Source organism: Actinoallomurus acanthiterrae, from assembly GCF_054775715.1.
On the sequence record NZ_BAAHCO010000001.1, the window covers coordinates 2,423,041 to 2,478,787 of the forward strand.

Here is a 55,747-nt window from a genome sequence, read left to right on the forward strand (position 1 = left end):
GGTTGTTCACGGTGAGCGTCGTGGTGCGGCTGTGGAACGCGATGACCCACGGTGAGATGGCCAGGTACAGGCCGCTCAGGAAGGTGAGACCGTCGAGCATGTGGGCGGATGTCGTCTCGGCGACGCGGTCGTACCGGGCGCGGAGCTCCGCTATGTCGGGATGCTGCTCCATGCCGGCCATGGGACGCGCGGACATGTGACCCACCACCTTTCTCTCATGCGAATCGGTCGCTCTATCCGCCCTTTCCCTCTGCAACAACGACAATTCCGATCAAACGCAACGGTTTCGTCAAATCGTATGATCTTTGGCTGTTGATCCGGCACTCGTACGGCGGAGATGAGCCATCCGACGACCCGCGAAGGCTGCGCTCCGGGACAGAGCCGGAGCGCAGCCGTGCGACCTCAGGAGACGACCTCCACGGCGATCGTCTCCGTGTAGTGCAGGTGGCCGAAGTACGTCACGCGTACCAGCGCCCACCAGCTTCCCGGCCTGGCCGTCCGGGGCGCGCGGAGCTCGAAGGGCACGGTCACCTCGGTGCCCGGGGCCACCTCGAAGCCCTGCGTCCACGGGGTGATCAGGACGTCGTGCGCCGGGCCCCAGGTGCCGTACGGGCTGATGAGCTGCGCCTCACCGCGGATCGGCGCGGCGGCGGAGTTGCGGAGCCGTACGGCGAGCTCGGCGTCGTCTCCTGGCCGGAGCCGGGGCGCGGGGGACGCCAGGGCGACCTCCAGTGGTTCCCCCGATGGTTCCGCGCCGACCTGCACGGTGACGACGTCCTCGATGACCTGGCCGAGATCGTCGCGGATCCGGGCGCCTACAAAGTAAAGGCCCGGAGCCGCTCCCGACGCGTCGACGGTCAGCTCGTACTCGGCGAACTCGCCGGGCGCGAGCCGGTAGTCGAGCGCCGGGCCGGTGACGCTGAGCCCGTCCGGGACGTCCAGTTCGACCCGTCCGGCCGCCTCCGGACCTGAGGCGGCGACGGTGAGCCGGAGCGGCCCGGACCCCGTCAGGGAGAGCCGTTGCGGGGACAGGTGCACCGCCGTCGGGAGGTTCCCGAGGGGAGCGGGTCCCTTTTGGTGCAGCCAGTAGCGTCCGAACACCGGCTGGACCGGTTCGGTGCCCGGCGCGAGAGCGGAGCCGCCCGCCGCCGCGTCGCCCGCCTTGCTGCCCGCCGCCGCGTTGCTCGGCGTCGCGCCACCGGCCGGGTGCAGGCGGACGGTGACGATGTCGGCGGCACCCAGCGGGAGCTCTTCGACCGTCACCGCTTCGCCGCCGGACTCCAGCAGGTCGGTGCGGCCGGCCTCGGTCACGCCCGTGAACAGGCCGATCCGGGCCGTCGTGGGGCGGCCGGCGGACTCGTACACGCGGACCGTCACGCCCTCGGCGGGGTCGACCCGGCCGGGGCGGGCGGCCGCGAGGGGGTTGCCGGCCGGCTTGAGGGCGGACAGCAGCACGTTGTCCGGCTGCACCGTCAGCAGGCCGTCCGCGGGTGCGGCCTCGCCGGGATGCGCCTCCGCGGGCCGGGCGAGCACGGTGTGGTTGTACTCCTGCCCGGCGCGGACGAACCCGGCCGCCCGCCAGTCACCTTCCCCGGCCACGAGGGAGTAGCCGAAGGTGTGGTTCCAGTGCTGCCACGACAGGCTCGACCCGTCGGGGGCGGTGCGCAGCGGGCCGTCGATCCACACCCCGCTCGGCCAGGTGCTGCAGGACCGCATCAGGTTGAGGTACACCCGGCCGTCCGGCGTGGCGACCGTGCCTGGCATGCCCGCGTTCAGCAGCGCGATCGAACGACCGTCGTACGGAGCGTCCGACCCGTCCAGTCCGGCGGGCCGCCGGACCTCGATCGTCGCGTCGTCGAGGTCGGCGCACAGCGCTGCCTCGTCGGCGACGATGAGCACCGGCAGGTCCCGTACGCCGCGCAGGTCCGCGCCCGGCACCCAGATCTCGGCCAGCGGGCGGGCGGCGGGCACGAAGACCCGGCCGTGCTCGGCCAGCGCCGCCTCGTACGCCAGGCCGGCCGCCGCGAGGACCTCGGCGGCGAACGGGTTGTCCGCCGGGCCGCCGAGGACGATCCGCGCGTCGGGCAGGTTCGAGTCGACGTCGAGCGCGCCGTAGCGCGGGCCGTCGGGGCGGCTGAACGTCGCGGTCACGCCCTGGGCGGCCAGGGCGGCCAGCACGGTGCGGGCGGGCTCGCCCTCGTCCGTGCCGATCACCTCGGCGACCCCGACGGCGTGCTCCTGCCGGGAGCCGTCGTCGCCGGTCAGCGCGATCCGTACGGTGGCGCTCAGCGCGGTCCAGGTGTGGGCCGGGTTGTCGAGCGTCCACAGGTCCTCGGCGCTGTCGGCGTCCGGGAACCCGAAGGGCCGGCCGATGGCGGCGAAGCCCACCTCGGACACCGGGCGGCCGCCGGGGACGTCCAGGTCGAAGCCGACGCGCAGCAGGTGGTCCTGGCCGATCGAGCCGCCGACGTGGGTGCGGAAGTCCACCCGGTCGACGCCGTCCCACAGCAGGACCTCACCGGTGATGGTCAGTCCGTCCAGGGTCGTCTCGGTGACGAGGCGGCGTCCGATCGGCGACTCCTCGACCCGGACGATGGCGCGGCGTTCGCCGGTGCCGTGGCCGGGGCCCGCGGGCAGGAGGTGCCAGGGGCCCTCGCCCCAGACGGGGTGGGTGGGGTGCTCCTCCTGCAGGTACAGCTCGCCGCCCAGCCCGCCTTGCCGGAGCAGTTCCCGGCCCGTCCGCAGGTCGCGGACCGAGGTGAGGGCGCCGCCGCGCGCGGGGTCGGCGGTCACCGCGAACGCCGCGTTGCCCGCCTCCGTGCCGGTGCCCGGGGTCCAGCCCGCGGGCAGGTCGTCGGCGTCGACGACGTGGAAGATCCGGTAGCCGAGCGAGGGCACCGCGCGGGCGAGGAAGGTGAGCGTGACCTCTTCCACGCCGCCGGTCTCCGTCGTGCGCACGCCCTCGGCGAGGCACGGCACGGTCTCGCCGGCGTCGTCCACGAGGCGCAGCCCGGGACGCGGCTCGTCGAAGGTGAGCCGGATGGTGGTGATGCCGTCGCGCGCCCAGGACAGGGTGTTCGCCACGATCACGGGGCGGCCGGGGCCCGTCGTGTCGGCTCGTGCCGCCAGATGGTCGAGGGAGGCGGTGCGGACGGTCTCGCCCAGCTCGTACGCCTCGCGCCAGCCGGCGAGCAGGTCGACGTACACCTGGTCGGACTCGCTGCCGGTGATGGCGTCGTGGTGCGCCCCGTACGCGAGGAGCCGCCACGCCTTGTCGACGGCCTCGGCCGGGTACGCGCCGCCGGTCAGCGTCGCGAGCGTGGCGAGCCGCTCGGCGTCGAGCACCGCCACCTCGGCGGCCCGCTGCGCCTGCTTGGTGTCGATGTAGGAGACGTCCTTGCCGGTGTACACCGGGTTCATGTCGCGGGTCTGCGGCACCGGCACCGCGCGGCGCTCGCCCAGTTCCTCGCGTACGGCGGCGAAGAACTCCTTGGGCAGGCCCACGACGAAGCGCGGCCAGACGTACCGCTTGTTCCAGTCGCGTTGCACCTGGGTGCTCCACCGGGACGGCACGACGTGGTCGGCGCCCACCGGGAGCAGGACGTTGCGGGTGGCCGCGACCGGGCGCAGCTCGCGGAACTGGCCGTACGCCAGGTCGGCGGCCTCCTCAAGGGTCTTGGCCTGTTCCTCCATGACCCAGCCGGCGCCGTAGTGGTTGGCCATGTACGCGGTCAGCACGCCCCGGCCGCTGGGGGAGATCCACTCGAACTCGGCGGGGAACTGCATGCGCTCGTTGTCGCCGACGTGCCGGTTCGGGCCCCACATGTGGAACGGGCCGCGCGCCCAGGCCGAGGAGGTGAGCCCGGCGTCGGCCATCAGCCCGGGGTAGGCCGGGTCGTGGCCGAAGACGTCGAGCATCCACGCCGACTGCGGGTCGCCGCCGACGACGTCGCGCTGGTAGCCGATGCCGTAGACCGCGTTGCGGATCGTCGACTCGGGGTGGGTGAGGTTGGTGTTCGGCTCGTTGTAGTTGCCGCCGACGAGCTCGATCCGGTCCTCGTCCAGGAATCGCCGCAGGTCCGCGCGGTCCTCCGGGTACACGTCCCAGTACGGTTTGAGATAGTCGATCTCCGCCAGCACGAACTTGTAGTCCTCGTCGCGCCGGGCCGCGTCCAGGTGGAGGCGGACCAGGTCGAACGCGGTCCGTACCTCCTCGGGGCGGCGTCCCTCGGCGGCCGGCAGGTCGTACCAGGTCTCGGTGAAGCCGGCCTGGGTGTTCCACCACACGGGGTCGTAGTGGAAGTGCGAGACCATCCACATCGTCCAGCCGGTGACGGCGGCGACGATCTCGCCGTCGAGCGTCACCCGGGCCTCCGGCGCGCCGAGCGTCTCGGCGACGGCCGTGACGCGGCGGACGGCACCCTCGGTGACGGGCTCGGCGAGCCGTACGCCGACCTCGGCGACCAGGGTCTCGCCCGGGTCGAGGCGGGAGACGATCGTGGGCTCGGGGGTCGTCACGGCCGGGCCGGTGAGCGACACCCGGATCTCGGTCAGGGGGGAGTCGGCCCCGGCGAGCGTCACGCGGACGATCTGTCGGGGATGCGACGTCGAGCCGGCGAACAGGTCGGTCGACTCGATGGCGGCGATGCGCATGAAGGCTATTCCTCCGGCTCAGCCCTTGACGGCGCCCTGCAGTGCGAACGCGTTCCCCAGCGTGCGCTGGGCCACGGTGTACAGCAGGACGACGGGCAGCGAGTACAGGATCGAGAAGGCGGCCAGCAGTCCGTAGGAGGAGTACGCTCCCGCTCCTCCGAAGTACTGGAAGATGGCTACTGCGGCCGGCTGTTTCGTGGGATCGATGAGCAGGATGAACGGGACGAAGAAGTTCCCCCAGGTGAGGGCGAAGGTGAAGGTGAACACCACGGTCGTGCCCGGCACCATGAGCGGCAGCACGATCCGCACCAGCGCCCGCAGGCCGGACGCCCCGTCCACCCACGCCGCCTCCTCCAGGGAGATCGGCACCTCGTCCATGAAGTTCTTCAGCATCCAGATCGCCATCGGCAGCCCGATCGCGGTGAGGAACAGGACGGTGGCCGGGGTCGAGTCGAGCAGGTTCAGCTGGACGAACAGGCCGTACACCGGGACCATGATCGCCGTGACCGGCAGCCCGGTGGCGAACAGCAGCCCGAGCAGGATCGGGCGGCCGAACCGGCGGCTGTAGCGCGACAGCGGGTACGCCGCGGGCGCGCCGAGCAGCAGCGTCAGCAGCGCCGAGCCCATCGACAGCACCAGGCTGTTGGCCAGCGAGTGCAGGTTGTCGCCGGTGAGCACGTCGGCGAAGTTGCGCAGGGTCAGATGGTCGGGGATGGACGTGTCCAGCGGCGGGCTTTGGGAGACCGACGCGAGGAACAGCCAGCCGAACGGCGCGAGGAACGCCAGCGCCACCAGGACCAGCACCGCGTACGCGGCGACGGCGGCGCTGCGCCGGTTCGGGGCGGTGGGAGAGGCGACCGCCATCGTCACAGCTCCTTTCGCATGGCACGCAGGTACACCAGGGAGAACACCGCACCGACCGCCAGCAGCACGATCGCGAGCGCCGCGCCGTAACCCAGGTGGTAGAACTTGAACGCCTCCTGGTACATGAAGATCGGCAGGGTCTGACTCTTGGTGCCGGGGCCGCCGCCCGTCATGGCGAAGATCAGCGTGAAGACCGCGAGGGTCTGCAGCGTGATCGTCATCAGGTTGGTCAGCATCGCCCGCCGGATCAGCGGCATCGTGATGTGGCGCAGCCGCTGCCACGCCGACGCGCCGTCCACCGAGGCGGCCTCGAGGAGCTCGTCCGGCACGTTCGACAGCGCGGCGGAGTAGACGAGCATGGAGAACGCCGTGCCGCGCCAGACGTTGGCGATCGTCACCGCCAGCAGGGGACTCGCGTACAGCCAGCTCTTCCCGTGCAGGCCCACGGCGTGCAGGATCGCGTTGAGCGTCCCGTGGTCGGACAGGAACGCGTACCACATGAACGCCGCGACCAGCTCCGGCAGCACCCACGCGCCCACCACGATGGCGCCGACGATCGAGCGGAAGATCCGGCGGCGGCCGTTCATGAGCAGCGCGAGGACGAGGCCACCGATGTTCTGCCCGATGACGGCCGAGCCGACGACGAAGACGACGGTCAGCCACAGCGACTTGGTGAACTGCGGGTCGGAGAACATCTGCCGGTAGTTGCGCAGGCCCACCAGGTGCGGACTGCTGGCGCCCGCGCCGGTCAGCGCGATGTCGGTGAAGGACGCGTAGACGCACCACAGGATCGGCCCGACGAAGAACAGCGCCAGCAGGCCGAACGCGGGCAACAGCGGCAGCGCTCGGCCGACGGCCCGCCGCCCGCGCCGGGCGGGCGGGCGGCGGGTGACGGTGCGCTCGGGCAGGTCCACTGCGACCATCAGGGCGTCCCTTCGCCCATGGAGCGCATGGGATCCATCAGGGCTTCGCCTCCACCTTGTCCGGGCCGGCGATCTGCTTGACCTGATTGGCGAAGTCGTTCATCGCCGACTGCGGGGACCCCTGGTTGGTCACCACGGCCTCGGTCGCGGCCTGCAGCTGGTTGGAGATCTGTGGGTAGACGCTGTAGGCGGGCCGGTACTGGGTGACGGACACCAGGTTGGTCCAGAACTTCTGGGTCGGGTTGCCCGCGACGTACTTCGGGTCGTCGATGACGTCCTTGCGCACCGACACCTGCGTCGCCTTGACGTAGAAGTCGAGCGAGTTCTCCTTGTTCATGGCGAGCTGCACCAGCTTCCAGGCCGCCGCGGCCTGCTTGGTGCGGGCGCCGATGGACAGCAGCCAACCGCCGGACATCGTGACCTTGCCGGGTGCCTGGCCGTTCTGGGTGGGCATGGGGGTGGTGCCGAGAGTGCTCGACCACTGCGGCCAGGGGTTCGCGCCGCCGGGGATCCAGGCCTGCGGCAGCCAGGAGCCGTCCAGGTCGATGGCGAGCTTGCCCTTGGGCAGTTCCTGCCCGGCGACGTTGTCGCTCCAGTGCGGGTCGAGTGCCTGCTGCGGCGTGGGGCCGAGGCCCGAGGAGTAGACCGTCTTCAGGAAGTTGAAGGAGTCGCCCATGCCCTTGCTCGGCACGACCCACTTCTTGGTCTGGTCGTCGTACAGCTTGTCGGCGGTGCCGTACAGCAGCATCTCGAAGCCCTGCATCGAGGCGGCCTCGCCGACGCCCTTGCCCGCGTAGACGTTGAGGGGGATGACGCCGGGGACCTTGGCCTTGATCTGCCGGGCCGCGGCCAGCACGTCGTTCCAGGTCTTCGGCTGCCAGTCCGCGGGGAGCCCGGCCTTGGCGAAGATCTGCTTGTTGTACCAGAGGCCGCGTGTGTCGGTGCCCATCGGGATGCCGTAGGTGTGGCCGTCGGAGGCCTGCCCGGCCGCCTTGGCGGCGTCGAAGAACTGCGACCAGTCCGGCCAGGACTGCAACTTGTCGTCCAGCGGCATCAGGAAGCGCGCCTGGGCGTCGGAGTTGACGAAGAACGTGTCCTCGTAGGCGACGTCGGGTGCGGTGCTCGGGGAGCGCCGCATCAGGTTGAGCTTGGTGTAGTAGGAGTTCTCATCCGCCTCGATGGGGATGAGCTTCAGCTTGTACCCGGGGTTCTGCTGTTCGAAGACGGGCTTGATCTTCTTGAACAGCACGTCCGCGCCGATGAAGTTGCCGAACTTCTGGTAGGCGACCTTGATGGTCTTGCCGTCCGAAGATCCGCTGCTGCCGCAGGCGCTCAGCGCTGCCGCGACCATCACTGTCGTCACCGCGAAGGCCGATTTCCGACGCATCTGCGCTCCCTCCAGGGGGATTTGCCACTGTGATGTGGCAAATCTGGAGGCTGGAGCGTTCCAGGTCAAGAGCTATGGCCCAATGGGTTACGAACGCGTTACCGACCCGGCCGCCGGACGATCATGTGCCCAGGTCAGCCGCGGACGACCGGCAGGCCCGTGATGGCGCTGATCCGGTCGGCCGCCAGCGTGACGCCGGCCGCCGCGGTCCACCGCCGGGTGAGCACGCCCTCCAGGAGCACCTGCAGCTGCGCGGAGACGAGGGCGTACACCGGCGAGGACGGCCGTACGACCGCGTGCTCGAGCAGCGCCGCGGTCTGGGCGTGGAACGGCGACACCGGCGCCATGGCGTCCAGCACGCTGCGGCGCGGCGGGAGCTGGCCGGTCTCCGCGCACAGGTCCGCCAGCCGCTTCGGCGCGGTGGCCGCGCGCAGCAGCCGCATCGCCAGGTGAGGGTTCCGCGCCTGGCGGGGGATGCAGTAGACCATGCCGCCGCACAGGATCGCCGGCGGCCCGTACGGTCCGGCGGGCAGCGGAACGAACCCGAACCGCTCGGCGACGTCGGAGAGCGTGCCGCCGATCTCGGCCGCGAGCAGCTCGGCGTGGTAGCTGGCGCCGACGAACAGGTCCGCCCGCCCGGCCGCCAGCAGCCGGGCCGCCTTGTGCCGGTCGTAGGTCACCACCTCGGCCGGCAGGACCCCGTCGTCGACGAGGCGGCGCAGGAACCGCAGCGTCTCCACCGTCGCGGGGGAGTCCAGCGTCACCGCCTCGGAGGAGAAGATGGTCGCGCCGTTGGCGGCGAGCAGGCCGACGAGCGCGTACGTCGCGGTCTCCGTCGCGGCCGGGCCGCCGGGCATCACCAGCGCGTACCGGTCGCGGGGCAGCCCCTCCGCGAGAGTGCGGCCCAGGGCGCGCAGGTCACGCCACGTGGCGGGCGGGGACGCCCCGGCGGCCTCGAGGGCCTCCCGGCGATACCACAGGCCGGTGACGTCCGCGTCGGCCTGCACGGCCACGATGTCGACGCCCTCCAGGCGGTACGCGTCGGCGAAGGGCGGCAGGAAGTCGGCGTCGTGCTCGGCGGCGGCCCATTCGGGGTCCAGCTCGCCGATCGGGGTGAGCATGTGCGACTCGGCGAACTCCGCCACCCACACCGAGTCGACCAGCGCCAGGTCCGGCCCGCGCCCCTCGGCGATCGCCCGGCGGAACACCCCCCGCAGCTCCGCGAGCGGCGCCGACGTGATCGACAGCCGCAGGTCCTTGCCCGCCGCCTCGCGCAGCTGGTCCTCCCACGCCTGGTCACAGGTGATCACCGAGACCTCCGGCGCGGCGCTCAGCGCTCGCATCCAGTCGGGATTGACGAAGGTGCCGCGGCGCCGGTGCCGGACCACCACCCCCTCGGCCGCCAGCTCCGACAGCGCCCGCGCGACCGGCGTACGGCTCAGGCCGTACGCCGCGCACAGGTCGTGTTCGGTGGGCAGCCTGCCGTCCACGCCGTACTCGCCGCGCTCGATGTCGGCGAGCAGGCGTCGCTTGAGGCGGTAGTAGGCGGGCAGAGGCTGAGCGGTGTCCATGAACATCCTCGGTCGGGGGATGACGACAAGCATATTTGTCGTCCGCCAGCGACAAATACCGACGAGGACCTGAGTTTCGGCCCGCCGGGGCGAGGTTCCGGTCACCCGCGCCGGCCGGAGGCGGCGGCCGTCACCGTGCCGGTTGCTCCGCGTCGTCGGCGCTCGACACGTAGCCGAAGGCGACGATGCGCTCGGCCGCCGCGGCATAGGCGGCCGGGTCGTCCGGGGCGAAGGTGCCCAGACCGTCGACGTAGCGGTTGAACATGCAGAACGCGGCGGCGATGAGGACGGTGTCGTGGATCTCCAGGTCGGTGGCGTCCTCCGCGCGGGCGCCCCGCACCAGATCGGGGGTGACCTCGAGGCCGCCCTGCTGCACGGCGGCCGCGATCCGCAACAACGCCTTCAGCTTTGCCGACACCGGCGCGGTCTCCAGATCCGCGCGCACCTGGTCCACCAGCTCCATTCCCGCCGGAAGCTGGGCCGCGGCGAACGCCGCGTGGGAGGAAGTGCAGAAACGGCACTGGTTCAGCGACGAGACATAGGCGGCGATCAGTTCGCGCTCGCCACGGGTCAGCGTGCTGTCGCCGCGCAGCAGCACCTCGGCGAGCAGGTTGAGCGGGACCGCCGTCTCCGGCCGGAATTGGAAGAGGCCCCGGATTCCCGGCTGATCATTATCCAGCGTGATGTGCGACATTAAGGCTCCATAAGGGAAGGCGGCGCATGCGACTCACGGTGAGAGGACGTCCGGCGATCGCATGGTCACCATGGATCCCGAGTGCTGTCAACGGCCATCACCGGATGCGGCCAGATGCGATAGCGATCATGGCCTGCGACTTATCGTGAGTTGCTCGGATAATTCATGATCGAAATTGCACTGGAAAGGCGGAATCGTCATGGCGGCTCCAGCATTATCAGCCTCCGGGCGGGAGGGCGCCCTGTCCGGGATCAACACCCGCTACCATCGGCCCGCGCTGGCGCTCTTCGCCTTCATCGTCATCGCCCACTGGGCCGAGCACGTCGTTCAGGCCATCCAGATCTGGGTTCTCGGCTGGCCCGTGCCAAAGGCGCGCGGCCTGCTGGGCGAGCCGTTCCCCTGGCTGATCAAATCGGAATGGCTGCATTACGGCTACGCGGTGCTCATGCTGATCGGTTTGATCTTGCTGCGGCCCGGTTTCACCGGAAAGTCCCGGACCTGGTGGAACATCGCCCTGGGCATCCAGGTCTGGCATCACTTCGAGCATTTGCTGCTGCTCATCCAGGCCTCCACCCACAGCTACCTGGCCCACCGAGCCGTACCGACCAGCATCCTGCAACTGTTCTTCCCACGGGTCGAACTCCACCTGGTCTACAACGGCCTCGTCACCGTGCCCATGGTCGTGGCCATGCTCCTGCACCGCCGGCCCAGCGCCGGCGAACGCGCCGAAATGAAGTGCTCCTGCGCCGAGCCGACACGTCGGCAGGCCCTCGCGGAGGCCTGAGGCGTGTCGCGATGAGATGGGGAAGTGGCCGATGAGGTGGCGCGTCTCCGCGTTCGACGTACTCCTGGCCCTGCTGGGCGCGTTCCTGCTGTACCTCGTCGTCCCGAACGTGGGGCCGGTGCTCCGGGCCGCCCGGTCTGGCGCCGGCACCCGGGGGACCTTCACCGCCGACCGGTTGAACTGCGTCCGCCACCCCGGGCACACGGCCTGCAACTGGCAGGGCGCGTTCCGCTCGGACAGCGGCACGCTCACGCGGTCGCACGTCTTCCTGTACGGCGGTGCGGGCGGCCTGACGGCGGGGACGCACATCAGGGCACGGGACGTCGGCCGGTCCGGGCAGGTGTACCGGCCCGCCGGCAGCCACGAGTGGATCCTGTCCGGACTCCTCGGCCTCGGCGGCCTCGTCCTGTGCCTCAAGGGCAGCGGCCTGCTCGGCATGGCCCGGCCGGCGCGGGCCTCCGACGGATCCCGCCGCCCGCGCACGGTCCAGGCCACCGCCCCGGGCGAGGACGGCTCCGAACCGAGCCTCGGCTGACGGCCGGACCGGCGGCCACCCGGCGACGGTCCCGTATGTGCTCACAGCGGCATGTGAGTGCGTTTCGAGTCGCGGTGCCGCGTGCCTACTGGCCGACCTTGTACTGAACGTCGCCGGATGCCGCTGATCGTCGTGAACTGTCGCGATGTCGCGCCGCGAGCCCTCGTTCGAGTGCGACTACCTGCCCTTCCGCCAGGTCGTCGGCGTCTTCACCACAACCGGGGTCGCCCCGGAGCGGGGTGGGACTGATGCCGTCGGCCTGGCGAAAGGGCAGTGGCCACGGTTCGAGCCCGGTCAGCTTGTGCGCGCGAGCCGCCCTGCCAGGGTCGGCACCACGATCGCCGCGGCGACGGTGTGCAGCGCGATCAGGGTGGCCGCGGAGCCGGCGTCGAACCCGAACGTGAGGTCCGGGACGAAGGAAAGCGCGGTAAGGGCGACCGCCGTCCGCACGAACGTGGCCCGTGGCCGACGCGCCTTGCGCGCCATGACGGCGGCGATACCGACGCCGACCAGCGAGAAGACCAACGTCAGTTGCGCGAACCCGACGATCGGGATGCTCGCGCCGGTGCTGTCGGCGAACGAGACCCCGGCGGCTGACGCGACCGCCGCGAGGACGGTCGTGGCGACCGAGGCGACGAGTGCTGCCGCGACGCCGTGCTTCCAGATCGGCTGTCGTTCGGCAGCCTGGGTCGGCGCGCTGGGGGTTACGCGGGTGGGGATCTGCGTGGTGGTGGACATGTCGGGCTCCGTTTCCTCGGCGGCCCGCCCGGTGCGACCCGCTCATACCCCCTCCACGAACGGGCGGGTACGGATCCGACAGGTCGCGAGAAGATATGTTCCAGGGGTCGATGCGTGATGACGCAGCACCGGCACGGGTCGGGCGCGAGTCCCGGCCGTGACGCCGGCGCAGCCGGTCTCGTCGGCGTCGCGCTGGACGAAGCCGCGGCTGAGCCTGCACACGAGCGTTCGGTGCTCCTGCGGCAAGGCATCGAGGGCAGTTCGCCGATCAGGGAACCCGATCGCAAGGTTTTGTGTGACTGGTTGTCGTATCGGCGGGATGCCGTTCGTGGTGGTGGTAGATGGTGGTCATCGGGACCGCCGGGAACTCAAGGAGAAGCGGGATGACGCACTACCTGTTGTCCGTGCACGGCCCCGCCGAGATGGGCGAGTTCGGCAACTACGGCTCCAAGGAGGAGATGGAGGAGGCGTTCGCGGCGACCGCCGCCTTCAATGACAGGCTTCACGCCGATGGCTACTGGGTCTTCGCCGGTGGGCTTCAGTCGGCATCGACGGCGACCGTCGTCGACGGCCAGGGTGAGACGCCGGTGATGACCGACGGTCCCTACCTCGAGACCAAGGAGGTCATCGGGGGTTTCTGGGTCATCGACGCGCCCGACCTCGATGCGGCGCTCAAGCTCGCGGCCGAGGGGTCTAAGGCGTGCCGGGGCAAGGTCGAAGTCCGTCCGTTCGAGGGCCTCGCCTGAGCCGACCTGCTCCGCAGGCTCGGCCGAAGCGCCGAGGCGAAAGAGTCATACGACGCCGCAATCGCCGCCACCCAGAACTCCGCCGAGCGCGCCTACCTGAGCACTAAGCGAGGCGAGTTGGTCTGAGCGGTCCAAGCGCGCTGCTCAAGTAGTTCGACCGTTGCTCATGTAGTGCTCAACTACGGCGGCGATTGCTCGTCTTTGTCGGTTTCGTCCGCCATGTCTGCTGGCGGCATGAGAGGGCGTTCGGACGCCTCGCCGATGATTTGGCTACTGTCGATCTCGGCGGCCACGCCGTGTCATGGCACTGCGTTTCGGTCTGGCTCCGCGGCCAGCCACCCGAAGTGGCGAGCGGTGTTCACCAGGATGTCCATCAGCTGTGGTGCGATACCGAACCGTTCGCGGTTGATCGTCAGGCTGTCTGCGAGGTCGCCATGCGAGGTGCGTTCGGTGGCCGCCTTCCAGTCCGCCAGCATCTCGAGCAGGTCGACCAGGGTCATGCCGTTGATCCCGTCGGCAAAGTGCTCTGGGTGATGACGGTTGTGCGCGTAATGGTGTCGCAGCCCCTCGCCCATCGTGTCGACCACGGTCCGATGCTCCACGCTGCCGTAGGTCGTGGCGCGCAGTTGCGGCACGACCTCGTCGTAGACGGCCCGCTCTGGCTCGCGGGTCTTGCTCAGGTCGTGTCGGACCGACCGGTCAAGCAACTCCTTGATCGGCTCGCCCATCAGCTCGGCGACTCGCAGGCTATGCCAAAGAGTGTCTGGCGTGGAGTCGTACGACATGGTCATGTACCTCCTGATGTGGGCCTCCTCAGCCCATCAGCCAGGACGCCCGTGATGCGATTCCCAACGCGCAGGATCAAGTGTGCAGTTTGCACCTGATCTGGAATGCCCACGTGGGCAATCTCACCACGGCCCAGCGCGTCTCCACCGTGGCCCGCCACGCCCAGCCGCGACCGCGCGACGCGCGGCATGACAGGACGTTCGCTTCAGTAGGGGCGGTGTCGGGTCTGGCATGTCGACGACCGACGGGGTGACGATGCCCCACAGGCTCACTGCCGCAGGCGTTTCGCCTGGAGAGGAAGCGCTGTCCTCGGTCGCCGGACCGGTGTCAGGATGACCGCATGGCGGACATTCTCCAGTTCCAGCGAGATCACATCCCCGCACCGGATCGTGAGCCGGAGCCGCTGTGGCGCGAGGTGCTCGGCCGAACCCTGCGCGCGGTCAGGGAGGAGCAGGGTGGGCGCCTCATCGACGTCGCGGAGCGGGCCGGCATCTCGCCCCAGTACCTGTCCGAGATCGAACGCGGTCGCAAGGAGCCGTCGAGCGAGATGATCGCCGCGGTCACCGGTGCGCTCGGCATCGACTTTGCCGACCTGCTCGCCGGCATCGCGGGCGATGTCCGGCGGCGCCGCAGCGCGAGTCCCACGGTCGGGCGCCGTCCCGCGGGACCCGTGCTCATGGCCGCATGAGACCGTGGTCAGGTTCGGTGGTCGATGACGTGGTCCGCGAGTCCGTAGCTGACGGCGCTCGCCGCGTCGAACACGCGGTCCCGGTCGGTGTCGTGCCGCAACTGCGCGACATCGTGACCGGTGTGCTTGGAGAGGATCTCCTCCAGCTGTGTGCGCACCCGTATCACCTCGTCCGCCTGGAGAATGAGGTCCGGGATGGCGCCGCGGCCCTGCGTTGCGGGCTGATGCAGTACCACCCGGGTGTGGGGCAACACCGAGCGGCGTCCAGCCTCGCCCGCAGCCAGCAGCACCGCGCCGGCCGCGACCGCCTGGCCAACGCACGTCGTCGCCACCGGCGCCTTGATGTAGCGCATGGTGTCGTACAGGGCGAGCATCGCTGACGGGTCGCCGCCCTCGGAGTTGATGTACAGGTTGATCTCCCGCTCCGGGTTGTCCGCCTCCAGGTACAGCAACTGGGCGATCAACGCGTTCGCCACGCCGGAGTCGATCGCGGTGCCGAGATAGACGATCCGCTCCGCCAGCAGGTGCGAGTAGACATCCGTGATCCGCTCGCCCCCCGCGACCCGCGTGATGACGTTGGGGATGGTGTATGTGCTCACGCGCGGACTCCCGTCGCCGAGCCGAGTCCAAGCGTGTGCGGCCGCACGGGCACGACCTGGCTCAGATCGTTGACGATGTGGTCGATGAAGCCGTACTCGCGGGCCTGCTCGGTGGTGAACCAGCGGTCGTGCAGCGAGTCAGCGAAGATCTGGTCGATCGGCTGGCCGGTGTCCTCCGCGATGATGCCGAGCACCGTGTCCCGGGTGTGCCGCAGGTCGTCCGCCTGTACCTCCACCTCGACGGCAGATCCGCCGATCCCCGCCGAGCCCTGGTGCATCAGGATGCGGGCGTGAGGTAGGGCGAAGCGTTTGCCCGGTGTGCCCGCGGACAGCAGGAACTGCCCCGCACTGCACGCCAGTCCCAGCGCGAGGGTGGCCACGTCGCACGGCACGAGCCGCATCACGTCGCGGATGGCCAGCATCGCCGGGACGGAGCCGCCCGGCGAGTGGATCCACAACGCGATGTCCTTCCCGGGATCCTCGCTCGCGAGGGAGAGTAGCTGTGTCGCGAGCACCGTCCCGTTGTCGTCGTCGAGCACGCCGTCGAGGACCAGTACGCGCTGGCTGAAGAACCGTTCTCGGAGCCGGTGGTCGAACAGCGGCTGCTTCTCATCGTTCGTCATGCCCCGACCATGCCGCCTACGCGGCGCCAGCCGCCGGTTTCGCTGCTGTGAGCAGATCAGCCCTCAGCAGGCCGGGCATTTCGACGGGCACCTGTCGGTGCTGCTGCAGGCCAGCCGGATCGGTGAGCTTACCCGGGCCAACTGGCAGAGATAGTCCAGGACGCCAGGTTGTCACGCGCGTCAGCCCGTCGAGCCATGCATGCTCAACGGCATGAGCGCGTACTACTCAGAATCGGCACCGATCGCGCGGTCGGCGGCATGAGCGGATGCCGAACGGTCACCGTGCCCTTCGGAGGATCATGATGGGTACACCCTCGCCGACCGTGATCGATTCGGTCAGCCGCCACGCCGACTTGTCCGAGGTCTCCCCGAACAGGTGCCTTCCGGTGCCGAGGAGGACCGGGAACATCATGAGGTGGAGCTCGTCGACGAGGTCGTGCTCGAGCAGTCCCCGCACGAGCTGGATGCTGCCAGCGACCGAGATGTCGCCGTCCACCTCCTTCTTGAGCCCGGTCACCTCCTCGGCCAGGTCGCCGGAGAGCACCCGCGTGTTGTTCCACTCGGGATCGGTGAGCGTGCTCGAGACGACGTACTTCGGCATCCCGTTGTACTTGTCGGCGAGCTCGCCCTCGTACTGCGACCAGGCCGCGGCGAATCCCTCGTACGTCCGGCGGCCGAGGAGCAACGCCTCGGCGCCGAGCGCCTCGTCGACCTTGAACCGCTCGCCCTCCTCGCCGCGGTCGAACTCGAAACTCCAGTTCGGATACTTGAAGTCCTCTCCACCGGGCGCCTCCACGACGCCGTCGAGCGAGATGAACTCGGTGACCACGATCCGTCCCATGGGTGCACGCTCCTCTCAGCCGGCGTGGGCGAAGTCGCGCAGCGCGGCGGCGAGCACGCCGGCGGGGGCGCTGTGCTGCTCGCCCTCGACGGCCCGCAGGGTCGCGGTCGGCAGCAGTTCGGCAAGCGCCTGGGCGCCCGTGATCACGAATGGGAACGTCCCGGTGCCGTGCATCACGAGCGTGGGCACGGTGATGGCGGCCCAACGATCACGGGGCAGCGGGGCACCCGACATCGTGGTCCCCATGATCCGGCCGTCGTAGGCGATCGTCGGCGCGACAGCCTCCATGACCGGCCAGAACTCGCTCTGCCGGATGCCGCCGACGGCCTCGGCGGGCATGCCGGCCGCGGCGGTCAAGAACAGCTCCGCGGCATCCCCGGGGCGACCGTCGGCCACGGCGGCGTCGAGGCGCTCCACGTAGTCCGCGGGCAACGGCGGGCGACTGTCGTCGACGACGAACGGCGGCTCGAACAGCGCGAGCCGCTTGATCGGCAGACCGGCCGCTGCGGCGTCGAGCGCGAGGACCGCGCCGGACGACCAGCCGAACACGGTCGCCGGCGCGCCCGCGACCTCGATGAGCGCGGCGAGGTCCTCGATCTCGCGCTCCACGGCGTACGGCCCGGTGTCGGTGCTCTCGCCGCGTCCGCGACGGTCGTAGGCGTAGGTCCGGAACTCCTCGCTCAGCAGCCGTCCGACCTCCTCGTTCGTCGGATTGATGGCGGGATAGGCGGTCGCGCCGTCGATGATGATGAGCGGCTCGCCCTCACCCCACGCGGTGAACGCGATCACGGTGCCGTCGGCGGACACGGCGGCCGCGCTGACGTTCTCGGTCATCTGGATTCCCTTCCTGGTACCGATGCGGAATCTTCCGCAGCGGCACTAAGGCTAGGAATCGGCTGCGGTGCCGGTCTTGTACAGAAGCGACAGGGGCTGCTCGGTCGAATCCTGCCGGCACAGCTCGGTCGCGGTACGGCCGATGAAGCGCGTCAGTGAGCGGGCGAGGTGCGGCTGGTCGTAGTAGCCGAGCCGGTTCACGACCTCGAGCGATGAGACGCCCTCGCCGAGCAGGATCGCGGCCTGCCGGGCGCGCTCGATCTGCCGGATGCCGCCCTGCGTGAGCCCGGTCGCCGCGGCGACGCGGCGCTGCACCGACCTCGTCCCGACGTCCGGCATCCCACCGGCCACGACCTCGTCGACGAGCGGGTCGCGTACGACGACGCCCTCCCGCACCAGCCGTACGACGAGCTGCTCCGCGCTCTCGAAGCCGGGGACGAGCCACTCCTCACCGCCCAGCACGAACCTCGACGCGGTCGCGTGCGGGCTCTCCCAGGCGGAGTCGACGAGGCGCGCGGGAGGCAGGTGCGGCATCGAGGTGCCGTGCGCGAACGTGATGCCGAAGGACTCCGACCCGTCGGGCACGTCGGCGCTCGAGGCCGTGGTCTCGGGACCCCGTACGGCGGCGTGCACGCGACCCTGGTCCGCCCAGAACACCAGCTCCCAGTTCGAGGTCGCGATCGAGGTCATCCGCGCGACCCCGGACGCGCGGCTACGCCACACGCGGTGGATGTAGGGCGAGTCCGACGGCCGGTCCTCGTTCTCCAGCGGCATCCCATCCCCCGATCAATGTGCGGCGGAGGCGACGAGGCTGCGGGCGGTTTCGACCACGGTCTCGCGGCGGCGCGCCAGGGCGGCTTGGTCGGTCTCCTCGTTCAGGACGAGGCGGCACGTCCTGGGCACCGCGAAGTTCCAGGCGATCAGTCCCATGATGGTGAACAGCAGGTCCTGGGCGGCGCGGACGCGTGCGTCCTCGGGGAGGTGGTGGGCCGCGCCTCCGTCCGCGAGGCGGCGAGCCTTCTCGCGGAACTCCTCACCGCGCTCCCGCTCGCCCTCGTCGGGTTCGCCGCACACCTCCAGGGCCTCCCACAGCAGCAGCCTGATCAGCTCCGGGTGCTCCTGATACCAGTCGAACATCTGCCCGACCGACTCGGCCACCGCGTCGGGGTCGATGGAGACGGAGACGCAGACCTCCTCCAGCTTCGCCCGCAGGATGGCGGCGAACAGCTTCTCCTTGCTCCCGAAGTACAGGTAGATGGCCTGCTTGTTGGCCCTGGCGGCCGTCGCGATCCGGTCGACCCGGGCCCCCGCCAGGCCGCGCTCGGAGAACTCGGCGGTGGCGGCGGCGAAGATCCGCCGTCTGGTGTCCTCCGCGTCATAGGCCATGAATGAATTAAACCATCCAGTTGACTCCTCCCCGGCCTAGACGGCAGTATCGGAGCAGCAGTAAAACAACCAGATGGTTTATTTCGCTTGAGAGGTTGGTCCCATGAGCACCGCGACTCCCATCCCCGTACGTTCGCCGCTGTCGAGCGCCCTCTCCGGCACGACCGCCGTCCTCATCGGCGGAAGCTCGGGCATCGGGCTGGCGGCGGGCGTCCTGCTGCGTTCGGTCGGCGCCCGCGTCGTACTGGTCGGCCGCGACCCCGACCGGCTGAAGGCCGCCGTCTCCCGGGTGCGAAGCGCGGGTCCGGCCGGGGATCCCGACGACGCCGTGCTGGCCGTCCCCGGCGACGGCGGCGACGAGCAGATCCTCGCCGAGGCCTTCGACAAGGCGGGTCACGTCGACCATGTCCTCGTCACCGCCGGCGGCCTCAGCGGCGCCGGCCCCCTGACCGAGCTGTCGCCCGACGACCTCCGTACGACCGTCGACTCCCGCCTCTGGGGGGCATTCGCCGCCGCCCGCGCGGCGGCGGCCCGGCTTCCCGCCGGAGGCTCGCTCACGTTCAGCTCGGGGATCCTCGTGGTCCGCCCCGCTCCCGGAATGGCCGCTCCGCTGTCGGTCGGCGGCGCCGTGGAGACCCTCACCAAGGCCCTCGCCGTGGAACTCGCCCCGGCGCGGCTGCGCGTGAACGCCGTCCGCTTCGGCCGGATCGACACCCCACTCCTGCGCTCGGCGGCGGGTCTCGACTCCGACGAAGCGATCGCCGCCGCCGGCTCGACCGCTCCCCTCGGCCGCTTCGGCACCGCCGAGGAAGCCGCCGCCTCGGCCCTCTTCCTGATGTCTAACAACTACGTCACCGGCCAGGTCATCACCGTCGACGGCGGCGAAACCCTCACCTGATCCGGGCCACCGACAGGGCTAGAACGGAGGCCGGTTGAAACCGGTGTGGAGGAGCCAGATCGCGCCGAACGCCGACGAGGGACGGTCGTTGAAGTCGCCACGCTCCGGTAGCGATTCCAGGAGGTCGAGAACGGCGGAGATGTGCCCGCACGCCGCGGCGCTCTCGATCAGCTGCTTGATCGGGTGCTCGCGCCGCGAGTGCGGTATGCCCTGGATCTTGGCATAGCCCCGGGCCAGTTCCCGGACGTCCTGATCGGTCGGCTTCTGGGGCCGGAATGGCGGCGTGCCCCGGTGGGCCAGCTCGACGAGTTCGTCGCCGATCGCCCAGTTGTGGTTCCCCCAGCTCTCCATCAGGTCGGCCCGTCCATGCTCGGCGAGGACTGTCAGCACCTCGTACGGGACGTCCCAGCCGGGCAGGCTCTGGAACTCACGGGCCAGGTCGAGGCGGCCGGTGCGCAGCAGGTACACCAGCCACTCCGCCGCCGAGAAGAAGCTGCCGCTCGGATGCCCGGCTCGGTCGTCCAGGAGGGCGCGCACGAGGTCGTCGCGTCCACACTCCAGCATCGAGTGCATGACGGCGACGTGGTCTTGCCAGGCGTTGGGCTCGATGGTGATGGACGCGCGGGCGTGCTGGAACCACTGCCCGGCGATGCCCGTCTCGCCCAGCGCCTGGCAGGCCGCGCCGAACGAGGCCGACCTGTCCGCATCGAACATCCTCTGGTCCACCGATGGGAACAGCGACTGGGCGAGGGAGAATGCGGTGCGGGCGGAACGGGTGTCCCCGGCCCGGGCGAGGATCACGGCGACGTCGGATGCCGCGGCGAGGCGGTCCGCCGGCTCGGGGATGTCACCGACCAGGGTCATCGCGGCCTCAGGCTCGCCGCGCCGGGCGCGCAGCCGGGCGGCGGCCCGGAGGTGATCGCCGATGTGGGAGCCCCAGCTGTACCGGTCGAGGTCGGCGAGCGAACCACGCGCCGCCTCGAACAGGTCGTCCACGCTCGCGGTGTTCGGAGGCGGCCACTCCACGGGCTCATCGCCGTCCATCTCCTCCAGCTCCTCGCGGTACTCGCGGAGGAGCTCGCCGTACTCGGAGTCCAGGACGTCGGCGGCGGTGAGGGCGTCGGGCAGCACGCGAAGTTCACCCCAGCGCACCGGCCAGGCGTGGCGCCGCCCGACTCCCCAGGCGAGGAGGGAGCCCAGTTCCTCCTCCCTGTCCTCCGGAGCGATCACGGCGTCGGGCTGGAGGATCATCGCCCAGTTGTCCTCATCGAGAGCGAAGATCTGCCCCTCGAACTCCTCGGCGAGCTCGCCCTCCACCGGACGCGGGCCCGGCGGGACGTACAGGGAGTAGAAGTCGCCGATGACCTCGCCGGTCTCGACCCTGACGAACTGCATTACCACGTCGTCGAGCAGCACCAGCGTGTCAGCCGCACCCCAGTACACGGTGTCGGCGCCCCCGGCGAGCACGCTCCGGAGCAGCCGGGGGTTCGCCGGGTCGGCGAACGACCAGATCTCCGCGGACCCCTCGATGTTCAGGAAGGCGGCCTGTTCCCCGCCCGGAGCCCAGGCCCAGGCGTTGTGGTCACCCTCCCGGTCCCCCCACCCCGAATGCGGGACCTGGGCGCTGAAGACCAACCGGTCGTCGTCGAAGACGTGAACGCCTCCCGTCTCGGCGCTGCCCGTGGGAGGTGTCAGGACGGCCAGCCGGTTGATGGCGCGACCGGGCGCCCAGTGCAGCGAGACGGGCTCGCCGAGCTCGAAGGGGCCGCGGCGGATCCCCCCGGTGGACGCGTCGAGCAGGAACAGGCTGCGGCGAGTGACGGCGGCGACGAGACGCCCGTCCGGGCTGAGCCGGGCGAACTCGCCGGGGGCATACCAGACGACCTCGCGCGTTCCGGCGTCCACGCTGATGGCGTTGGCCCCGAACAGCCGGGTGCCATCGGGCGACCACACCGGGTCATCGATCCACTGCCCGACCTTCCAATCGCCGTCCCCGTTGTCGCGCCGGGCGAAGTCGTCCCGCACGGCCTCGGGCAGCCGGCGCGCCATCAGGTACGGGTGGTCCGTCTCCACGTGGTTGGGCAGCCAGCTCAGGTGGCCGCGATCCAGCGGGACGATACAGCCCTGGAGCCCGCCGTCGCCGTTGGTACCGCAGTGGAAGTAGACGCTGCGCCCGTCGGGAGAGAGCGCGAACTCCGACGGGCGGGAGTTACCGTCCGACGCGTCGATCGTGGCGAGCCGCTTGCCGTCGAAGGTCCAGACCCCCACCATGTTCGTGCGGTGGGCCATGGCGATGCGGGACGCGTCGGCCGACCACTGGATCGTGCGCTGATAGCCGGGCCATCCGATGCCGCCCTCGATGCGGCGCACGGTGTTGACGCACCGTCCGGTCGCGACCTCCCAGATCTGCAGGACGCCACCCGCGTCGTAGTCGTCGCCGACCCAGCTACCGGTGGCCAAATAGCGGCCGTCCGGGCTCATCGCGTGGGCAATGATCTCCGTGTCGTGGCCGTACGGTTGCGCGAGCCACGCCACATCGGCGTCAAGCAGCCGTCGGGTGGCCAGCCGGTGGGCGTCGGTCACGCCCTCGGCGCCCTCCAGCTCGGCCAGCCGGGCGCGCAGCGGCGGGGTGTCACGTTCGGGCGTGAAGGCCGACCAGTCAGCCCCGTCCAGGAGCGCGTACACCGCGCCAGAGCCCCGCGCCCCTGCCAACTCTGAAGCCGACAGGAACCGCCGAGGAGGCGCCGCGGCCGGAGGAGTGACGCCTTCTTCTCGCTCCAGCATGCCGATCAGTGCGTCTTCATCAAGGTACGGCGTGCGGAGCATCGCCTCGGTGCGGGGGATGGGCCCCCGTTCACCGGGGGCGAGAAAGATGAGGTCGGTCTCTTCGGTCACCTCGTCCGCCACCCGCGCGCCGAGCGCCTGAAGCCGCCGTATCGCAGACTCCCTCTCGATCTCCCAGAAATCCCCGTACAGCACGACCGTGCGCCCTCGCAGGTTCATGATCAACACACCTTATAGGCGGGAACCGGCATCGCCCGCGCAATGCGGAAAGCTCCGTTCGGCCGCTTCGGCACCGCCGAGGAAGCCGGCGCCACGGCCCTCTTCCTGATGGCCGACAACTACGTCACCAGCCAGGTCATCACCGTCGACGGCGGCGAAACCCTCACCTGACCCCGCGAGGGCGCTCGGGCGGGCCGGGACGAGAGAACCGGTCTCGTCCCGGCCCGGTCAGTGGGTCATGCCACTAGCGGGTGCCAGCCGTCGCGGTAGCGGACGCCATCGCGCCGGAGTCGGACCTCGTCGTGCCAGGCCCCGGGGACTGGTTCGGTCTGGACGAGTTCGGGTCGATCCACCACGACGCACACGTCCTCGCCGGGCCACCACCAGCCGCAGGAGCGCGTGAGCGCGGCCCAGTGGCCGAGGAGGTCGAGTTCGTCCGGCCCGTACCGGGCCAGCCCGAGCCGGTGCAGGGCGTCGTAGTAGGCCACCCACGCCGCTTCCTGCTGCCCGTACCAACACACCGGTACGGGTCCGCCGCCGGCCAGCGCGTTGCGGAGCGGGATGCGGAATCCGTGGGCGAGACTCCGGTCCAGTGCGACGCGGATGCCCTGGTGCAGCAGGACGCCCAGGGGAACGCCGAGCTCGAGTGCCTTCAGCGGTGGCACTTCGGGCCAGGGCTCGTTGTGCTTGCCCTTCCGCGCCGGCGACAGTTCGGGGTCGGCGTGGGAGACGCCGGCGCTGAGGGCGCCGCGCAGCTTGGACAGGTCCATGGCCAGATCACTGGCCAGTGGTGGTGTCCCCCGCAGACGAGGGTCGCGGATCCACGCGTAGAGCCGGTCGAGGGTGGGCAGTTCGGTGACAAGCGAGATCGCTTGAGCCGGAGAGTCGACCCATTCGAACCGGGGTCGTCGGCGAAGGATCTTCGCGTAGATCGCGGCCAGGCTGTGTTCGGCGGTCCGCCGATCGGCCGGCTGCGTGGACAGGCCGTGGTCAAGCCACTCCTGCCGGATCTTGATGGCTTCCTGCCACAGGCCGTGAGCTCTCTTGCCACGGAGGTCGGACACGGAAGCAGCGGCGTCATGGCGCCGCGTCAGCGCGCTCAACGCGCGTGGGCGTCGCCGCCCTTTCGGTTGGAGATCATGTCCCGATGATGACCCAGACTCCTCTGTAGGCGCAACCAGCCGACAGGGTCAGGATGCGCCTTAAGTAGGGGGTAGGGCGATGACGCTGCGCACTGATCTGACCGCATTGCTTGCCGACGCCGGCATCGTTGACGTGGACATCGACAAGGCCGTCGAGGACGAGCACGTGCGCTCGTCCGCATATCGCAAGGTGCTTGCGGTGATCGCTGCCGCACAGCGCCGTGACAATGACCGCGCGGTCGTTTCGGTGATCGTGCGTGATCCCGAGGGCTTGGTGTCCAAGACGGCAGTCGCCGAACTCGTGGACAGAATCGCAATGAAGACGGCTGACCCGACCGATTTCCGGCGTTGGGCGCTCGGGCTGATGCCGGAGATAGGGCGGCTCGCGACGGATGGGCATCGCAGCTTCCTGCACGGTCGTATCCATGATTGGACGATCTACTTGACCGTCATGACCGGCCGTACTCCGGCTGCTGCTGAGATGGCAAGCGCCACGGCGTGGATGCAACGCCGTATTGCCACTGAATCAACATCTCTGTCGGTACTCGCCATGCTCACCGAGGCGGGCCGCACAAGAAAGATACGGAACATCGCACGAAATCGTGCTGGTAGCCGCGCGGTTAGAAACGACGCTGGCTTACCCACCCGCAGGAGGGTCATGGAGGTCGGCGATCACGACCATCCGCTTGTGGTCGGTGGTCAGCGGCCGGCCGTCCTCGCCGTAGCCGGTCACCGCGGCGAATCCCGCTGTGAGTAGCCAGTCTCGTAGCTCGGGGAAGCCGAACAACCGCTTGACGAAGTTCACCCGGCGGGCGCGCCCGTCGCGGATGATCGTCCGTTCCGCATCGAACCGGCCGGTCAGTGCGTCCAAGTGATAACGGTCGACGAGCATGTCGCCGTTGTCCCGCGCCGCCACGACGCGTGACGGGGAGTACGAAGCGAGAAAGCTCGTCAGGTTGTCCAGGTCCATGGCCAGCCGGCCCCCTGGCCGCAGGGCACGGACGATCCCGTCCAGGACAGCGCGATTGGTGGTGTCGTCGAAGTATCCGAACGCAGTGGACCAGTTGATCACTCGGTCGAAGCGACCTGTCCACGGTATCTGGCGCATGTCGCCGGCCACGTACTCGACGCTCACTCCGGCGGCGGCCGCGTCGGCACGGGCCCGATCCAGGAAGACCGCCGAAGAGTCCAGGCCCGTGACCCGGCAGCCACGAGCAGCCAAGCGGTTGGCCAGGGCCCCGTGCCCGCAGGCCAGGTCCAGCACGGTCATGTCCGGTCGCAGATCCAGCAGACGCCAGACCAGCTCCGCGACGTCCTCGCCCGAGGAATCAACACCAGGGACAACAGGCCCGTGCGCCGCGAACTCGCTAGCGCCACGAGGCGCGGCAAAGAAGTGCAGATAGTCCTCGTCGTACATCGCTGCGGCGTCGAACAGGTCGCTCATACGGACGAACAGTAAAAGTGATTACCATCGACGGCAACGGCATTATGAACGTCCCCGACTTCGGCGGAGGCTCCAGAAGTACCTGCGGAGTCGGCGGCGGTGTCAGCGCGTGGTGATATTCATGGGCGGCATGGATGCTGATCACGCTGACCCTGCCGATCTGGATGCTCTCCGGGCGGCTTTCGACGTGGACTCGTGCGAACCGCCTCTGGGCTGGGAAGCGCTGCGTGCTTATGAAGCGGAGCACGGGATCGTGCTGCCCGAGCCGTATCGGACCTTCGCTGCGGAAATCTGCAACGGGTCTGCCGGGGGACCGCCGGACTTCGGACTCGTCCCGTTGGCGGAGATGCCCGAGGACTGGGGAGACGATCGCGGGCGCGTGCCGGCCGAACCGTTTCCGTTGACCGCGCCTTGGCTCTGGGAAGGAGACGAGGATGACCCGCGGTCGCCGGAAGAGATCGACAAGGCCCTTGGTCAGGTCTTCAATCACGGTTCGATCGTTCTGGGCACTGACGGCTGCGGCATGTACTGGCATCTCATCGTCACAGGGCCTCACCGCGGACATATCTGGAACATCACCGGCGAGGGCGCCGCTCCTTTCGGTGCCGAGTTCGGATTCACTACCGGGTCCCCTGGGTTCGTCGGATGGGTAACGCACTGGGCCGCCCAGAAGCCCTGGTTCGATGCCGCATGAGTGAAGCCTGAACCGCCTCGGTCGGTCGGTGTCCTACGCCCGCCCGAGTCACACGGCCAGCGCCGTGGGTGGGCGGGCGCGGTTCGGAGAGGCCTCGTAGGTGCGCCAGGCTTCGGCCAGGCGGCGTACGGCCTCGGTCAGCTCATCCGGTGGGGCGAGGAAGTGGACGCGGATGTACGCCGTGCTCTGGCCGGTCACGTCGAGTCCCTCGCCTGGCAGTACGGCGACGCGGTGGCGCATCGCGGCCTGGGCGAAGGACGCGCCGTCGCCGTGGGGCAGGCGGACCCACAGTGTCTGTCCGCCGCGTACGGGCGGAGCCTCCCAGTCGGGCAGCCGGTGGGCCAGTTCGGCGCGCAGGTGGTCGTGGCCGGCGAGGCGGTCGGCCGCGCGGCGCCGGCACAGAGCGTCGAGGTGGGGGAGCAGCTCGGCGGCGGCCAGCTGGGCGGGGATGTTCCCGCCTAGATCCTGTACGGCCCGCAGGCGCGCCAGCCGGTCGATGATCGGGGCGGGGGCCCGTACCCAGCCGATCCGTAGGCCGCCCCACACGATTTTGCTGAGCGAGCCGATCGAGATGACGGCGTCGCCGTACGCGGCCATCGGGGGCGGGATCTGCTCGCCGGGGAACGGTGGGTCGGCGACGACCTCGTCGTCGATCAGCGGCACTCCCGTGGCGGCGGCCGTCTCGGCCAGTCGCCTGCGTGCGAGGGCCGGGAGTACCGCGCCGGTCGGGTTGTGGAAGGTCGAGATGACGTACGCCAGGGCCGGGCGATGTTCGCGTACCGCGTGTTGGAATCCGTCCAGGCCGACCGGCAGGCCGCGGAGCACCGCCGCCTCGTCGCGGAAGGCCTCCAGGGCGCCCGGGTAGGTCGGCGCCTCGACGAGTACGCGGTCGCCCGGCCGGGTGAAGGCGCGGGCGAGCAGGGACAGTGCCTGCTGGGCACCGTTGGTGACGAGGATCTGGTCCGGGTCGGTCGGGACGCCGCGCAGCGTGTACCGGTCGGCGATCGCGGCGCGCAGCGTGGCGTGGCCGTACGGGTGGTAGCCGATGTCGCCGGTGGTCGCGGCCAGCTTGGGCAGGATCGCCTCGTACGCGCGTGTCAGCTCGGGCGGCGGGGCGTCCAGCGCGGCGCACGCGAGGAGGATCACGTCGTCGCGCGGTTCCAGCAGGTGGAGGAACACCGGCGCGCCGGTGGTCTGGTGGGCGACCTCCGACGGCGGCCCGGCCACCCGTGTGCCGCTGCCCTGGCGGCGGACGATCCGGCCCTCCTGGCGGAGCGCGTCGTACGCGGCGACGACGGTGCCGCGTCCCACGGCGAGGGTCGCGGCCAGGGCTCGGTCGGGCGGCAGCGGCGTGCCTGGGGGCAGGTCGCCGTCGTCGATCAGCCGCCGCAGCCGCGCCGCGAGCAGGACGTGCAGGGGTCCACGGCCGGCCGACCATCGGCCCAGCCTCTCGGCGATGTCAATTGGCTCCATATGCGGACCAATTATGCGGTATTGGCACTGGGGCCGTGGGCGGCCCCGGCCGAGGATGGAGGGTATGAACTCACCACACGACGTACCGCACCCCGAGACCAGGACCGTTCACACGCCCGTCGTGGAGGTGACGGGCAGCCGGCCGCTCGGAACGCCGATCTACCAGAACCACGTCTTCGCCTTCGATGACTCCGACGCGATGGCCGAGGCGTTCGGCGGCCCGGACGGCGCGTTCTTCTACAGCCGGCTCGGCAACCCGACCGTCCGGGCGCTGGAGGAGGCGGTGGCCGACCTCGAGGGCGGCGCCGCCGGGCTCGCCGCCGCCTCCGGGATGGGGGCCATCAACTCGGTGCTGCTGGCGCTGCTGCGTTCGGGTGACCACGTCGTCGCGCAGAACTGCCTGTACGGAGCGACGATCGCGATGCTCGACGACCTCGCCGAACGGTGGGGCGTCGAGGTGACGTACGTCTCCGGCGCCGACCCGGAGGAGGTCCGCGGCGCGCTGCGGCCGAACACCCGGCTGCTCTACCTGGAGACGATCGCCAACCCGACGACTCAGGTCGTGGACCTGCCCGCGCTGTTCGCCGTCGCGAAGGACGCGGGGGTGCTCAGCGTCGTCGACAACACGTTCGCGAGCCCGATCCTGTTCCGGCCGATCGCCCACGGTGCGGACATCGTCGTGCACTCGGCCACGAAGTACCTCGGCGGGCACTCGGACGTCCTCGGCGGCGTCGTGGTCTTCGCCACGGAGGAGCTCCACCGGAAGGTCTGGCACTACGCGGTCGAACTCGGCGCCTCGGCCGACCCGTTCGCCGCCTGGCTCACGCTGCGTGGCATGCAGACCCTGGCCCTGCGGATGCGGCGGCACTCCGACAACGCCCTCGACCTGGCCGCGCGGCTCGCGGATCACCCCGCGGTCGCGTCCGTCCGCTACCCGGGCCTGCCGGACCACCCGGACCACGAGCTGGCGTCCCGGCTCATGCCCGACGGCCACGGGGGAGTGCTCTCGTTCGACCTGACGGGCGGGCGCGAGGCCGGGAAGGTGTTCGCCGGAGCCGTACGGCTGGCCAGCCTGAGCCCGTCGCTCGGGACCGTCAAGACGTACGTCATGCACCCGGCGAGCACCTCCCACCGGCAGCTCACCGACGAGCAACTGCGGACGGCGGGCATCGGCGCCGGGACGATTCGGGTCACCGTCGGCATCGAGCACCCCGACGATCTGTGGGCGGACCTCGACCAGGCCCTGCGCAAGGCCGGCTGATGATCGGCGCGTACGGCCGGCGGTGACGGCCGCGCTCGAGCCGGCGCAAGGGGTCGACGGCGTCACAATCTGGGGCGAACCGGTGCTGACCTGCGGCGACGCCCTGACGTTTGCGCTTCGGTCCGGGAGATCCCGGGTACGCGAGGGGCATGCGCACCGTCGCCGGGAGGACCGACCGGATCGTGGTGATCGGCGCGGGACTGTCCGGACTGGCCGCCGCGCTCCACCTCGCCGGGCGGGGCCGGGGGGTCACCGTCGTCGAGCGGGCCCCGGTGCCCGGCGGGCGCGCCGGCCGCCACGACGCGCACGGCCATCACATGGACACCGGGCCGACCGTCCTGACGATGCCCGGAATCGTCGGCGACACGCTCGCGGCGGTCGGCGAGTCACTCGCCGACCGGCTGCCGCTGGTACGGCTGGACCCCGCCTACCGGGCCCGTTTCGCCGACGGGACCAGCCTCGACGTCCACACCGACGCCGAGGCGATGACCGAGGCGGTACGCGTCTTCGCCGGACCGGCGGAGGCGGCCGGCTACCGGCGGCTCCGGCGCTGGCTGACCCGGCTGCACGAGGTCGAGTACGCGGCGTTCATCGCGGCGAACGTCGACTCACCGCTCGGCCTGCTGACGCCCCGGCTCGCACGGCTCGCGGCGCTCGGCGGGTTCGGCCGGTGGGACCGGGCCGTCGGACGGTTCCTCCGCGACGAGCGGCTCCGCCGGATCTTCACCTTCCAGGCGCTGTACGCCGGTCTGGCGCCGCGCCGGGCGCTCGCTCTCTACGCAGTGATCGCGTACATGGACACCGTCGGCGGCGTGTACTTCCCGCTCGGCGGGATGCGGGCGCTGCCCGACGCCCTGGCCGGCGCGGCGGCTGACGCCGGCGTCGCCTTCCGGTACGCGACGGCGGTCGCGTCCCTGGAGCGCCGGGGCCGTCGCGTCACCGCCGTACGCACCGAGCGAGGCGAACGGCTCGCGTGCGACGCGGTCGTGCTCAGCTGTGACCTGCCGGAGGCGTACCGGCTCCTGGGCGGGACACCACGCCGCCCGTGGCGGCTGCGGTTCGCGCCCTCGGCGGTCGTGGCGCACCTGGCCGCACCCGGCGCCTGGGCGGGGACCGGCCACCACACTCTCCTGTTCGGCCAGGCGTGGGAGGCGGCGTTCGACGACCTTGTCCGCGACGGCCGCCTCATGCGCGACCCGTCGCTACTGCTGACCCGGCCGACCGCCACGGACCCGTCCCTCGCACCGCCCGGACGGCAGCTGGTGTCCCTCCTCGCCCCCGTCCCCAACCTGAACGACGGCCCCTTCGACTGGGACCGCGCCGGCCCGGCGTACGTGGCCGAACTCATCGACGTGGTGGCGGGCCGCCTCGGCTTCGCCCCCAGCACCGTCGACACACTGCACGTCCTCACGCCCGCCGACTGGCGACGGCAGGGACTGGCCGCCGGGACACCGTTCAGCCTGGCGCACACCTTCCCCCAGACCGGACCGTTCCGTCCCGCGAACCTGCCACGCACGGCCGACAACGCGGTACTGGCAGGCTGCGGCACCGTCCCCGGCGTCGGCGTCCCCACGGCCCTACTGTCAGGCCGTCTCGCCGCGGACCGCATCACCGGCGTCTTGGCGGGCCGTACGCGCCGTGCCGTCATCGGCCCGGACCATCGGCGTGTCCCCGATCCCGCGAGCGACCGCCGATGACGGACCTTGCCCGGCGCGCTGGAGAAGACGGCTGCCCGAAGACGGCGGCAAGCCGCCGTGAACTCGACGCCGCGGGGATCACCGATCCCGCGCTCCAGGCTGCCTACGTCCGCTGCCGTGCGCTCAATGCCCAGCACGGCCGGACCTACTTCCTCGCGACGCGGTTGCTGCCGCCCTCCCGGCGGCCCGCCGTGCACGCGCTGTACGGCTTCGCCCGGTACACCGACGACCTCGTCGATGAGCCCGCGGCCCACCACGGCCCCGACCAGGTCGCCGCCCTGCTCGACGACGTCGCTGACGCGCTCACCGTCGGGCTGCGGACGGGTCGCAGCGACCATCCGGTCCTGGCAGCCGTCGTCCACACCGCGACCATGTTCGGCATCCCCGGCGGCCTGTTCGTCGCGTTCCTGCGTTCCATGCGGATGGACCTCAGCGTCACCGCCTACCCGACCCGGGCGGCGCTGCGCGAGTACATGTACGGGTCCGCCGAGGCCATCGGCCTGCAGATGCTGCCCGTACTCGGCACGGTGGGCGACCCGTCCGAGGCCGCGCCCCGCGCCGCCGCCCTCGGACGCGCCTTCCAGCTCACCAACTTCCTGCGCGATGTCAGCGAGGACCTCGACCGCGGCCGGGTGTACCTGCCCGCCGACGAGCTCGCGGCGTACGGCGTCGACCGCGAGCTACTCGGCTGGTGCCGGCGTACGGGCCGCGTCGACCCGCGGGTGCGACGCGCGCTGGCGGACCAGGTCGGCCGTACCCGCGCGGTCTACCGGCTGGCCCGCCCGGGGATCGCGCTCCTGGACCCGGCCGCCCGGTCCTGTGTCGCCACCGCATGCGCGCTGTACGCCCGCATCCTCGACGGGATCGAGGACAACGACTACAACGTCTTCGCCGGCCGGATCACCGTCGGTACCGGTCGGCGCCTCGCCCTCGCCGGCACCGCGTTCACCCGCGCCCTGGGGGTCCGCACCGTCCACGGCCGGAGGGGATGACCGTGGACCATCTGCGTTACCTGCTGCTGCTGGCCGGCTGCCTGGCGGTCACATTGCCCCTGGAACCATCCGCCCGCGTCTACCGGCGACCGGCCCGCCTGGCGCGCGCCGTACTGCCGGTCGCGGCGGTCTTCCTCGCCTGGGACGCCGTGGCGATCGCGGCCCGCGTCTGGTGGTACGACCCGCGCCACCTCGTCGGCGTCACGCTGCCGCTGTCAGTGCCGCTGGAGGAGGCGCTGTTCTTCCTCGTCGTCCCCGTATGCGCGGTCCTGACCCTGGAGGCCGTACGGCGCCTGTCCTCGGTCCTGCGCCGGGCCCCGCACCCCTCGGAGCCAGGACGATGACCGGGTCCGAGGCACCGCGCTGCCCTCGGAACGGCGACGATGACCGGGTTCGGGCGCGCCGTGCCGCCGTCGGAGCCGGGGCGCGTGCCCTTGGGCACGGCTGCTGTCGGAGCGGGGGCGTGCACGGATTCGGGGGCGTTGTGCTGCCGCCGAAGCCGGGATGGATGACGCCGGGGACCGTGGCGCTGTCGGAGCGGGGACGATGACCGGGTTCGGTGTGCGCCGTGCCACCGCTGGAGCCGGGACGGGCGCCCCTGGCCATGGCTGCTGTCGGAGCGGGGGCGATGTGAGCATTCGGGGATGTTGCGCTGCCGTCAGAGCCGTGACGGCTGACGCCGGGCAGCATGCTACGGCCGGCGCGGGAACGATGAGCGGGTTCGGGCGCACGACGCTGTTGCCGGGGCCGGGGCCGGGGCCGGGGCCGGGGCCGGGGCGATGACCGGCCTCGGATACACCGTTCCGGCGCTGCTGGCGGTGCCCGCCGTGGTCGCCGTCGAGCGCTGGTGGCTGCGCACGGGGCTGTTCCGCCGCCCGGCCTACTGGCTCACGATGGTCATCGTCTTCGGTTTCCAGATCGTCGTCGACGGCAGGCTGACGACGCTGTCCGCGCCCGTCGTCGTGTACGACCCCCACGCCATCACCGGGCTGCGTTTCCCATTCGACATCCCCGTCGAGGACTTTCTGTTCGGCTTCGCCCTCGTCACGGCCACCCTGCTCGGCTGGGAGTACGGGCGACCGGAGAACGGGCGACCGGAGACGCGTCGATGACCGGACTCCCGGACGTGTCCGGCGCGTTCGACCGCCACGCCGCGGCGTACGACCGGCTCGTCGGCGCGAACCCCGGCTACCACGCCGACCTGCGGCGCGCCGCCCGCGCGTTCGCCCTGTCGGCAGGCGGCACGGGGGCTCGGCTGCTCGACCTCGGCTGCGGTACGGGCGCCTCCACCGCCGCGCTGCTGGCCGCCGCCCCGTACGCCGAGATCACCGGTGTGGACGCCTCGGCCGGGATGCTCGCCCGGGCCCGCGCCAAACCGTGGCCCGCGACCGTGCGGTTCGTCCGCGGCCGGGCGGAGGAGCCACCGGTCGCCGGGCCGTTCGACGGCGTCTTCGCCGCCTACCTCATCCGCAACCTCGCCGACCCGGACGCGGTCCTCGCGGTGCTCCGGGCACTGCTGCGCCCCGGTGGCGTCCTCGTCGTCCACGACTACGCGCTGCGCGACGGGCCGGTCGCGCGGCTGGTGTGGCACGCCGTCTGCTGGGGCGTCATCATCCCGGCCGGCCGACTGGCCACGGGCGACGCACGCCTGTACCGCCATCTGTGGCGCAGCGCCCTCGACTTCGACTCCCCGGAGGGCTTCGCCGACCGGCTGCGCCGCGCGGGGCTCACCGGCGTACGGATCCGTACGGCCGGCGGCTGGCAGCGCGGCATCGCCCACACGTTCCGCGCGGAGGTGTCGTCGTGAGTCGAGACGCCGGGTGTGCGCATGCCTTTTGGGTGGAGGTGTCGTGGTGAGCCGTGACGCCGGGTGTGCGCATGCCTTTTGGGTGGAGGTGTCGTGGTGAGCCGTGACGCCGGGTGTGTACGCGTTTCGGGCGGGGGGTGCTGGTGTGGGCCGTGACCACGGGTGCGTGCGCATCTTCCGCGCGGGGGTGCCGTGGTGAGCCGAGACGCCAGGTGTGCGCACATCGTCCGGGCGGAAGTGCCGTCGTGACCACAGGCGTGTGCACACCTGCGGTGGGGAGGTGCTGGTGTGAGCCGTGACCGCTGGCGTGTGCACACCTTTCGCGCGGAGGTGCTGGTGTGAGCCGCGACCGCAGGCGTGTGTTCCACCCGGCGTCGCAGGGGCGCCCGCACGCCGACGGGCTGGCCGAGCGGCCGCGCGCCGTCGTCGTCGGAGGCGGGATAGCCGGGCTCACCGCCGCCACCGCGCTCGCCGAGCGTGGCGTCGCCGTCGACCTTTACGAGCGCGAGGGCCACCTGGGCGGGCGGGCCGGGGGCTGGAGCACGACCCTGCCCGATGGCGCGCGTGTCGGTATGAGCCGAGGCTTTCACGCCTTCTTCCGGCAGTACTACAACCTGCGCGCCCTGCTGCGCCGCACCGATCCGCACCTCGCCGGGCTGGTCGCGGTGCCGGATTACCCGCTGCGCGACGCGGCCGGGCGCGTCGACACGTTCCGCGGCCTGCCGGCCACCCCGCCCTGGAACGCCCTCGCCTTCGCCCTCCGCAGCCCGACATTCAGGGCACGGGACCTGCTGCGCTTGAACGCCCGCGCGGCGCTCCCGCTCCTGAACGTCACGGTGCCCGGCACGTACCGGGAGCTGGACCACCTCGACGCCGAGGAGTTCCTGGCCCGGCTGCGCTTCCCGGCCGCCGCCCGGCACCTGGCGTTCGAGGTGTTCTCCCGCAGTTTCTTCGCTCCATCGGACCGGCTGTCCGCCGCCGAACTGGCCGTGATGTTCCACCTGTACTTCCTCGGCTCGGCTGAGGGCCTGCTGTTCGACGTGCCGCGCCGTCCGCTTTCGGAGCTGTGGGCGTCGGTGGCCCACCACCTGACGGAGCTCGGCGCGCGGGTGCACACCGGCACCCAGGTCGGCGCCGTCCGTCCCCTGGCGAACGGCTTCGTGGTGGAGGTGGGGCACACCGTCCACGCGGGGCACACCGTCTATGCGCGGCACACTGTCCACGCGGAACACACTGTCCACGCTGGGCGTACGGTCCGCGCCGACGCGGTCGTGCTGGCTCTCGACGTGCCCGGTCTGCGTGACCTCGTCGCGGCCTCCCCGGAGCTCGGCGACCCGGAGTGGCGGCGGCGCGTCGCCGCCCTGGCCACCGCGCCGCCGTACCTCGTGCGCCGCCTCTGGCTCGACCGGCCGGTCGCGTCGCAGCGGCCGGCGTTCCTGGCCACCGGCGGCCTGCCGCCCCTCGACAACGTGAGTGTGCTGAACCGCTATGACGAGGAGGCCGCGTCGTGGGCCCGCTCCACCGGCGGGGCCGTCGTGGAACTGCACGCCTACGCGGCGACCGGCGCGCGGGAGGCGACCTCCGCGCGCCTGCTACGACGTCTCCGTGAGGTGTATCCCGAGACGAGGCAGGCGCGGGTGGTCGGCGACCTGGTCGAATGGCGGCAGGACTGCCCGCTGTTCGCGCCGGGCACGTTCGCCGGGCGGCCCTCGGTGGCCGGGCCGGTGCCCGGCCTCGTGCTGGCCGGCGACGGCGTCCGCGTCGATCTGCCCGTCGCTTTGATGGAACGCGCGGCCACCACCGGCTGGCAGGCCGCCAACCGGCTCCTGGCCCGCTGGGGCCTGGCCGGGCATCCGCTGACCACCGTCCCGCTCCAAGGTCGCCTGGCGCCCTTCCGCGCCCTGGCGCGGATCGGCTGATTGGACTACCAAGTCCAGAAGGTCCTACCGTCGACCCATGGCACTCACCGCGAAGGGCCGGGCGACCAGGCAGCGCATCATCGAGGGCGCGGCGACGACCCCGCAGGTGTGACGCTCGACGACATCCGGGCCATCACCGGCACCAGCAAGAGCCAGATCTTCCACTACTTCCCGAACGGCAAGGAAGAGCTTCTTCTCGCCGTCGCACGGTACGAGGCCGACCGTGTTCTCGATGACCAGCAGCCGCACCTCGGCGCCCTCGCCTCCTGGGCGGCCTGGAAACGCTGGCGGGACGCGGTCGTCGCGCGCTATCGAGCACAAGGGAGGAACTGCCAGCTGGGGGCGTTGATGGGCCAGGTCGGGAGCACCCCGGGCGCGGCCGAAGTGGTCACCACGCTCCTCGCCCAGTGGCACGCCCACGTCGAGCGGGGAATCACCGACATGCAGGCCGTCGGCCTGGTGCGCGGCGGCCTTCATCGCGGGCATCCAGGGCGGCGTCCAGGTGCTCCGCTCCACGGGGAGCACCGAACACCTGGAGGCGACGCTGGACACCCTCATCGACCACCTGCGAGGCGCCTGATCAAGTTTGGACTTGCCGGTCCAAAATCGACGTATCAGCGATCGCCGTACCCGCGATCGACATAACCGGGTAACCCGCGGTCGATGTAGTCCGCGATCGACGTGGGTGCCCGCAGGGCCGTCCCGGTCCGTCGTTCCCGTCAGGACGGCCCGGCGCGTAGGGCGTACCGGCGTTCGGCGTAGGCGAGGTCGTCGCGCCACAGTCGCCTCGCCGCGCGCCGCATCATCGGGCGCAGCACAGGGGACGCCAGCCGCGCGACCGCGAACCCGGGACGGTCCGAAGTGGCGATCGCCGCCTCGATCACCGCGGTACGGGGGCGGCCGTCGCGGCCGGGCCCCAGCGGGGTGGCGTGCGTCTCCACCACGCTGCCGACGCCCTCGCCGTCGACGATGCGCATCACCACCGTCCGAAGATCCGGGCTGGTGAACTCCGCCAGCACCGGCACGCCCAGGCGCGGCCCCACCCGGTACGTCACCTCCACCAGGAACCGGTCGTCCCCGGCGTCGGCGCGCGGGGCCTGGACCACGCGCAGCCGGGCGAAGGAGTACGGGTGGAACCAGGCGCCGTGCCACGGGTCGAGCCGGTTGGCGACCACGTCCTCGGGCTCGCAGACCCCGACCGCCCGGATCACGGCGGTGACACCGCGCTCCAGGCGCGGGCGGGCCGGTAGGACCGGCCAGGGCAGCGGTACCTCACCCGCCTGGTCGAGCCGGACCCAGACCAGGACGCCGTCGTCGTGGCAGGGCAGTGGCCGCCAGCCCGGCCCGCCCTCCGGGGGCAGCCGCAGGCCGTGCCACCGGCACACCAGGTCCCCGCACACCACCCGTGCGCCGGCCAGCGGTGCTCCCAGGTGCGGGCACGCTCCCGGACCGGCCGCCACCGCGCCCGACCCGCCCCGCCAGAGCACCAGCTCCCGCCCGAGGACACGGAGCCCGGCCGGGCGGTCGGCCCGTATGTCGCGGCTCGCGGCGACCGCGAACCAGTTCCCGGCGGGCCGCGCCTGCGCCCGCTTCAGCGCCGCCGCGATCACGGCCGGATCGGCGTCGCCGACCGTCGGCTCCTGTTCCGCCCAGCGCACGCGCGGCCGTGACCGTACCGGCCACCGCGCCGGCCGTCGTACCTGGTCATCGCGGTCCGCCACCCGTGCCCCCTCCGGCGTTCTCCCCGTCCCGGCCCCGCCCGAACCGGAGACCTGCCCGGCGGCGGACGTGGTCGGCGGCTTCTGCGCCGGAGGCGCGGCACGGCGCCAGGGCCGCTCGCGGCCGGCCGCAAGCGCAGGCCCGGCCCTGGGAGGCGCCCCGCGACGGCCCGGCCCCCGGAAGCGCAGCGCGGTGGCCCGGCCGCGCTCGCGGCCGACCGCGTGCGCCGACCGCGGTCGGGTCGAGGCTGGACGAGTGCCCTATCCGTTCGGTTATAGATGCCTTACCTGTCGTTTAGGGGTGCATAGGGGCAGGTGTGGCGGGAAGGTGGGCGTTCTCGGTCAGGCAGCGGCCGGGATACCGACCAGCCCTAATCTCGTTGGGACCATCTCAATGCTCTTGGACGTCGCGTGGATGAATCACGCAGAATGCCAGAAGGCCGACCCGGAGCTGTTCTTCCCGATCGGCAATCCCACCCCGGGCCAGGTGGCCGAGGCGCGTGCGGTCTGCGAACGGTGCCCGGTGCGCGCCGACTGCCTGAACTACTCGCTGGAGACCGCGCAGCGGCACGGCATCTGGGGCGGGACCGACGAGGAGGAACGCCGGCTCATGCGGGCCAAGGGCAGATCGCACTCGGGGATGAGATAGCAGTCAATGCCGAAGGACCGGCCAGACGCTCAGAACGTCCGACCGGTCCTCCAGAGCCCGGCCTCAGCGCCGGAACACGGCGGCCGGCGAAACGGCCTGCGGCATCCGTACCCGGGCGATCACGGCGAACGCCACGCCCAGCACCGCCGGGAACCACGCCCACGCGGGCTCGAGGACGAGCACCTGGGTCAGGACCGCGCCGATCATGAGACCGATGAGGCCGAGCGCGGCCCAGGCGGCGAGGCGGGGGATGAGCAGGCCGATGGCGCCGGCGGCCTCGACGGTGCCGGTGACGTAGCGGAACCACTGGCCCCAGCCGATCTTCGCGAACGTCTCGACCGCGTCCCGCTGCCCGGCGAACTTCGGCGCGGCCGAGGCGATCAGCAGGAACGCGGCCAGCAGGATCTGGATCGTCCACAGCGCGATGGTCGCCGCGCGCTTTCCGGTCGTACGGGGGGCGGCGAAGGTGTCGGTGGCGAGCATGGCGTCTTCTTCCTTTCGAAGGCGTACGGGAACGCGGACGAGACCGGGTGCGCCGCGGCCGCCGGCTGCGGTCGCCTCGCCGGGGTTCACGGAGCGTCTCTCCCGGCCTCTGCTCACGCGTCGAACGGCGGATCCCCGAATCGACACCCGGTCGAAGATTTTTTTTGAGGAGGATCTCGGGGCATGCCCGCCCCGCTTTCATCCGCCGTGGACAGGTCGGTAGAAAAAAGTTCTACTTGCGTGTCGATCCGGCCGGGGTCTGTTCGACGCGTGAGCAGAGGCGGGGAAGAGCCGGCCGGACCGTACGGCGACCGCCTCCCGAACAGCAAGGAGAACGACGATGCGGTTTCTGCTGATGACCAAGGACGACGGGCAGTCGGCGGGCGGTCCGCCGGACGAGAAGCTCATGGCCGAGATGGGCGCGTTCATCGACGAGATGACCCGCGCGGGCGTGCTGCTGGCGACCGGCGGGCTCAACCCGCACGGCACCTACATCAAGTCCGAGGGCGGCAAGATCACCGTCACGGACGGGCCTTTCACCGAGGCGAAGGAGGCCGTCGTCGGCTTCGCCCTCATCGAGGTCCGTACGAAGGAGGAGGCCATCGAGCTGTCCAAGCGGTTCTGGCAGCTCGTCGGGGACGGCGAGGGCGAGATCCGCGAGGTGTTCGGCCCGGCCTAACAGGAAAAGAGGGACAGGCGTTCCCCGGGAGGGCCACGGCCCCGCATCCCGACACGGGTGCGGGGCCGTGCTCATCTCGGCAGGGGTCATGCCCAGTCCTCGCCCCAGCGGCGACGCGCGGGCCGGCGGCCGGGTTGCGCCGGCGATGGTGGCAGTGCTCTGATCGGCCAAGTGACGGCAACCGAGGTGCACCGGACGATCGACGCCATCTGGCGGCTGGAGTCCGCGCGGATCATCGCCGGGCTCACCCGCATGATGCGCGACGTCGGTGTGGCCGAGGAGCTCGCGCAGGACGCTCTCGTCGCCGCCCTCGAGCAGTGGCCGGAGTCCGGCGTCCCGGACAATCCCGGCGCCTGGCTCATGGCCACCGCCAAGCACCGGGCGATCGACCGCATCCGCCGCGACAAGCGGCTGGAGCTCAAGCAGCAGGAGATCGGCCGGGATCTCGAGACGCGCCCCGACCCGACCGACGCCGAGCTTGAGGCCGCACTCGAGGAGGATCTGGGCGACGATCTGCTGCGCCTGATGTTCATCTCCTGCCATCCGGTGCTCTCCACGGAGGCGCGGGTCGCGCTCACGCTCCGGCTGCTGGGCGGGCTGACGACGGACGAGATCGCCCGGGCGTTCCTCGTCCCCGAGGCGACCGTCGCCCAGCGGATCGTCCGGGCGAAGCGGACCCTCGCCGCGAAGAAGGTCCCGTTCGAGGTGCCGCCGGAGGACGAGCGGGCGGCTCGGCTGTCCTCCGTCCTGGAGGTCCTCTACCTGATCTTCAACGAGGGCTACTCCGCGACGGCCGGCGACGACTGGACGCGGCCCGCGCTCTGCCAGGAGGCCCTGCGGCTCGGCCGGGTCCTGGCCGAGCTCATGCCGCAGGAGCCGGAGATCCACGGCCTCGTCGCCCTGATGGAGATCCAGGCCTCACGCCTGACCGCGCGGGTCGGACCGTCCGGGGAGCCGATCCCGCTCCTGGATCAGGACCGCGCGCGGTGGGACCGGCTGCTCATCCGCCGTGGCTTCGCGGCGCTCCTGCGGGCGGAGGAGATCGGCTCGGGGTTCGGCCCGTACGTGCTGCAGGCCGCGATCGCCGCCTGCCACGCCCAGGCGCACACGGCGGAGGACACGGACTGGGCGCGCATCGCCACCCTGTACGAGGCGCTGGGAAAGGTCGCGCCGTCCCCGGTGGTGGAGCTGAACCGCGCCGTCGCGGTCGCGATGGCGTACGGCCCCGACCGCGGCCTGGAGATCGTCGAGGGGCTGACCGGGGAGCCGGCGTTGAAGGGGTACCACCTGCTGCCGAGCGTGCGCGGTGATCTCCTGGAACGGCTCGGCCGGCGCGACGAGGCCCGTGCCGAGTTCGAGCGCGCGGCGTCACTGACCCGCAATGATCGCGAGCGCACAGTGCTCCTCGACCGGGCCGCCGCCTGCGGCCCGGCGGAGTGACCGGGCCGAACGCGGCGCCCCCCGGTCAGGGCAGGGCGCATGCGTGCGGTACGCCGTTCACGCCACGTGGCCGGCGATGGTTCGGCCAGGCGCGTTCCTCTCCGAGGATGGTCCTCTCTGGAGGAACCCGTCAGCCGTGACCCGAATCAGGATTTCGCGTCGGCGGCCGGTCCGCTCCGCGTGTTCGTGATCTCGAAGTCGATCCGGTCGTCGTGGGCGGTCACCCGGACTTCGTCGCCCGGGTTGAGCCGGCCGCCGAGCAGCAGGCTGGACAGGCGGTTGTCGACCTCCCGCTGGATCGTGCGCCGCAACGGCCGCGCCCCGAACTCCGGCTGGTAGCCGCGCCGCGCCAGCCAGTCCACCGCCTCCTTGGTGAACTCGATCGACAGATCCTGGGCGCGCAGACGGCGGCGGGTCTCGTCCAGCAGCAGGTCGGTGATCTGCCGCAGCTGCTCGGCGTCGAGGCGGCGGAAGACGATGATCTCGTCGATGCGGTTCAGGAACTCCGGCCGGAACGCATCCCGCAGCCGCCGCATGACCCGGTCGCGCAGTGACCCGTCCTCTCCGTCCCGGCCGTCGGAGAAGCCGGTGGCGAGCCCGCCGGTGCCGATGACCTCGGAACCGAGGTTGCTGGTCATGATGATGACGGTGTTGCGGAAGTCGACCGTACGGCCCTGCGCGTCGGTGAGCCGCCCGTCGTCGAGCAGCTGCAGCAGCACGTTGAAGACGTCCGGGTGCGCCTTCTCGATCTCGTCGAGCAGCACGACGGAGTACGGGCGGCGGTGCACGGCCTCGGTGAGCTGGCCGGCCTCCTCGTACCCGACGTAGCCGGGAGGCGCGCCCATCAGGCGGCTGACCGTGTGCCGTTCCTGGAACTCGCTCATGTCGAAGCGCACCATGCGGTCCTGGCTGCCGAACAGCGCCTCAGCCAGCGCGCGGGCCAGTTCGGTCTTGCCCACGCCGGTCGGCCCGAGGAACAGGAAGCTGCCGATCGGCCGGTTCGGGTCGCCGAGCCCGGCGCGGGACCGGCGTACCGCCTCGGCGACCGCGACGACCGCCTCGTCCTGGCCCACCACCCGCTGGTGCAGGTGCTCCTCCAGCCGGATGAGGCGCTCGCGCTCCTCCACGGTGAGCTGCGCGACGGGGATCCCGGTGATCCGCGAGACGACCTCGGCGATGTCCTCGGGGGTGACCTCGGGCACCGAGCCGGTGCCCCCGCCACCGGCCGAGGTGGCGACGTGCCGTTCGAGCTCGGCGATCTCGTCACGGAGCGCGGCGGCCTTCTCGTACTTCTCGTCGGCGACGGCCTGGTCCTTCTCACGACGGCGCTGGTCCAGCTCCTCCTCGAGCCGTCGTACGTCGCGGCCGGGCGTCTTGGTGCGCAGCCGCACGCGGGCGCCGGCCTGGTCGATCAGGTCGATCGCCTTGTCCGGCAGGAACCGGTCGGTGAGGTAGCGGCTCGACAGGTCGACCGCCGCGACCAGCGCCTCGTCGGTGAACCGGACCTGGTGGTGGGCCTCGTACCGATCTCGCAGCCCGCAGAGGATCCCGATGGTGTCCTCGGAGCTCGGCTCGGGCACCAGGATCGGCTGGAAGCGGCGTTCGAGCGCGGCGTCCTTCTCGATGTTCTTGCGGTACTCGTCAACGGTCGTCGCGCCGATGACGTGCAGCTCGCCGCGGGCCAGGGCGGGTTTGAGCATGTTCCCGGCGCTCATGCCGCCCTCGGCCCCACCGGCCGTCACCATCGTGTGGATCTCGTCGATGAACACGATGATCTCGTCGCCGTGCGAGCTGATCTCGTCGACGACCTTCTTCAGCCGCTCCTCGAAGTCGCCCCGGTAGCGGGTGCCGGCCACCAGCCCGGTCAGGTCCAGCTGGATCAGCCGCTTCCCCCGGACGGTCTCGGGGACCTCGCCGTCGGCGATGTGCTGCGCGATGCCCTCGACGATGGCGGTCTTGCCCACCCCGGGGTCGCCGATCAGGACGGGGTTGTTCTTCGTCCGCCGGGACAGCACCTCGATCGTCTGCTCGATCTCCTCGTCGCGGCCCACGACCGGGTCGATCTTCCCCTCGGCGGCCAGCGCGCTGAGGTCGCGCCCGAACTCGTCCAGCGTCGGCGTGTCGGACGGGGGACGCGCGGCGGCGGCGCCGGGCGGGCCGCCGCTCAGGGAGCCACCGCTCAGCGTGCCGCCGCCCACCGCCGACTGCAGCGACTCCGGCGTGATCCGCGCGCCGTGCAGCAGCCGCCCGGCCGGCGACTCGGGGTTGACCGCGAGCGCGAACAGGATGTGCTCCGGGCCGATATAGGAGGACGCCACGGCGCGGGAGACCTGGTGGGCGTCCAGCAGCGCGCGCTTGGCCGAGGGGGTGAGCTGCGCGGAGGTCTGACGGGCCGGGCCGCGGCGCACCTCCTGTTCGACCTGGCGGGCGAGCGCCTCCGGGTCGGCGCCGGCGCGGGCCAGCAACTGCCGTGTCACCTCCTGGCGGGTCGCGGCCCACAGCAGGTGATCGGTGTCCAGGTCGGGGCTGCCCCATTCGGCCGCCTTGACGGCGGCGTCGCGCACGAGTTCGCGGGCGCCTTCGGTCATGAAGCGCGCGATGTTCACGCGGTTCGCTGGCCGTTTCGGCATTCCCGCTCCGAAGAATCGGGCCAGGAACTCCTCGAACGGGTCCGCCCCCCCGCCGCCGTACACTCCTTCGGACATCTCATGACCTCCTCACCAGGCGAGACCCCGGCGTGATCGGATCCGGCGTGCCACCCCTACCCGAGGCGGCGGTGTGAAACGCGTGGGGTCAGCGGTAGTCCTCGTCGAGGCGCGGAGTGGTGGTCCGCTGTTCGACGACGTCCGCCTCGTTGGCGTCGAAGGGGATCTCCTCGGCGGGGGACGGCTCCTCGTCTTCGTCATCCCGCAGATGCTGCTCGATGAAGTCGGCCTCGGGCTCCTCGATGCCCGGATTCTCGTCCGGAACCGGGTCGGCGTGGACGACCTCCCCCGGAGGCGCGGGCTGTCCGCGGTCCGGAAGGTCACGCTCGGTCATCGGAACTCCTCCTTAAGGAGCTTGTCGGGGGTGATGGGCAGGTCGCGTACGCGCCGGCCCGTGGCGTGGAAGACCGCGTTGGCGATCGCGGCGGCGGTGCCGACGATGCCAATCTCCCCGATGCCCTTGGCGCCTATGGGGTTGAGGTGCGGATCGTCCTCGTCGATCCAGACGGCCTCGACGTCGGGGACGTCGGCGCAGGCGGCGACGTGGTACTGGGCGAGGTCGTCGGTGAGGAAGTCACCGAACCGCTCGTCGACGACGGTCTCCTCCATGAGGGCCATGCCGAGGCCCATGGTCATGCCGCCGATGAACTGGGAGCGGGCGAGGACCGGGTCGACGATCCGCCCGGCCGCGAACACGCCGAGCAGCCGCGACACGCGCACCTCGCCCGTGTCCGCGTCGACGCGGACCTCGGCGAACTGCGCCCCGAACGCGTGGCGCGCGAGCTTTGAGTCGGCTTCGACGTCATCGGTGGTGTCGCCGCTGCCGTGCTCGCCGTCCTTCAGCAGTCCCTCGCACGCCTTCACGACGGCCGAACCCCAGGACGCGGTGCCCATCGAGCCGCCCGCGAGCGGGGCCCTCGGCAGCGCGCTGTCACCGACCTCGACCCGCACCCGGTCGGGGGAGACGCCGAGGGTCTGCGCCGCGATCCGGGTCAGCGCGGTACGGGAGCCGGTGCCGATGTCGGCGGCGGCGATCCGGACCACGAAATCGTCCCCCTCGGCCGTGGCCTCGGCCTTCGCGGCGCTGCGCCGGGCGGGGTACGTCGAGGCTGCGACGCCGGTGCCGACGAGCCACCGGCCGTCCCGGCGGCCGCCCAGACCGCGGTGGCGGGGATCCCAGCCGAAGCGGTGGGCCCCCTCCCGCAGGCAGGCGATCAGGTTGCGGGAGCTGAACGGCAGCCCGCTCTCCGGCTCGGTGTCGGGGTCGTTGATGACGCGCAGCTCGATGGGGTCCATCCCGGCGGCGTGGGCGAGCTCGTCCATGGCCGATTCCAGGGCGAACATGCCGGGGCACTCGCCGGGCGCGCGCATCCACGACGGCGTCGGCACGTCCAGCCGGACCAGCCGGTGCGTGGTCCGCAGGTTGGGCGTCGCGTACATCATCCGCGTCACCGCCGCGGCCTGCTCGGCGAACTCCCGTACCGTCGAGGTCTGCTCGACGACGTCGTGGGCCACGGCGGTGAGCCGTCCCGCGGCGTCCGCGCCCAGCCGCAGCCGCTGGATCGTCGGCGTGCGGTACCCGGTGACGTCGAACATCTGCTGCCGCGTCACCGCGACCTTGACCGGCCGGCCCGCAGCCCGCGCGGCGAGGGCGGCGAGGATCGCGGGCGGCCGGGTGGTGCCCTTGCACCCGAACCCGCCGCCCACGTGCGGGGAGATCACCCGCACCCGTTCGGGCGGCAGGCGGAGCACCGCCGCGATCGCGTCCCGGTCCGCGGATGCCCCCTGGGTCGAGTCGTACACCGTCAGCCCGCCGTCCTCCTCCCAGACGGCGAGCGCGGCGTGCGGCTCGATCGGGTTGTTGTGCAGGACCGGCGTGGTGTACGTCGCGTCCACCGTGACCGCCGCGTCCGCCAGCCCGGCGGCGATGTCCCCGTACTCCACGTCGGTCGGCAGCCCCGGGTTGACCGTCTCCGGGCGGTACAGCCCGGGGTGGTCGGGGCGCAGCCGCACGTCGTGCGGCTCGGCGTCGTACTCGATCCGCAGGGCGCCGGCGGCGTCGCGGGCGATCTCGAGCGTCTCGGCGACCACCGCGGCGACGATCTGCCCGTGATAGGCGACCGTAAGGCCCTGGAAGAGCCGCAGCTCCGGATCGTCGACGTCCTCACCGAGCTCCGGGGGATCGTCGCCGGACAGGACGGCGAGCACGCCGGGGACCGCCAGCACCGCCGCCGTGTCGATCGACCGGATCCGCCCGCGCGCGATCGTCGACGGGACGGCGTGGGCGTACGCGACGCCCGGGACGCTGTGCTCGTAGGCGTACGTCGCCCGCCCGGTCACCTTGTCCAGACCCTCGACGCGATTCATGGGAGCAGCTCCAGCAGCGTGCGGACGATCAGATTGCGGGCCAGTGGCACCTTGTAGCCGTTGTGCGGCAGCGGTCGCGCCTGGTCGAGCTCGGCGTCGGCGGCCCGCGCGAACTCCTCCTCGCGGGCCGGAGCGCCGCGCAGTGCCTCCTCGGCGCGGTACGCGCGCCAGGGCGCGTGGGCCACGCCGCCGAGCGCCAGCCGACAGTCGCGGACCGTTCCATCTTCCCCCACGTCGAGCACTGCGGCTATGGAGACCAGCGCGAACGCGAACGACGCGCGCTCGCGGACCTTCCGGTAGCGGGAGGCGCCCGGAGGAGGCGGAGGCAGCTCCACCGCCGTGATCAGATCGCCGGGCTCCAGCACCGTGTCGCGGTCCGGCCGGTCGCCCGGCAGCCGGTGCAGGCCGGGCATCGGGATCGCGCGGTCGCCGCCCGCGCCGGTGACGAGCACGCGCGCGTCCAGGGCGGCCAGCGCCACCGCCATGTCGGAGGGATGGGTGGCCACGCAGTGCTCGGAGTACCCGAGGATCGCCAGGTTGTGGTGATCGCCGTCGATCGCCGGGCAGCCGGACCCCGGCTCGCGCTTGTTGCACGGCTTGGAAACGTCCTGGAAGTACGAGCAGCGGGTCCGCTGCAGCAGGTTGCCGGCGACCGTCGCCATCGCGCGGACCTGCCCGGACGCCCCGGACAGCACGGACCGCGCCAGCATCGGGTAGCGCGCGCGGACGACGGGGTGGACGGCCAGATCGGTGTTGCGCACCGCGGCGCCGACCCGCAGGCCCCCGTCGGCCTCCTCGATCCGGTCGTACGGGAGGCGGCTCACGTCCACGAGACGATCAGGCCGGGCGACGCCCAGCCGCATCAGGTCGACGAGGTTGGTGCCGCCCCCGAGGTACATGGTGCCCGGCCGGTACGCGCCCACCGCCTCGGCCGCGTCGCGGGCCCGCGTGTACTCGAACGGCTTCAACCGGCCACATCCTCGATCGCGGTCACGATGTTGACGTACGCGCCGCACCGGCACAGGTTGCCGCTCATGCGCTCGCGGATCTCCTCCCGCGTGAGCGGGGGATCGGCGGCCATGTCGCCGGTGATCGCGCTCGGCCCCCCTTCGGCGAGCATCCCCGTCGCGGAGCAGAGCTGGCCCGGGGTGCAGTACCCGCACTGGAAGGCGTCGCGCGCGATGAACGCGGCCTGGAGCGGGTGCAGGTCGGACCCGTCGGCCAGGCCCTCGACCGTCGTGATCTCCGAGCCGTCCTGCGCGACGGCCAGCGCGAGGCACGCGTTGGCCCGCCGCCCGTCGATCAGCACGGTGCACGCGCCGCACTGGCCGTGATCGCAGCCCTTCTTGGAGCCGGTCAGGCCGAGGTGCTCACGCAGCAGGTCCAGCAGCGAGACGCGGGTGTCGACGCTCACGGAGCGTTCCGTGCCGTTCACCCGGAGCGTGATCTCCACCATGCGCGCTGCCCTACCCCGGCTCTTTCCCGGTTAACCGCCCGTGACCGGGTGGCGGTCCCGGGCCTGGCGCGCATGCCGCGAATGGGTCTCCAGACGGCCCATGACCAGGTCGGCGACCGCGGCGCACAGGGCGGCGAGCACGTACGCGAGGATGACGAGCAGACCGCGCTGGAAGGCCTCCGCCCAGTTGCCGCGCGTGCCGGCCACCGCGGCGAAGAACACCGCCCCCACCGCCGCGATGCCGACGGCGGTGCCGATCCGCTGCCCCGTCTGGAGCACGCCCGCCGCGCTGCCGCCGCCCTCGGGCGGCACCTCCGACAGGGTGATCGTCTGGTTGGGCGCGATCACCAGGCCGCTGCCGAGCCCGGCCAGGAGGAAGGGCGCGGCGGTGGCCAGGGCGACGTGCCGGCCCGGGTCGGCGTGGACGGCCAGGAGAACGGCCGCCAGTCCCACGGCGACGATCAGGAGACCCGCCGCCACCAGCGGCCGGCCGAACCGCGAGACGACCCGGCCGCCGACGGTCGCCGCGACGCCAGACCCGACCGCGAACGGCGTGATCGACAGGCCGGCCAGGAGCGCGCTGTAGTGCAGGCCGTTCTGCAGATAGAGCGTGAAGATGAAGAAGATCGCGGTGAAGCCCGCGAAGTACAGCAGCGCGATCGCCGAGCCGAGCGCGTACGAGCGGCGGCGGAACAGGCTCAGGTCGATCATCGGCTCGCGGTGCCGCCGCTCCCAGCCGAGGAAGATCGCCAGCATGACGGCTGCGGCGGGCACCAGCAGCCACTTCACATGCCCGTGCCACTGCTGCTCCTGGACGAAGGGCAGCAACATGGCCACCACGCCGACCCCGAGGAGCACGACGCCGACCGGGTCCAGGCTCCGCGGGCGGTGCGTCCTGCTCGGCGCGGGCAGCAGCCGCCAGGCGAGCGGCAGCGCGATCAGCCCGACCGGGAGGTTGACGTAGAACACCCATCGCCAGCCCTCCTGCGGACCGGCGAGCGCGATCAGCGCGCCGCCGATGACCGGGCCGGCGGCGGTGGCGATGCCGATCGTCGCCCCGAGGCTCCCGAACGCCCGGCCCCGCTCAGGTCCGCGGAACATCACCTGGATCAGGCCCGCGATCTGCGGGTTCAGCAGACCTCCGGCCATGCCCTGCACGAGCCGGGCGACGACCAGCCAGACGATGTTCTGGGCGACGCCGGCGGCGACACTGGCCAGGGTGAAGACCATGAGGCCGGCCATGAAGACCGCCCGGCGGCTGCGCGCGTCGCCGAGCCGCCCGGCCGGCACCAGCGTCAGGCCGAACGTCAGGGCGTATCCGCTGAGGATCCACTGCAGCCCGTCCGGCGACGCGTGCAGGCCGGAGCGGATGGACGGCAGCGCGACGTTGACGATGCTGACGTCCAGCAGCGTCATGAACGCGGCGACCAGGCAGATCGCCAGCGCCTTCCAGCGATGACGGAGCGTCTCGTCGGGGGTCTGTTCCGTCGGCATGTGGCTGCTGTGCTCCGCACAGAACCGCCCAAACCACCGCATCTGACACAACCGTCCGCCGAACCCGCCGAGGGTCAGCCGGTTCGGCGAAGGGTGGCGATGTAGATGGCCGTCGAGTTCTTGGAATAGGTGGTGTCGGTGAGTTCCCAGCCGGTGCCGACGGCGAGTTCGGCGAGTTCGCGTGGAGCCAGGCACAGGTAGTGGAACCAGGGCGTCGCCATGTCGTGGTAGCGGATCCGTAGGGTGCGCTGTCCGGCGATGCGGCCTGCCCGCAGGTTCCTTTCGTTGTAGCGCAGTTGAAGCGGGTCGTCGGAGTCGGTCATGTTGTTGCCCTGGCCGACGATGACGGCACCGGGTGCGGCCATCGCGGCCAGCGCCCGCAGAAACCGCGGTGCCCGCTCGCGGCTTTCCAGCAGGCCGAGGTTGGCGCCCAGGAGCAGGAAGCCGTCGTACCGCACCCCGCTCGCCACGTGTTCGTCGACCGTGGTGCGAAGGACGGACCGTATCCCTTGCTGTCGGCACACGTCGAGCGCACCAGGGGAGATGTCGATCGCGGTGACGTCGTGGCCTCGGTCGAGCAGGGCGCGCGCGGCGCGTCCTCCGCCGGCGCCGATGTCCAGGATCTTGCCCTTGAGCAGGTCCAGCGCTCGGCGTTCCTCGTCCGGCCACTGCTCGACGGGGGCGATCCAGGGCGCGACGGGAAGGGACTTCACCAGGCCGTCGTCGCGTTCCGCGATCTGGACGACCGGCGCGGCGTTCTCCGTCAGAGATGCCTGGTAGGCGTCGCGCAGCATGTCCCCGATCGCGTCACCGATGCGCGGACCGGACCCCTCCGCCAGGTCGTCGGGTCCCTGGTCGTCGTGGGGCTCACCTTCCGTGAGGCCGCCACGGGCGCGGATCTCTGGAGCGTTCACGGTGCCTCCGTAGGCTGGAATGGGGACAGGACACCGGGCATGGGAAGGGCCGTTTCGCCGCCCTGCCGGGCGAGCCTGCGGAAGAAGCCCAGGATCCCGGCCAGGCCGGTCGCCAGGGACGCGGCACCGGCCTCGCCCGGACCCTTGACGAAGACCGGGTGGTCGGCCGAACCGGCGCTGCACAGCAGCATCCGCACGGCGACGGCGCGTGCGGCGTCCCAGCGCCGCGGATCATCGTCGAGCAGGGCGAGGTCGATGAGCGCGTCGCCGATGCCGGCGGCGCCGCAGCACTGATCGAGTACGTCGATCCGGGGCAGGGAGAGCTCCATCGCCGTGCCGGCCTCCCTGGCGAGGTCGGTCAGCGCCGGATTCTCGAGGACCGCGCCCGCGTGGAGCAGCGTGTGCGCGATGCCGGCGAGGCCCCGGCACCAAGAGAGGGCGAGCGGCGGCCCGGATCCGTCGCGCGCACGCCGTATCCGGGAACCCGCGTGTTCGGACAACCGCTCGGTGCGCTCGGCGGCCTCGGCGAACAGATGCTGGTCGCCGGTGCGCTCGCCGGCGCCGAGCAGCAGTTCGATCGCGCCCGCGTCACCGCGCGCCAGCCCCGTGACGGAGGTCGCACCGTACGGCGAGGATCCGTCGGCCGTGGAGCCGAGTCCGCCGCCGTCCATGACGTACCGCACGCACCGCTGGACGATGGCGCCGTGAGCCGGGTCGCCATCGTGATCCGACAGCAGAAGGTGACCGATCCCCACACCGGCGGCCCCGGAGATCAGGTCGAGCCCTTCCGGCTCCCACTCCGCATCCGGGATGTACGCCGGGAGGTGATCGCCGGCGAACTCGATGCCGCGGTCGCGCGCCCGGCTCAGGAAGACGTCGACTCCCGTCCGGCCGTGGAACAACCCCGGCGGCAGGTGAGGCGCGGCGCGCGCGGTGGCCGCCGCGAGATCGTGCAGGCAGTCCGCGACGCCCGGCTCACCCACATGCTCCAGGAGCTCGAGGCCGATACCCGCCATCCCGCGGTGGACCTCGGCTCCGCGCGCCCTCGCGGAGCCGGTCAGGAGTGCGCGCGCCTGGCCGACCAGATCGGCGAGAAGGTTCCCCGCGATGTCCGCTGCGAGTTCGGGGGTGACGCTCGGGGGCGCGGGCAGGAACCTTCTCACCTTGCCCGGCGTCCGTACGGAGATCTCTCCGGTCGCGAGCCGCCGTAGTGCGCTCCGGGCGGCGTCGTCGCCGCCGAACAGGTCCACGATGACGCCGATGATTCCGGCCGGCTCCTCGCCGTAAGCGGATCGGATCGCCTGAAGCGCGCGCCGGCGGGGGAGATCTGCGTCGTCTCCCAGCGTGACCGGGCGCAGACCCCACGTCGCGAACAGCAGTGTCATGGCGAGGGTGTGAAGGTCATCGGTGTCCCGCGGCGGCTCGCCACGCGACTGCCGCGCCGGCGCGTAGCCCTTCGTGCCTCCGGAGAGGTACAGACCGTCGAAGCCCGCCACGCCGAAGTCGATGACGCTGACCCGGTCGCCGTCGATCACCACGTTCCGCGGCGAAAGGTCGCGCATGACGACGCCGCGCGCGTGCAGACCCAGGAGGATCTCGGCGAGTCCTCTGCCGAGCCGTTCGAGGGAACGCCCGGTGCCCTGATCCGACCCGATCGGGTACGGTCCCTCGCGGGCGACGTCCTCCGCGAGATTGACGGGGCCGACGTCGGAGGTCACCAGGAACTCGTCCGGCCCGTGCCGGAAGTGATCCAGAAACCGCGGGATCCCGGGGCAGTCCTCGAGGGCCTGGAGGATACGGCGTTCGTTGCGCAGGCGTACGCGGATGTCGCCCACATCCTCCGTTTCGTCCACCAGGGCCCGGGCCTGTTTGATCACGACGTTCGTCCCGTCGCGCTGATCGACGGCACGATAGACATTGCCGCGTGCGGATTCGAAGATTCCCGTGACGACCCGGTAGTGGTGGCCCAGAACCGCCGGTTCCGTCCGGACGGCCTCGTCATCCGCGCGTCGGCCGGTGAACGGATCGACGGCCCAGGCCGGCTGCGCGTATCGAAGGCCGGCGATCCCCTCGAACGCTTCGCCGTCGGGCCCGTCGATCCGGGCGACGTACCCTCGGCCGGAGTCCGCCGGCCTCTGATGCGGGCCGTAGCGGTAGTACACGGGTGCGTCCTCGTCCACCCGCCGGTCGCTGAGCACTCGTGGCCCCTGGTGGCCACGAAGGAGTTCGGCCAGCTCAAGGCCCAGCTCCCGGACGCGCCGCTGGTCCGGATAGATCGTGAAGGCCTTGCCGACGGTCGCCGGGGAGCTGTGCCCGTCGTTCAGCCTCCGCAGTACCCGGCGTGAGCGGGCGAGCTTGAACACACACCCCTCGGCGAGCAACCGGGGAAGAAGCCTCTCCACCAGCTCCGCGAAGGTCGCAGACCGGGAGGAGACATGCAGTTTCCAACCGTGCTCGGCCAGTCGGACCCCGTCGGGATTCACCGTCAGCCACGTCGGGCCGACGTGAACTCCATGGCCGGCCCGGACATGCTCCCTGACGATCTCCTCGATGACGTCGGTGTCTCTCTCCTGCATCTCAGCCACCAATGCCATGACGCCAGGGGAGCATGCCGGACCTCTCGTCCTTAGCGACGACTCATCGCCCAGGTGCTGTCGGCGGCCATGGACCAGCTGGTGTCTCCGGCATCCATCGCCCAGGTGCTGTCGCCGGCCATGGACCAGCTGGTGTCTCCGGCATCCATCGCCCAGGTGCTGTCCCCGGCCATGGACCAGCTGGTGTCGCCCTGCGGCCGGACGGTGTCAGAGAAGTCGACGGTGGGTTCCATCGCCACGGTTCCCGCTTCGCGGGGCTCCAGGGTAAGCAGATCGTTCAACGTGCTGCCTCCACATCTGCGCCGCCCGGCGCGTCTGATGATCTTGCCCTGTATAACCCGCGATGATCTTCGTATCAACCCTTGACGACGGTCGGGCTCGCGGTCCGGTCTTGGGGCGGAGGCATCGTGGCGGTGGCCACGCGGCTCGTCGGCGGCCGGCGGAATCACGGGTGAGGGCCGAGCGGGGGTAACGAACCCTCACCCGCATTCCGCGTTCGTCAGCTGGACGACACCGAGTAACTATTGGTCGTGAAATTCAGGCCGCCGCTCGACGACGTTATCTCGTACCCGAACTGCACGTTTCCGACCGTGACATTGCCGAACCAGCCGGCATTCTTGATCCAGTTGAGCACGGCGCGGATGTCGACGCTGCCGGAGGAGGTATTGCCGGATCGGACGAAGGAGAACACCTGATTCGAGCCGTTGCTGCCTTTGTAGACGCTCCAGGAGTGGCCGCCGACCGAGGCGCTGGTCTGGTACGACCCGAGCGGCCCGACGGCGCCGGTCTTGTTCATCCAGAGCATGATCTCGTACGCGTTGTTGTCGGCCCAGATGTCGTAGGCCGACTCGTACGCTCCGGAGCCCGGGACCGTGACGTTGAAGCTGCTGCTGAGGGAGCCGAGCGAGCTCAGCGACCTGTTGATGGACTTCGAGACGTTGGGATAGGACTTTATCCCCCCGGTGTTCGGGTGGTTCGCCCACACGCCCCAGTTGCTGTAGGAGTTGGCCCAGATCGTCTGCGGGCCGGCTCGCTGCCCCAGACGTCGTTGTAGAGGGTGTAGCCGCCGTTGGACCAGGTGCCCCACTTGTCGGTGGACGACCAGGTCGCCGCCTGGGCGGTCCCGGACCACACGAGGCAGAGCAGGGTGAGGACCAATGCGGGCACCGAGAATCGCGCCGCTTTCATTCGATCGCCTCTCTGTCGAATTGGCGTCGAAGCGCTTCGACATCAATTCGACTGCTGCGGGGAAGAGGGAACCGCGGTGCCCCACACGATAGAAGCCGGATTGCGGACACGCAATGGTCGTTTTACAGTCGTGTTATCGCGATGTTTCGCGCACTGTGGGGCGGTGCCCGGGTCCGGGGACGGCGGCCGGCGTCGGACGCCGCGCGGATGACGCCACGACCGCCGGAGAGGCGCCAGGGCCGCGCGATGGTGTGCCACCTGGCCGTCGGTGGTGCGAAACCGCGTTCCGGGGCCGGGTTCGGCCGAGGCCTCGTGCGTTCCCGGGGCGCGGAAGGTAACCTTTCGGCCGCGGGTACTGGAAGTAGTGTGAGCCGGACACCAGGTGAGCGCCGGCTTACCGGCATCGGGAGAAACGCGCGGGTTCATGGCGAGGCAGTCCGAACGGCCGGTGACGACCGGTGACGCTCCGGCCCTTTCGGCGGCGACCGGCGCGGAGCCGGCACTCCCGGGATCCCGATCGGCTCGCGAGCCCGGCCGCGCCATCAAACCCGGGCGGCACGGGCTGCCGCCGGAGACGGTCGCCGGCATCCAGCGCGACCGGCTCATCGACGCGTTCGTCCAGGTGGTCGCGGAGCACGGCTACGCGCGGACGACCATCGCGAAGATCACCGAAGCCGCCGGGGTGACCAAGAAGACGTTCTATGTCCACTTCACCGAGATGGACGACTGCTTCCTCGCCGCGTACGAGCGCGGGACGGGCATCCTGCTCGACCGGATGACGAACGCCTACCGGGCCGCGCCGTCCTGGCCCGAGGGCATCCGCGGGGGGCTCCGGGCGATGCTCGAGCTGCTGGCCGACGAGCCGCGGTTCGCCCGGGCCGCCCTCGTCGAGGTGAACGCCGCCGGCCCGCGGCTGCGCAAGGCGCGGATCGCGCACCTCGCGAGCTTCCGGCCGTTCTTCGCCGACGCCGCCTACGACCTTCCGTCGCTTCCCACGGTCGTCATCGACGCGATCATCGGCGGGATCTACGGAGCCGTCTACGCCGCCGTGGAGGCGGGGGAGGGAGACCGGCTGCCCGCGTTGCTTCCCTCCCTCGTCTACTTCGCGCTGCTGCCGCTCGGCCGCGAAGAGGCGGCGGCCCAGCTCGACCTGGACACCCCCTAGCCGCGGAAGAACATCAGCGTGAAGTCGGTCAGCGGGTCCAGGAGGCCGGGGAGCTCGGCGGTCCGGTCGCTTTCCACGTAGTTGTAGATCATTGTGTAGACGCCGCCGATGACGGCGTCGCGGATGACGTCGGGTACGCGAGGAATGTCCGGACCGCTCAAGTACGAGCGGAACTTCGCGAGGAAGGCGAGCCGTGCCCGGTGGACGAGTGCGCCCGCGACGCTCGCCTCGATGAGGCACGTCCGCGCGAAGGCCGGTTCGGCGGCCACCAGCTCCAGCACCACCCGGAGGCCGGCCCTGATCCCGGCGGGCCATGACGGCTCCGCCCGGAATGCGGTCTCCGCAGCGGTCAGCAGCACCTCGGTCCCGCGCCGGTACGCGGCCAGGAAGCACTCGTCGAGGTCGCGGAAATGCGCGTGAAAGGCGTTCTCGGGGACTCCGGCCGTGGCCGCGACCTGGCCGACCGTGGTCCGTAAATAGCCGTTCTCGGCCACGACGGCGACGAGCGCGTCGATGAGCCGGGCTCGCTGCCCGGCGCCCGTCGAGCCCGGCCGGGGCCGGCATTGGGGAGGGCGGGCCGGTGGCGGGGCGGGGTCCGGCCCGGCCTTCGGGGTTCCTTCGCGCATGAGGTGATCTCTCGTCGGTGGCGCCTAGATCGCTGTCTATCGCCTGCCGGGGTGGGCGTAAACGGCGAGGAGCCCGCCGATCCCGATTCGGCGGCGGCCGGATCCGGCCGTTGTCCCGGCTGCGGTTGACATGAGACACCGTACGGTTTCTATTTCAAGGAAGCTCGTTTGTTACCGACAAGTTTCGGGCCCAACGTCGTCCTCGGGGGATGAGTCCCAAGGAGGCGGTGGCATGCGCCATCGTGGATCCAGAGCGGGAGTGTTCCTGCTGGCCGCGCTAGCCGTGGCACTCCCATATGTCCCGGCCGAGGCCGCCGCGGGCACGGTCACCGAGGCCGCGCTGAGTGTTTCGGACAGCGCGCCGCTCGGCCTGACGACCGGGCCGGGCGGCAGCGTGTGGTTCGCCGAGCACGCGCAGGGCCTCGGCCGCGTCGACGCCCTCGGCGCCGTGAAGGACTTCGCCGTCCCGGCGAACTCCCAGCACGGCGTGGCCGTCCCCGAGGGCGCCGCGACCGCCTCGGACGGCACGGTGTGGTTCACCGACGCGTCCACCGCGGTGCCCCGCGTCGGCAAGGTTTCCGGCACCGGGGCGGTGACGACGTACGAGGTGCCGACCACCGGAGACGTGAGCTTCGCGGGCGGCCAGCTCACCGACATCACCGCGGGTCCGGACGGCGCCATGTGGTTCGCCGGCGGCGCGTCCAGCGCGGTCGGCCGGGTCACCTCGGCGGGCGCGGTCACCGCCTACGCCACCGTCGGCCTGTCGCCGTACGCGATCACGACGGGGCCGGACAAGGCGCTGTGGTTCACCGACACGAACGGCGGATCGATCGGGCGTCTCGACCCGGCCACGGGCAATGTGACGACGTACTCGCCGGACTCGTCCGGGACGGGCAACCCGGCGGCCGGCGGCATCACGGCCGGACCCGACGGCGCCCTGTGGTTCACCGAGCCCGGGGTGGCGAAGATCGGGCGGATCGAGCCCGGCACCGGCGCCATCACCGAGTACGCCGTGCCGACCGCGAACTCCGGGCCCGAGGGCATCACCGCCGGCCCGGACGGCAACGTGTGGTTCACCGAGGCGGCCGCGGGCAACGTCGGCAGGATCGTCCCCTCGACCAAGAAGATCACCGAGTATCCGCTGCCGAACGCCCTGTCGGCGCCGATGCGGATCATCAAGGGCCCCAGTGGGGCGCTGTGGTTCACCGAGTCGGGCAAGGGCGCCGTCGGCCGGTTCACCCCCGCCACACCGCCCTCGGGCTCGCCGCACGCCGCCGCTCCGCCCAT

General features: G+C 71.3%; 53 protein-coding genes (2 of these 53 running past the window's edge). 21 read left to right on the plus strand and 32 right to left on the minus strand.

Features of this window, described 5'->3' with window-relative positions:
• From ACYVF7_RS11930 to ACYVF7_RS11960, 7 genes are all read right to left on the minus strand, one after another.
• Positions 1-196, minus strand: partial view of an SPW repeat protein gene (locus tag ACYVF7_RS11930; RefSeq protein WP_460338843.1) — the 5' end (the start) only. 254 nt of this gene lie to the left of the window's left edge; the window shows 196 of its 450 coding nt (coding positions 1-196); the start codon lies at positions 194-196; its stop codon lies beyond the left edge, outside the window.
• Between the two features lie 206 nt (positions 197-402).
• The gene (locus tag ACYVF7_RS11935; protein WP_460338845.1) at positions 403-4,653 is read right to left on the minus strand and encodes a glycoside hydrolase family 38 N-terminal domain-containing protein; all 4,251 of its coding nucleotides are present in this window, start codon (positions 4,651-4,653) and stop codon (positions 403-405) included.
• Between the two features lie 18 nt (positions 4,654-4,671).
• Positions 4,672-5,517, minus strand: coding sequence for a carbohydrate ABC transporter permease (locus ACYVF7_RS11940; protein WP_460338847.1), 846 nt, complete (start codon positions 5,515-5,517; stop codon positions 4,672-4,674).
• A 2-nt stretch (positions 5,518-5,519) separates the two neighbouring features.
• A complete protein-coding gene (locus tag ACYVF7_RS11945) occupies positions 5,520-6,440 on the minus strand; it encodes a carbohydrate ABC transporter permease (RefSeq protein WP_460338849.1) in 921 nt (306 codons plus the stop codon).
• A 37-nt stretch (positions 6,441-6,477) separates the two neighbouring features.
• A complete protein-coding gene (locus ACYVF7_RS11950) occupies positions 6,478-7,827 on the minus strand; it encodes an extracellular solute-binding protein (RefSeq protein ID WP_460338851.1) in 1,350 nt (449 codons plus the stop codon).
• 134 nt (positions 7,828-7,961) lie between these two features.
• A complete protein-coding gene (locus ACYVF7_RS11955) occupies positions 7,962-9,398 on the minus strand; it encodes an extracellular solute-binding protein (RefSeq protein WP_460338853.1) in 1,437 nt (478 codons plus the stop codon).
• A 130-nt stretch (positions 9,399-9,528) separates the two neighbouring features.
• Positions 9,529-10,092 (minus strand): carboxymuconolactone decarboxylase family protein, encoded by a 564-nt coding sequence (locus tag ACYVF7_RS11960; RefSeq protein WP_460338855.1) that lies wholly within the window; start codon positions 10,090-10,092, stop codon positions 9,529-9,531.
• Positions 10,093-10,291: 199 nt separating this feature from the next.
• On the opposite strand from ACYVF7_RS11960, the gene ACYVF7_RS11965 reads away from it, so the two are divergent.
• Together ACYVF7_RS11965 and ACYVF7_RS11970 are read left to right on the plus strand one after the other, a co-directional pair.
• Positions 10,292-10,876: a hypothetical protein gene (locus ACYVF7_RS11965; protein WP_460338857.1), complete on the plus strand. Its 585-nt coding sequence runs from the start codon at positions 10,292-10,294 to the stop codon at positions 10,874-10,876.
• A gap of 31 nt (positions 10,877-10,907) precedes the next feature.
• Positions 10,908-11,411, plus strand: coding sequence for a hypothetical protein (locus ACYVF7_RS11970; protein ID WP_460338859.1), 504 nt, complete (start codon positions 10,908-10,910; stop codon positions 11,409-11,411).
• Between the two features lie 294 nt (positions 11,412-11,705).
• Here ACYVF7_RS11970 and ACYVF7_RS11975 read toward each other — a convergent pair whose 3' ends face one another.
• Positions 11,706-12,149: a DUF6069 family protein gene (locus ACYVF7_RS11975; protein WP_460338861.1), complete on the minus strand. Its 444-nt coding sequence runs from the start codon at positions 12,147-12,149 to the stop codon at positions 11,706-11,708.
• A 341-nt stretch (positions 12,150-12,490) separates the two neighbouring features.
• Here ACYVF7_RS11975 and ACYVF7_RS11980 point away from each other — a divergent pair, with 341 nt between their 5' ends.
• Positions 12,491-12,895: a YciI family protein gene (locus tag ACYVF7_RS11980; RefSeq protein ID WP_460338863.1), complete on the plus strand. Its 405-nt coding sequence runs from the start codon at positions 12,491-12,493 to the stop codon at positions 12,893-12,895.
• A 299-nt stretch (positions 12,896-13,194) separates the two neighbouring features.
• On the opposite strand, the gene ACYVF7_RS11985 is transcribed toward ACYVF7_RS11980, so the two are convergent.
• Positions 13,195-13,686: a DUF5662 family protein gene (locus ACYVF7_RS11985; RefSeq protein WP_460338865.1), complete on the minus strand. Its 492-nt coding sequence runs from the start codon at positions 13,684-13,686 to the stop codon at positions 13,195-13,197.
• A gap of 335 nt (positions 13,687-14,021) precedes the next feature.
• On the opposite strand from ACYVF7_RS11985, the gene ACYVF7_RS11990 reads away from it, so the two are divergent.
• Positions 14,022-14,369 (plus strand): helix-turn-helix domain-containing protein, encoded by a 348-nt coding sequence (locus ACYVF7_RS11990; RefSeq protein WP_460338867.1) that lies wholly within the window; start codon positions 14,022-14,024, stop codon positions 14,367-14,369.
• A gap of 8 nt (positions 14,370-14,377) precedes the next feature.
• Here the strand turns inward: ACYVF7_RS11990 and ACYVF7_RS11995 are convergent, their stop codons facing one another.
• From ACYVF7_RS11995 to ACYVF7_RS12020, 6 genes are all read right to left on the minus strand, one after another.
• Positions 14,378-14,968, minus strand: coding sequence for a ClpP family protease (locus ACYVF7_RS11995; RefSeq protein WP_460338869.1), 591 nt, complete (start codon positions 14,966-14,968; stop codon positions 14,378-14,380).
• Positions 14,965-15,591 (minus strand): ClpP family protease, encoded by a 627-nt coding sequence (locus ACYVF7_RS12000; protein ID WP_460338871.1) that lies wholly within the window; start codon positions 15,589-15,591, stop codon positions 14,965-14,967. The genes ACYVF7_RS11995 and ACYVF7_RS12000 overlap by 4 nt, the downstream gene beginning before the upstream one ends.
• A 277-nt stretch (positions 15,592-15,868) precedes the next feature.
• Entirely contained in the window at positions 15,869-16,432 is a 564-nt protein-coding gene (locus ACYVF7_RS12005) for a dihydrofolate reductase family protein (RefSeq protein WP_460338873.1), read from the minus strand.
• Between the two features lie 15 nt (positions 16,433-16,447).
• Positions 16,448-17,266 (minus strand): alpha/beta fold hydrolase, encoded by an 819-nt coding sequence (locus ACYVF7_RS12010; protein ID WP_460338875.1) that lies wholly within the window; start codon positions 17,264-17,266, stop codon positions 16,448-16,450.
• A gap of 51 nt (positions 17,267-17,317) precedes the next feature.
• Positions 17,318-18,040, minus strand: a complete 723-nt coding sequence (locus ACYVF7_RS12015; RefSeq protein ID WP_460338877.1) for a hypothetical protein — start codon at positions 18,038-18,040, stop codon at positions 17,318-17,320.
• A 12-nt stretch (positions 18,041-18,052) separates the two neighbouring features.
• Positions 18,053-18,652, minus strand: a complete 600-nt coding sequence (locus ACYVF7_RS12020; protein WP_460338879.1) for a TetR/AcrR family transcriptional regulator — start codon at positions 18,650-18,652, stop codon at positions 18,053-18,055.
• Between the two features lie 103 nt (positions 18,653-18,755).
• On the opposite strand from ACYVF7_RS12020, the gene ACYVF7_RS12025 reads away from it, so the two are divergent.
• Complete coding sequence (locus ACYVF7_RS12025) at positions 18,756-19,550, plus strand: SDR family NAD(P)-dependent oxidoreductase (RefSeq protein ID WP_460338881.1); 795 nt, start codon at positions 18,756-18,758, stop codon at positions 19,548-19,550.
• 18 nt (positions 19,551-19,568) lie between these two features.
• On the opposite strand, the gene ACYVF7_RS12030 is transcribed toward ACYVF7_RS12025, so the two are convergent.
• Positions 19,569-22,553 carry a BRCT domain-containing protein gene (locus ACYVF7_RS12030; protein WP_460338883.1) on the minus strand — a complete coding sequence of 995 codons (2,985 nt, stop codon included), beginning with the start codon at positions 22,551-22,553 and terminating at the stop codon, positions 19,569-19,571.
• 42 nt (positions 22,554-22,595) lie between these two features.
• Here ACYVF7_RS12030 and ACYVF7_RS12035 point away from each other — a divergent pair, with 42 nt between their 5' ends.
• Positions 22,596-22,724, plus strand: coding sequence for an SDR family oxidoreductase (locus ACYVF7_RS12035; protein ID WP_460338885.1), 129 nt, complete (start codon positions 22,596-22,598; stop codon positions 22,722-22,724).
• A 65-nt stretch (positions 22,725-22,789) separates the two neighbouring features.
• On the opposite strand, the gene ACYVF7_RS12040 is transcribed toward ACYVF7_RS12035, so the two are convergent.
• Entirely contained in the window at positions 22,790-23,617 is an 828-nt protein-coding gene (locus tag ACYVF7_RS12040; RefSeq protein WP_460338887.1) for a hypothetical protein, read from the minus strand.
• 157 nt (positions 23,618-23,774) lie between these two features.
• Here ACYVF7_RS12040 and ACYVF7_RS12045 point away from each other — a divergent pair, with 157 nt between their 5' ends.
• Positions 23,775-24,452, plus strand: coding sequence for a hypothetical protein (locus ACYVF7_RS12045; protein WP_460338889.1), 678 nt, complete (start codon positions 23,775-23,777; stop codon positions 24,450-24,452).
• Here ACYVF7_RS12045 and ACYVF7_RS12050 read toward each other — a convergent pair.
• Entirely contained in the window at positions 24,333-25,139 is an 807-nt protein-coding gene (locus ACYVF7_RS12050) for an SAM-dependent methyltransferase (protein ID WP_460338891.1), read from the minus strand. The two genes, ACYVF7_RS12045 and ACYVF7_RS12050, sit on opposite strands and share 120 nt — an antisense overlap.
• A 109-nt stretch (positions 25,140-25,248) precedes the next feature.
• Here ACYVF7_RS12050 and ACYVF7_RS12055 point away from each other — a divergent pair, with 109 nt between their 5' ends.
• Positions 25,249-25,833 (plus strand): SMI1/KNR4 family protein, encoded by a 585-nt coding sequence (locus ACYVF7_RS12055; protein ID WP_460338893.1) that lies wholly within the window; start codon positions 25,249-25,251, stop codon positions 25,831-25,833.
• A 48-nt stretch (positions 25,834-25,881) separates the two neighbouring features.
• On the opposite strand, the gene ACYVF7_RS12060 is transcribed toward ACYVF7_RS12055, so the two are convergent.
• Positions 25,882-27,306, minus strand: a complete 1,425-nt coding sequence (locus ACYVF7_RS12060) for an aminotransferase-like domain-containing protein (RefSeq protein WP_460338895.1) — start codon at positions 27,304-27,306, stop codon at positions 25,882-25,884.
• A 64-nt stretch (positions 27,307-27,370) separates the two neighbouring features.
• Between ACYVF7_RS12060 and ACYVF7_RS12065 the strand changes: the two genes are divergently transcribed.
• The 8 genes from ACYVF7_RS12065 (at position 27,371) to ACYVF7_RS12100 (ending at position 35,627) form a co-directional block, all read left to right on the plus strand.
• The gene (locus ACYVF7_RS12065; protein WP_460338897.1) at positions 27,371-28,567 is read left to right on the plus strand and encodes a trans-sulfuration enzyme family protein; all 1,197 of its coding nucleotides are present in this window, start codon (positions 27,371-27,373) and stop codon (positions 28,565-28,567) included.
• A 149-nt stretch (positions 28,568-28,716) separates the two neighbouring features.
• The gene (gene crtI / locus ACYVF7_RS12070; protein WP_460338899.1) at positions 28,717-30,264 is read left to right on the plus strand and encodes a phytoene desaturase family protein; all 1,548 of its coding nucleotides are present in this window, start codon (positions 28,717-28,719) and stop codon (positions 30,262-30,264) included.
• Complete coding sequence (locus ACYVF7_RS12075) at positions 30,261-31,256, plus strand: phytoene/squalene synthase family protein (protein WP_460338901.1); 996 nt, start codon at positions 30,261-30,263, stop codon at positions 31,254-31,256. The genes crtI and ACYVF7_RS12075 overlap by 4 nt, the downstream gene beginning before the upstream one ends.
• A gap of 2 nt (positions 31,257-31,258) precedes the next feature.
• Positions 31,259-31,600: a lycopene cyclase domain-containing protein gene (locus ACYVF7_RS12080; protein ID WP_460338903.1), complete on the plus strand. Its 342-nt coding sequence runs from the start codon at positions 31,259-31,261 to the stop codon at positions 31,598-31,600.
• Between the two features lie 435 nt (positions 31,601-32,035).
• Entirely contained in the window at positions 32,036-32,368 is a 333-nt protein-coding gene (locus tag ACYVF7_RS12085) for a lycopene cyclase domain-containing protein (RefSeq protein ID WP_460338905.1), read from the plus strand.
• Positions 32,365-33,063, plus strand: a complete 699-nt coding sequence (locus ACYVF7_RS12090) for a class I SAM-dependent methyltransferase (RefSeq protein WP_460338907.1) — start codon at positions 32,365-32,367, stop codon at positions 33,061-33,063. The genes ACYVF7_RS12085 and ACYVF7_RS12090 overlap by 4 nt, the downstream gene beginning before the upstream one ends.
• A gap of 338 nt (positions 33,064-33,401) precedes the next feature.
• The gene (locus tag ACYVF7_RS12095; RefSeq protein ID WP_460338908.1) at positions 33,402-34,982 is read left to right on the plus strand and encodes an FAD-dependent oxidoreductase; all 1,581 of its coding nucleotides are present in this window, start codon (positions 33,402-33,404) and stop codon (positions 34,980-34,982) included.
• A gap of 108 nt (positions 34,983-35,090) precedes the next feature.
• Positions 35,091-35,627 (plus strand): TetR/AcrR family transcriptional regulator, encoded by a 537-nt coding sequence (locus ACYVF7_RS12100; protein ID WP_460338910.1) that lies wholly within the window; start codon positions 35,091-35,093, stop codon positions 35,625-35,627.
• Positions 35,628-35,701: 74 nt separating this feature from the next.
• On the opposite strand, the gene ACYVF7_RS12105 is transcribed toward ACYVF7_RS12100, so the two are convergent.
• Positions 35,702-36,703 (minus strand): DUF5914 domain-containing protein, encoded by a 1,002-nt coding sequence (locus tag ACYVF7_RS12105; RefSeq protein ID WP_460338912.1) that lies wholly within the window; start codon positions 36,701-36,703, stop codon positions 35,702-35,704.
• Between the two features lie 412 nt (positions 36,704-37,115).
• Here ACYVF7_RS12105 and ACYVF7_RS12110 point away from each other — a divergent pair, with 412 nt between their 5' ends.
• Positions 37,116-37,349, plus strand: a complete 234-nt coding sequence (locus ACYVF7_RS12110) for a WhiB family transcriptional regulator (protein ID WP_460338914.1) — start codon at positions 37,116-37,118, stop codon at positions 37,347-37,349.
• A 63-nt stretch (positions 37,350-37,412) separates the two neighbouring features.
• Here ACYVF7_RS12110 and ACYVF7_RS12115 read toward each other — a convergent pair whose 3' ends face one another.
• Positions 37,413-37,922: a DoxX family protein gene (locus ACYVF7_RS12115; RefSeq protein ID WP_460338916.1), complete on the minus strand. Its 510-nt coding sequence runs from the start codon at positions 37,920-37,922 to the stop codon at positions 37,413-37,415.
• A 250-nt stretch (positions 37,923-38,172) separates the two neighbouring features.
• Here ACYVF7_RS12115 and ACYVF7_RS12120 point away from each other — a divergent pair, with 250 nt between their 5' ends.
• Both ACYVF7_RS12120 and ACYVF7_RS12125 read left to right on the plus strand, forming a co-directional pair.
• Positions 38,173-38,511 carry a YciI family protein gene (locus ACYVF7_RS12120; RefSeq protein ID WP_460338918.1) on the plus strand — a complete coding sequence of 113 codons (339 nt, stop codon included), beginning with the start codon at positions 38,173-38,175 and terminating at the stop codon, positions 38,509-38,511.
• Positions 38,512-38,682: 171 nt separating this feature from the next.
• Positions 38,683-39,951, plus strand: a complete 1,269-nt coding sequence (locus ACYVF7_RS12125) for an RNA polymerase sigma factor (RefSeq protein WP_460338920.1) — start codon at positions 38,683-38,685, stop codon at positions 39,949-39,951.
• Between the two features lie 146 nt (positions 39,952-40,097).
• Here ACYVF7_RS12125 and ACYVF7_RS12130 read toward each other — a convergent pair whose 3' ends face one another.
• The 10 genes from ACYVF7_RS12130 to ACYVF7_RS12175 form a co-directional block, all read right to left on the minus strand.
• Positions 40,098-42,656 carry an ATP-dependent Clp protease ATP-binding subunit gene (locus ACYVF7_RS12130; RefSeq protein WP_460338922.1) on the minus strand — a complete coding sequence of 853 codons (2,559 nt, stop codon included), beginning with the start codon at positions 42,654-42,656 and terminating at the stop codon, positions 40,098-40,100.
• Between the two features lie 88 nt (positions 42,657-42,744).
• On the minus strand, positions 42,745-42,990 hold the full coding sequence (locus tag ACYVF7_RS12135) for a hypothetical protein (RefSeq protein WP_460338924.1): 246 nt from the start codon (positions 42,988-42,990) through the stop codon (positions 42,745-42,747).
• Positions 42,987-45,023 (minus strand): xanthine dehydrogenase family protein molybdopterin-binding subunit, encoded by a 2,037-nt coding sequence (locus ACYVF7_RS12140; RefSeq protein WP_460338926.1) that lies wholly within the window; start codon positions 45,021-45,023, stop codon positions 42,987-42,989. Before ACYVF7_RS12140 ends, ACYVF7_RS12135 begins: the two co-directional genes overlap by 4 nt.
• A complete protein-coding gene (locus ACYVF7_RS12145) occupies positions 45,020-45,991 on the minus strand; it encodes an FAD binding domain-containing protein (RefSeq protein ID WP_460338927.1) in 972 nt (323 codons plus the stop codon). The genes ACYVF7_RS12140 and ACYVF7_RS12145 overlap by 4 nt, the downstream gene beginning before the upstream one ends.
• Positions 45,988-46,479, minus strand: coding sequence for a (2Fe-2S)-binding protein (locus ACYVF7_RS12150; RefSeq protein ID WP_460338929.1), 492 nt, complete (start codon positions 46,477-46,479; stop codon positions 45,988-45,990). Before ACYVF7_RS12150 ends, ACYVF7_RS12145 begins: the two co-directional genes overlap by 4 nt.
• 30 nt (positions 46,480-46,509) lie before the next feature.
• Positions 46,510-47,973, minus strand: a complete 1,464-nt coding sequence (locus ACYVF7_RS12155; protein WP_460338931.1) for an MFS transporter — start codon at positions 47,971-47,973, stop codon at positions 46,510-46,512.
• A 74-nt stretch (positions 47,974-48,047) separates the two neighbouring features.
• On the minus strand, positions 48,048-48,887 hold the full coding sequence (locus tag ACYVF7_RS12160; RefSeq protein ID WP_460338933.1) for a methyltransferase domain-containing protein: 840 nt from the start codon (positions 48,885-48,887) through the stop codon (positions 48,048-48,050).
• Complete coding sequence (locus tag ACYVF7_RS12165; protein ID WP_460338935.1) at positions 48,884-51,481, minus strand: class III lanthionine synthetase LanKC N-terminal domain-containing protein; 2,598 nt, start codon at positions 51,479-51,481, stop codon at positions 48,884-48,886. Before ACYVF7_RS12165 ends, ACYVF7_RS12160 begins: the two co-directional genes overlap by 4 nt.
• A gap of 32 nt (positions 51,482-51,513) precedes the next feature.
• Positions 51,514-51,762, minus strand: a complete 249-nt coding sequence (locus tag ACYVF7_RS12170) for a hypothetical protein (protein WP_460338937.1) — start codon at positions 51,760-51,762, stop codon at positions 51,514-51,516.
• A 218-nt stretch (positions 51,763-51,980) separates the two neighbouring features.
• On the minus strand, positions 51,981-52,613 hold the full coding sequence (locus tag ACYVF7_RS12175) for a GH12 family glycosyl hydrolase domain-containing protein (protein WP_460338939.1): 633 nt from the start codon (positions 52,611-52,613) through the stop codon (positions 51,981-51,983).
• Between the two features lie 480 nt (positions 52,614-53,093).
• Between ACYVF7_RS12175 and ACYVF7_RS12180 the strand changes: the two genes are divergently transcribed.
• Entirely contained in the window at positions 53,094-53,834 is a 741-nt protein-coding gene (locus ACYVF7_RS12180; protein ID WP_460338941.1) for a TetR/AcrR family transcriptional regulator, read from the plus strand.
• Here the strand turns inward: ACYVF7_RS12180 and ACYVF7_RS12185 are convergent.
• A complete protein-coding gene (locus ACYVF7_RS12185) occupies positions 53,831-54,460 on the minus strand; it encodes a TetR/AcrR family transcriptional regulator (protein WP_460338943.1) in 630 nt (209 codons plus the stop codon). The genes ACYVF7_RS12180 and ACYVF7_RS12185 overlap by 4 nt on opposite strands.
• 232 nt (positions 54,461-54,692) lie before the next feature.
• On the opposite strand from ACYVF7_RS12185, the gene ACYVF7_RS12190 reads away from it, so the two are divergent.
• Positions 54,693-55,747: the 5' portion of a Vgb family protein gene (locus ACYVF7_RS12190; RefSeq protein WP_460338945.1), read on the plus strand. Its footprint extends 694 nt past the window's final position; the window shows 1,055 of its 1,749 coding nt (coding positions 1-1,055); the start codon lies at positions 54,693-54,695; the stop codon falls past the right edge of the window.

What these genes read in the sequence shown, in the direction of transcription:
- ACYVF7_RS12065 (WP_460338897.1), top strand. Translation starts at nt 27,371, where the DNA reads ATGAACTCACCACACGACGTACCGCACCCCGAGACCAGGACCGTTCAC.
- ACYVF7_RS12075 (WP_460338901.1), top strand. Translation starts at nt 30,261, where the DNA reads ATGACGGACCTTGCCCGGCGCGCTGGAGAAGACGGCTGCCCGAAGACG.
- ACYVF7_RS12120 (WP_460338918.1), top strand. Translation starts at nt 38,173, where the DNA reads ATGCGGTTTCTGCTGATGACCAAGGACGACGGGCAGTCGGCGGGCGGT.
- ACYVF7_RS11965 (WP_460338857.1), top strand. Translation starts at nt 10,292, where the DNA reads ATGGCGGCTCCAGCATTATCAGCCTCCGGGCGGGAGGGCGCCCTGTCC.
- ACYVF7_RS12030 (WP_460338883.1), bottom strand. Translation starts at nt 22,553, where the DNA reads ATGAACCTGCGAGGGCGCACGGTCGTGCTGTACGGGGATTTCTGGGAG.
- ACYVF7_RS12000 (WP_460338871.1), bottom strand. Translation starts at nt 15,591, where the DNA reads ATGACGAACGATGAGAAGCAGCCGCTGTTCGACCACCGGCTCCGAGAA.
- ACYVF7_RS11970 (WP_460338859.1), top strand. Translation starts at nt 10,908, where the DNA reads ATGAGGTGGCGCGTCTCCGCGTTCGACGTACTCCTGGCCCTGCTGGGC.
- ACYVF7_RS12085 (WP_460338905.1), top strand. Translation starts at nt 32,036, where the DNA reads ATGACCGGCCTCGGATACACCGTTCCGGCGCTGCTGGCGGTGCCCGCC.
- ACYVF7_RS12185 (WP_460338943.1), bottom strand. Translation starts at nt 54,460, where the DNA reads ATGCGCGAAGGAACCCCGAAGGCCGGGCCGGACCCCGCCCCGCCACCG.
- ACYVF7_RS11980 (WP_460338863.1), top strand. Translation starts at nt 12,491, where the DNA reads ATGGTGGTCATCGGGACCGCCGGGAACTCAAGGAGAAGCGGGATGACG.
- ACYVF7_RS12050 (WP_460338891.1), bottom strand. Translation starts at nt 25,139, where the DNA reads ATGAGCGACCTGTTCGACGCCGCAGCGATGTACGACGAGGACTATCTG.
- ACYVF7_RS12110 (WP_460338914.1), top strand. Translation starts at nt 37,116, where the DNA reads ATGAATCACGCAGAATGCCAGAAGGCCGACCCGGAGCTGTTCTTCCCG.
- ACYVF7_RS12135 (WP_460338924.1), bottom strand. Translation starts at nt 42,990, where the DNA reads ATGACCGAGCGTGACCTTCCGGACCGCGGACAGCCCGCGCCTCCGGGG.
- ACYVF7_RS12020 (WP_460338879.1), bottom strand. Translation starts at nt 18,652, where the DNA reads ATGGCCTATGACGCGGAGGACACCAGACGGCGGATCTTCGCCGCCGCC.
- ACYVF7_RS11940 (WP_460338847.1), bottom strand. Translation starts at nt 5,517, where the DNA reads ATGGCGGTCGCCTCTCCCACCGCCCCGAACCGGCGCAGCGCCGCCGTC.
- ACYVF7_RS12015 (WP_460338877.1), bottom strand. Translation starts at nt 18,040, where the DNA reads ATGCCGCTGGAGAACGAGGACCGGCCGTCGGACTCGCCCTACATCCAC.
- ACYVF7_RS12005 (WP_460338873.1), bottom strand. Translation starts at nt 16,432, where the DNA reads ATGGGACGGATCGTGGTCACCGAGTTCATCTCGCTCGACGGCGTCGTG.
- ACYVF7_RS12165 (WP_460338935.1), bottom strand. Translation starts at nt 51,481, where the DNA reads ATGGCATTGGTGGCTGAGATGCAGGAGAGAGACACCGACGTCATCGAG.
- ACYVF7_RS11985 (WP_460338865.1), bottom strand. Translation starts at nt 13,686, where the DNA reads ATGACCATGTCGTACGACTCCACGCCAGACACTCTTTGGCATAGCCTG.
- ACYVF7_RS12180 (WP_460338941.1), top strand. Translation starts at nt 53,094, where the DNA reads ATGGCGAGGCAGTCCGAACGGCCGGTGACGACCGGTGACGCTCCGGCC.
- ACYVF7_RS12035 (WP_460338885.1), top strand. Translation starts at nt 22,596, where the DNA reads ATGCGGAAAGCTCCGTTCGGCCGCTTCGGCACCGCCGAGGAAGCCGGC.
- ACYVF7_RS12150 (WP_460338929.1), bottom strand. Translation starts at nt 46,479, where the DNA reads ATGGTGGAGATCACGCTCCGGGTGAACGGCACGGAACGCTCCGTGAGC.
- ACYVF7_RS12025 (WP_460338881.1), top strand. Translation starts at nt 18,756, where the DNA reads ATGAGCACCGCGACTCCCATCCCCGTACGTTCGCCGCTGTCGAGCGCC.
- ACYVF7_RS11950 (WP_460338851.1), bottom strand. Translation starts at nt 7,827, where the DNA reads ATGCGTCGGAAATCGGCCTTCGCGGTGACGACAGTGATGGTCGCGGCA.
- ACYVF7_RS11990 (WP_460338867.1), top strand. Translation starts at nt 14,022, where the DNA reads ATGGCGGACATTCTCCAGTTCCAGCGAGATCACATCCCCGCACCGGAT.
- ACYVF7_RS12010 (WP_460338875.1), bottom strand. Translation starts at nt 17,266, where the DNA reads ATGACCGAGAACGTCAGCGCGGCCGCCGTGTCCGCCGACGGCACCGTG.
- ACYVF7_RS12140 (WP_460338926.1), bottom strand. Translation starts at nt 45,023, where the DNA reads ATGAATCGCGTCGAGGGTCTGGACAAGGTGACCGGGCGGGCGACGTAC.
- ACYVF7_RS11975 (WP_460338861.1), bottom strand. Translation starts at nt 12,149, where the DNA reads ATGTCCACCACCACGCAGATCCCCACCCGCGTAACCCCCAGCGCGCCG.
- ACYVF7_RS12155 (WP_460338931.1), bottom strand. Translation starts at nt 47,973, where the DNA reads ATGCCGACGGAACAGACCCCCGACGAGACGCTCCGTCATCGCTGGAAG.
- ACYVF7_RS12045 (WP_460338889.1), top strand. Translation starts at nt 23,775, where the DNA reads ATGACGCTGCGCACTGATCTGACCGCATTGCTTGCCGACGCCGGCATC.
- ACYVF7_RS11935 (WP_460338845.1), bottom strand. Translation starts at nt 4,653, where the DNA reads ATGCGCATCGCCGCCATCGAGTCGACCGACCTGTTCGCCGGCTCGACG.
- ACYVF7_RS12130 (WP_460338922.1), bottom strand. Translation starts at nt 42,656, where the DNA reads ATGTCCGAAGGAGTGTACGGCGGCGGGGGGGCGGACCCGTTCGAGGAG.
- crtI (WP_460338899.1), top strand. Translation starts at nt 28,717, where the DNA reads ATGCGCACCGTCGCCGGGAGGACCGACCGGATCGTGGTGATCGGCGCG.
- ACYVF7_RS11960 (WP_460338855.1), bottom strand. Translation starts at nt 10,092, where the DNA reads ATGTCGCACATCACGCTGGATAATGATCAGCCGGGAATCCGGGGCCTC.
- ACYVF7_RS12090 (WP_460338907.1), top strand. Translation starts at nt 32,365, where the DNA reads ATGACCGGACTCCCGGACGTGTCCGGCGCGTTCGACCGCCACGCCGCG.
- ACYVF7_RS11955 (WP_460338853.1), bottom strand. Translation starts at nt 9,398, where the DNA reads ATGGACACCGCTCAGCCTCTGCCCGCCTACTACCGCCTCAAGCGACGC.
- ACYVF7_RS11945 (WP_460338849.1), bottom strand. Translation starts at nt 6,440, where the DNA reads ATGGTCGCAGTGGACCTGCCCGAGCGCACCGTCACCCGCCGCCCGCCC.
- ACYVF7_RS12060 (WP_460338895.1), bottom strand. Translation starts at nt 27,306, where the DNA reads ATGGAGCCAATTGACATCGCCGAGAGGCTGGGCCGATGGTCGGCCGGC.